Source organism: Chitinophaga sp. CC14 (assembly GCF_048957795.1).
Lineage (GTDB): Bacteria > Bacteroidota > Bacteroidia > Chitinophagales > Chitinophagaceae > Chitinophaga > Chitinophaga ginsengisegetis.
In genome coordinates this window covers 2,592,725-2,650,395 of sequence record NZ_JARBFY010000005.1, presented here as the reverse complement: position 1 = coordinate 2,650,395, position 57,671 = coordinate 2,592,725, and the positions used below count along the sequence as shown (strand labels likewise).

The window sequence follows — 57,671 nt, the reverse complement described above, 5'->3', positions numbered from 1 at the left end:
GAGATGCCTGCACAAAATACCAGTTACGCAGCAAATGCATCACGTTGTGGTACCAGTTGATATGACTTTCGATGATTTCACCGGAACGGGGATCATGTACGTGAGGACCGCTCGCATTGGGCACATCAGAAGGTTTGTATACGATAGCAGAGAATCTGGCGTCTTCAATAGACCAGGTAGAATCTTCCTGGGGAGTAGGCGCCATTTTAGCGATGATAGCGTTTTTGAAGCCCGCCTGTTCGAAGGCCGACTGCCAGTCGTTCACACCCATGATCAGGTATTTACGCCATTTTACCGGCGTTGCAGGGTCAATGTAAAACACGATGGGTTTCACTGGTTCCACCAGTTCACCGCGTTTATATTTCTCCATATCTTCCGGTTTGGGTTCCAGGCGCCAGCGGGTGATCATCTGGAGTCTTTTTACACCTTGCGGATCCGCATCGAAGTCGGTTACGCTGGTAGTGAAGTAACCTACGCGGGGATCAAAGTAGCGTGGCTGCATTGGTACAGCAGGAAGCAATACCATGGAGCTGTTCAGCTCCACGGTAGCATTACCGCCCGGGGAAGGGGGCATACCCGGGCCGGCAGGGCCGCCGGATTTGCTGTATGTTTTTACGGTTTTGATTTCGGTATTCATCGGATAGGATTTTACATCAGAGATGTAAGATTTATCTGGCTGAGCACCACCGATTTTGAGCATGTTTTTAACCTGGCCGTCGAAGAACAGGATATCGTTATCCCCGCTGATGTATTCTGTGAGGTCAATAATGGTACCTTTCCCGTCTTTAGATGCTGCTTTTACATCAAATGCTGCAACGATAGGCTGCAGATTGGAGTTGCTCACAGATGTGAACATAGGTTGGGTAGAATCTTTTGAAACATCGGCATAGGAGATATTTTTCAGGAAGATGCGATTGTTGGGGCCTTTTTCAAAGCGGATCACATTTTCGCCGATGATATCGCCGCTGAAGCCCATCATCATGGCGCGGAGGCCTGCGGCCGATTTGGAGATCCTGTTTACTACCAGTACGTCTCTTCCGAGCAGGGTATCAGGGATTTCGAAAAAGAAGCGGTCATCCAGTTTGTAGATATTGAACAGGCCGGAATCAGCTTTGGCTTTATCGGTAATTACTTCGGCGAAGGGTTTAGGTCCTGGCTTGGGTCCTGGCTTGATCATGGGAGGTTTCCCGGTAGAGTCTTTGGCAGGAGCAGGAGTAGTTGGCGCGGCGTTGCGTTGTTGTTTTTTCCGCTGTGCGCTGGCAGGTTGATAAACGGTAATACCCAGGCAAAGTGCGCCTGCCACGGCTATTATCAGTTTGTGATGAAATGGTTTGGTCATTACGATTTAATAATTGGTTCTTGATTAGTTGTTATGTTTTTTTAAAAACCTTTGCAAGTAAGTATTTTAAGTACTAACTTATCAGGAAAATCCATAAACGCGGTAATGGCTGTAGGAATGGAAAAAAAGAAGCTAAATTGAATGGTAGGCGTTGGAACAATAGTTGCGGTGGCAACTTTTTTTATGTAAGTATTTATTATTATAGCAAATAATAATTTCATATGGCAGGGATAGAGGGGGAAGAGTTGATTGCCGCTGCCGTATTGATTTTCAAGTTATGAAGCGGGGAATATTCGACGTTGTGTTGCTAAATGCTATTAGCGTCGCCTGAAAGTGTTTACTGGCGCGGGAATAAATAAGTTAGCAGAATTGTGAGATTTCTGTTGGAACATTTGAATTTTTTCTTAAATTGTGCGTCCAACTTTGAAAAAAATCAAACTATTTCAAGAATTGGGACAGTAACAATCAGTTGTGAGAACTGCAATATTGGTTTATTCGCTTATGTAAGTGTTTGCTCTAAAAAAATGAGTGGTCTAAAAGCCCTGTGATGGGGCTTTTACGTGTGAAGGTTAATTTTTGTGGGTTTTTTTGGGCTGCACTTGTTTTTTTGGACCAACCGTATAACTTTGCGAATCACTGATTAAAACAGTAAATTGGGTGCTGAGGGGCATTCTAAAGTGAATAGAAACTTCTAACAAACAATAGTTTAATTTTTAACACTAAAATTTCAATCAACATGGCTGAGACTAAAACAACTGTGACTGCAGCTACAGCTAAGGCTTCTTCTCATCAACCTAAAAAGTCATCCAACCTGTTCGCTACGTTGGCTGTGCCTATCTGCTTAGTGATAGGATTCCTGTTTTTCTTTTTTGTATTAGGTAATCCAGCCAACTTTCAGGGTAATAACCCCGATGGACATCCTATAGATTCAGGTATCGGTAAATGGTTTGGTACTGTTTACAAGGGTGGTTATGTAGTACCTGTATTGATTTCAGTATTACTGGTGTGTTTGACTTTCGTAATCGAGCGCTTCCTGTACCTGTCAAAAGCAAAAGGTAAATTCAGCGGTTCTGAGTTGGTACGTAAAGTACAGTATCACCTGGCTAACAAAAATGTAGACGCAGCACTGGCTGAATGTGACAAACAGAAAGGCTCTGTAGGAAACGTACTGAAAGCAGGTCTGAAAAAGTACAAAGAAATGGTTACCAATGCTGATCTGGACACAGAACAGAAGATCCTGACCATCAAGAATGAAATTGAAGAAACTACCGCACTGGAACTGCCAATGATGGAAAAGAACCTGGTGTTCCTGTCTACCATTGCATCAGTAGCAACCCTGTTGGGTCTGTTCGGTACAGTATTGGGTATGATCAAGGCGTTCTCTGCAATGTCTTCTGGGGGTGCTCCGGATTCTGCACAGCTGGCGTTAGGTATCTCTGAGGCGTTGATCAACACCGCACTGGGTATCGGTACATCTGCTATTGCGATCGTAATGTACAACTACTTTACTACCAATATTGATAGCATCACTTACGCTATTGACGAATCTGGCTTTACTTTAACTCAGAGCTTCGCTGCAAACCACAAATAATCTGAGATTATTTTGTGGAATTTGAGCGGTTTTGAATCTATTTAAAGTAAACCATAAAACAGAGTAAAGATGCCTAAAGTTAAAATGCCAAGGAAAAGCACGGCCATTGACATGACAGCAATGTGTGATGTGGCTTTCCTGCTGTTAACTTTCTTTATGCTGGCGACTAAGTTTAAACCGGATGAACCGGTAACAGTAGTTACCCCATCCTCTATTAACACCACCCTTTTACCTGATTCTGATGTGTTGTTATTCACAGTAGATAAGGATGGCAGAGTGTTTTTCAGTATGGATGGTCAGCCCAAAAGAAAGAAGCTGATAGAAGATCTGAACACGCAGTATAAACTGGGCCTGGACGATAAAGAAATTAAAAGCTTTGTAACCGGCGCCAGTGTTGGAGCACCAATTAAAGACCTGAAACAATACCTCTCCCTCTCTGAGGACGAACGTAAAAAATCAGGACTGGACAAAGGAATTCCTACAGATTCTGCTAATAATGAGTTAGGTGCCTGGATCGAATATGGTGTTGCAGCACAAGGCGGAAGCATTGCGAAGCTGAAGTACTGTATCAAAGCAGACAACCAGACTCCTTATCCAAAGATCAAAGAAATCCTGGATACCTTCAAAAAGAAGCATATTCAGAAGCTGAACCTGGTTACAAACCTGGAAGAAGCACCTAAAGGTACTGCTGCCTGGGAAGAGGCAAATGCACCTAAGAAGTAAACGACAGTAATTGCTTCCTGACCTGGAAGACTGTTGATTTAAGAACTAAAAAAAATTGGCTACTATGGCAGAAATGGATACCAGTAGTAGTGGCGGTGGCAAGAAACACGGTGGGACGAAATCCAAGAAACAATCTACCCGTGTAGATATGACACCGATGGTAGACTTAGGTTTTCTCCTGATTACCTTCTTCATGCTTACCACTACCATGTCCAAGCCCAAAACAATGGACTTGATCATGCCAAAGGATACCGAAAATGAAAAGGACCAGAACAAAGTAAAAGAAAGTACGGCCCTGACCATTTTACTCGGAAAAGATAATCGTGTTTACTATTACGAAGGTTTGGCACAAGACCCGAATGCCTCTGCTAATCCTGACTTCTTCAAGGCAACATCTTTTGCCAATACCGGAGGAATCAGAGATGAGATCATCAGAAAGAGGGATGAGGTTGCCAAACTGAGAAATGCAAAAGGTGAACCAGAAGATGTTGTGGTGATTATTAAAGCTGATGATCAGGCTAATTACAAGAATTTCGTAGATATTCTTGATGAAATGGCCATCAACAGGATTCAACGTTATGCAACTGTAGATATCAGTGACCAGGATAAAAAATGGATACAATCTACAGAAGCAGCTAACGGTGTTCAAAGTACTCCCGCAGCTCCGCCGGCTAAATAACTAATTATTTTTTTGCATCCATCATAAAACAACAACAATGGATTCTGCTAAAGTCTTAAAGTCCGATTTTCTTGATATCCTGTTTGACGGCAGGAACAAGGATTATGGGGCGTACGATTTGCGGAGACAGTATAATAAGCGTGTGCGGAATGCCATTTTGGGAACCGCGTCATTGTTTGTAATATTCTTTGCAACGTACATGATATCACAGTGGGTTAAAGCTTCTGAGGGTGAAAACACGAAGAAGCCGGTGATACAGGAAATTAAGATGGAGGATGTGAAGTTACCGGATGATCCGAAAACGCCACCTCCGCCACCTCCACCGCCTGCGCCACCGCCACCGGTAAAACCGTCAGTACAGTTCACTCCTCCTGTAATTAAGAAGGATAATGAAGTACCACCGGATGAGGAACCTCCGAAACATGAGGATATTAAGGATAAAGCCATCAGTACCAAAACTGTGGATGGTGATCCAAACGGAGTTGATCCGGGATTACTGGAAGATAGTAAAGGTACCGGTGTAGTAGGCCCGCCTCCTGCTCCTGCAAAAGAAGAAATCTTCACTTTCGTAGAGCAGCCTCCTACCTTCCCTGGTGGAGAAGAAGCGCTGGCCAAGTACCTGAGCAAAAATATCCGTTACCCACGCGTTGCGCAGGAAAACGGTATCTCCGGTACAGTATTCGTTCAGTTCGTAGTAGATTCTGAAGGAAATATTAAAGATGTAAAAACAGTAGGTGCCGCAAAAGGTGGTGGCCTGGAAGAAGAAGCTGTGCGCGTGGTGAAAACCATGCCTAAGTGGAAAGCTGGTAAGCAAAATGGCCGCCAGGTTTCTGTACAGTTCAACCTCCCTATCCGCTTTACTTTGCAGGAGTAGTACTGTATCAAACATATTTTTCAAAGGTCCCGTTTCAACATCGTTGGAACGGGACCTTTGATTTTCAGGAATTGGTGATAGTCCCGATTGTCCGTAAATTTGTGCCCTTTGGGAATATTCATAAACTAATCACGGTATGCTGGGTAAATTAACAGGATTTGATGATACAATTGTGGCGGTAGCAACAGCACCCGGCCTCGGCGCCATTGCAGTAATACGGCTGAGTGGCCCCGATACCTATGCTATCTGTAATGGACTATTCCCGGCAAAGGATCTCCTGCAGCAAGCCAGTCATACCCTGCATTTTGGCAACATCGTTTCCCATGGTCATATCATCGATGAAGTAGTGGTAAGCCTCTATAAAGGTCCCCGTTCCTATACCGGCGAAGATGTGATCGAGATATCCTGTCATGGTTCTCCCTATATCCAGCAACAAATCATTGATGCCACCATCAAAGCCGGCGCACGCCTGGCCAAGCCAGGTGAATTTACCCAACGCGCCTTCCTGAATGGTAAATTGGATCTTACCCAGGCCGAATCCGTGGCCGACCTGATAGCCAGCAATTCCGCCGCCTCCCATCAAACTGCCATGCAGCAAATGCGTGGTGGCTTCTCTAAAGAATTACATGCCCTGCGCGAGCAATTAATCACCTTTTCCGCCCTGATTGAACTTGAACTGGACTTCAGCCAGGAAGACGTGGAATTCGCCGATCGTACGGGCTTATATACCCTCGTTACCAATGCCACCGGAGTAGTGAAGCACCTCATTGATTCCTTCCGGATGGGAAACGTTATCAAAAACGGTGTGAACACTGCGATAGTAGGTAAACCCAATGCCGGTAAATCTACACTCCTGAATACCCTTCTCAATGAAAACCGCGCTATCGTCAGTGATATTGCCGGCACCACCCGTGACACCATCGAAGAAATACTCAACATCGATGGCATCCTTTTCCGGCTCATAGATACCGCCGGTATCCGCGAAAGCCTGGATACCATCGAAAGTATCGGTGTCCAGAAAACGATGGAGAAAATACGCGAGGCCGGAGTAGTCGTTTACCTGTTTGATGTGAATGAACTCACTGAAACGGATATACGTAATCAGATTAATGCTTTTGAATCACAAAGCGTAAACTATCTCCTGGTAGGAAATAAAACAGATATCACCGGCGAAGCAGCGATCCGCAATAAATTTGCAGGTATACCTGAAATACTTTTTATCTCTGCAAAGAATCATGCACACATCCAGGACCTGAAAGACGCATTGGTACATAAAGTACTGGCCGGTGATGTTAATACAGAAGACACCATCATCACCAACGCCCGCCATCATGCCGCACTGCAGGAAGTGCTGAAATCATTGCAGGATGTAAAACAGGGAATGGATAACGGTTTGCCGGGAGACCTGCTGGCACTGGATATCCGGCTTTGTTTGCATTATTTGGGGGAGATAACAGGGGAGGTGACGAATGAGGACAGGCTGGATTATATTTTTAGTAAGTTTTGTATTGGGAAGTAAGATTGTTTCCTTTAATTAGCTTTTTCTTTCCTTTTATGCTATGGTAGCGAGTTTCAATTGCTGATAGTTATGCTTTCTTTGCCTTTAATTAGCGTTTTCTTGTTGTGATGTTGGTTACTAATAGAAAAGTCCGGGACTTCGTGACATGAATCCGGGGGGAGAATGATACGCAATGATACTCAACGATACGGTATGATACGCAATGATACATTCTGCTCCTTCTTATTAGTAACCAAAAATCGGAATTATCATGAGCAGTAATCTGCGACTGAATAAGATTTGCCAGCATTGCCATCAGGAATTTATCGCTAAAACGGTGCTTACCCGGTAATGTATCGGAAGCACTTTTAATTTCATAGCCATGTAGCGAACCGTTTATTACGGCTACATCTATTCTTGCTTTGGCAACTGGCAGACTAAACTCTTCAACAACTTTGGAGTTAGAATCTTCCAAAAAATGTGATAATTGTATAGTCTTAAGTAGCTTACGGATACAAGGATCTTTATCGGGTGATATTTTTGACTACATTGCCCTAAAAACAGGTTTAATAGAAAAAGGCTCCGAGGCTCATGTGCTTGAAATAATAGCAGGGATATACAACCAAGAAGATGATGAAAATCGATTAATTGAATCTACATTATTTCATGAAACAAATAGCCTGAGACTTTCATTAACCGACGGCAATAGTGCAGATAAGTATCTCAAGAAAAAATTTGAATGGATTATTGGTAATAAAACAGTTGAAGTGGCGAAACGATTAGAACTACGGCCTTTAGATTCTTTTACATTATCTGGTAAAAATAGTAGGACATTCAATATTCTATCTGGATTCGAGATAGATGTCCCACAAATCTTTTTTGCGTTCATGAATAGCCTTTATACTACCGACTATGCACTAATATATGAACCCTTTTTCAGAGATGTACATGACTTGGGCAAAAGACCATCAGATTTTGTGCTAGGGCATTTTGAATGTCAAGAGCTATTAAAATCAGAGGTAGCAAATAATGACAGGTTGATAATTACCGGCAATGTTGATTCAATGCTTCGAATACATGCAATGAATATTCCGGCTATAGCCTGTGTAGACACAGAGTTTATTCTTAGCAATTATTTTTTAAAAAGCGTCATTCCCCAATATTTTAAGGCTGAACTGTATCTTGATCGGCTTGATAGGTACTATTATGTTGATAAAAAACATGCAGAACTTGAGCGTAAATATGGTATAAAGAAAACAGCTGTTTCCATTAAAAGCTGTTACGGAAAGCAGACTTAATTAATCTTCCTATAGACATATCAAATTCGGCGGGTAATTTTTTATCCGCCGAATTATTTAAATATGGGTACGAATTAATCATAATCCCATTTTTATTTCTCCATAAGCCGTGAAATAACAGTCGACATAATATTTTCGGGTCGTTTTGGGGTGAGGAAGTAATTCTTTGAGTTAAGCAATGAAGATGATATTTACTGTTGCATAACGCGATTTTTCGATTTTAATCGCTTTCTGGGATCAATCCATCCAGAAATCCATTTGAAGCCCCAAAAATCATGGTTTACTATAGCGAGAAACAGTATCTTCAAATGATGTACAGGCAATTGGTTGAATTACTTAGTGAAAGTTATTTATTTTTAATATATTGTGAAATACTAATAGTAGTATAATGTTAATACCCAGATTTAAATATGAGCATCGACAACAAAATCTGGTACGAGTTTGTCCATACCAAGATGGGAGACGAATATTTGTCTTTGTATTTGTGTAGACAAAGAGATGTTCGAAAATGGTTTAAAATTGGTACTATCGTATTTTCGGCAGGTGGTGTTTTTGGGTGGGCAATATGGCAGCCTATAGCATGGTTCGCATGTGCTGCAATTGCAGTTGTACAGGTATTCACAAGCGTTGAATCCTTTTTAATCCATACAGAGGATCAACTAGATAGCTTATCAAAGTTGCGATTGCTTTATTATTCGCGGGCTAATAATTTAGAAGAGCTGTGGCATCAATTGGTAAAAGAAGAAGTGACAGAAGACGCTGCTGGTAGGACCTTTTTTGATTTAAGGAGATCTGCCTATGAGATAGAGGAATTAGATAATCAACTTAACATAAAGACTATAAAAAGGCTTAAATTGAAAGCCCAGGCTCGAACTGAAAAGTATATAAAAACATATCATAATATATGAGTGACGAAAAGAAAGTTCCACCCCCTAATCCCAGACCGAATATCCCACCCCCTAGCCCGAATCCTAATCCTGATGGGACAAAAGGTCAGGTACCAAAATATGACAATCCACCACCACCTCCTCCTAGGGAGAAGAGATAAGCGAGAACTAATAAGTTTTTTAATATTAGATATTAGTCGTAAAAGACTGATACATGGGTATAAATACTGAATGTGAAGAATAAAAAAGCTATACTTCAACGCATTGCTTACAGCCGGTTCTTAAAGAACGTGTATAAAAGGGAACTAAGACACCATGCACGAAGGAAGGCACATGAGAGATATTTGATATTAATAAGTAGAATTGAGGGAGCAATATCGTACGAAGAAGTGATTGATAAGTATTTACCTCCTAATATTTCTTACTTATTAAATTGTGAGAAGTCTGATTTTTATTTTAGCGACATTGGCAAGATTGAGGTCAGCGACAATAATGTTTTACCAAAAGTGTTTTCAATAATTGACAATCCTAGCGAAAGTTTTCAATTTATCCGAAGTCTAATATTTTGTTTGCTTTCTCAGAAGTACAAAAATGTAAAAATTGACTACAGCGGCTGCGAACATATTGATCTAGGGACTCAAGTCTTACTTGATGTGATATTGAGGGATATTTTAAACTTTTTTAAGGTTCTTCGTCGATTCAATATGCTGTTCGTTCAGGACTTGCAGGGGGTACATATTCACAATAATAACATCAAAAAAATGTTATTTTCTGTTGGTTCGCCATCAATACATACAAACAAAACAGTCCTGTTTAAAGATATTATTCCATATAAACTGTGTGTTCATAGCAGAGGAAGTAATCCTAATGCAAGTAGAATTATTGAACAGAAGGATGTTGACACGACTACTTTAGTGGACTATGTATTAGATTGCCTCAAGCGATTAAAAAGAAAATTAACACCAGAAAAAATCGATAATTTATGCACGGTTATTGGAGAAATTTTGATTAATGCTGAAGAACACTCAACTACAGGCTATAGATTTTCAATAGGATATTTTCATGAGTTCAACGCTAAAGATAAGCATTTTGGTATTTTTCGATTGGTAATTATGAATTTAGGTAAAACCATATATGAGAAATTTAAAGATCCTGATTGTCCTAATAAGGATATTGTTGATCAAATGACAAAACTATCTGAGACATATACAAAGAAGCGGTTTTTCCAAAGTAAGGAGTTTGAAGAAGAAACTTTGTGGACACTTTACGCTTTGCAAGAAGGGGTTACATCTGTTCCCATAACAGCATATATAAAAAGAGGGAACGGTTCAATTCAATTCATAGAAAATTTTTTCAATATGAAAGGTGTTGACTCTGCTGGTGACCTATCACGAATGAATATACTTTCTGGTAATGCAAGCATTTTTTTTGATGGACAATATCAGATAACAGAAAAGTATATAGCTGGAGAGAAATTTAAATATATGACATTTAACTCTTCTGGAAACATTGAGGATAAACCTGACCAGAAATATGTTAAATTTGCTGAAAATTATTTTCCAGGTACGTTAATTAGTGCTGAAATTTTATTTGATGAAAATGATCTTATAGATGAAACAAAGTAATGAGAATATAATCTATTTAGAGGATCACCGAGTCGCAGGTGCGAAAGTATTTACGGGACGAGATAGAGGTAAGAAAGTTAGAATAGATAGTGAAATCGATGAGGTTGAAAGAAAGTTCTCTACTGTAAAAATTATTATACCCGATAATATATATTCAATAAACCCTTCATTTTTTGAGGAGTTGTTCGTGAATGTTGTATTGAAGCTCGGTAAAGAGAATTTCCTTGAGAAATTCATTTTTGAATCGCTGGGCGACTATAATTATGAAAAGCCGCTTAACGAGGCAATAGATAGAATTCTGCGTAAACGAAATGCATTAGGATAGATAAAAATTACAATTTCAATATTTCATGGAATGTATCCCTTTACTTGATATTTGTTGCAAAATCGCCACTATAGTTATAGCTGCTGTAAACGTAGGTTTTGTTATCTATTTTTTTTATAAAAAGAGCCGAAATGATAATGCAGATAAAGAGAAGGATCGGAAGATAAGCTGGTTAAAAACGTTGATTCTAGATAACAGTTTTAAGTACTTTTATACTTTTTTTGATGAGCTACAAGCTAATCTCGAGCTACTTAAAGCGGAAGGCCTTGATGATGACCAGAAAAAAAATATAGATACGGCTTCTGAAGATTTATTTATCACATTAAGGAGGAGATTTATTGATGGGTTATTAGCAATTGATGATAACCTCTATAGTAGTATATTGAAGAGTTGTGATGAACTCCAAGAACAATTGACAGATGCGATTTTTGACCCTGGTATTAAGCTTTCCCATATCCCGAAGTTCAATGAACAGATTGTTGAAAGATTGACTGTAGCTAAGACTGCAATTATAAAACAGCTATTTAATTATAGAGGATAGAATGACAACCTTGTTTTATTCTGATTAGGTTACGAATTATTCACAATCCTACTTTTATTTCCCCTTAAACCCGCGAAATAACAGGCGACATAATATCCCCGAGCCATTTCTGTATCGGGAAATAAGGGCTTTCTTATAGGGTCAAAAGTGTAAGGCCATACTTCTTTAGGCCCTACATGAAAAATAGCTATATCAACACCTTGAGCATATGCTAATTTTAGTAGTGACTCATCAAATCTAACTTCCTCATCCGGCTAATAGTCTCTACCCGTAGTGCTTCCTGGCCGGTCAATCGATATGCTGCCGCCGGTAAAAAATACTGCCCGGTTTTCAATTTCAATTACCTCATAATCCTGTACCAGCTTAGAATAAAGTAGACTTAATACTTTGTTAATACACCCTCTGTCGTTACCTACATGAACTGTGATTAGTTTTGAAAAATGTAAAAGGGCAGTAACCACATTAGGACTGATGTCATAAAATATTGAACCAAAAAAAATAAAATTTATTTACGCCCAGGCACTGATTCAACGTACTATTTATTAAAACGGAGAAGTTTTTAAAAGAGATCCTTATCTTAAGGTGCATCTGTAATTCGTAAAGTGGCTAATGGGCGACCAATAATCTTATTTGTGAAAGCTGTTGATTATCAAACATATTGCGATAAAGACCTGGTTGGACTCCTGCTGGAAGACGACCATTTGGCGTACCTGGAAATATACAACAGACATGCAAAAGGTTTGTATATAAAAGGGAGTAAGAAATTGGATAATAATGACGAAGCCAAAGATTTATTACAAGATGTGTTTGTTGCATTATGGCAAAATCGTTATTCACTAACAGTAGACACGCCATTAGCGGGATATTTATATGCCACCCTGCGATATATGGTCATAAAGCGTATTGTTCACAAGAAGGTGCAAACTACCTATTTAGATTCGCTCAAATTTTCGACACCTATAAAAAGTAGTTCTGCAGATTATTTAGCCCGCGAAAATGAACTTAAGCGGATAATTGAAAGCGAAATTTCTTCATTACCCGAAAAGATGCAGGAAGTTTTTCGCATGAGCAGGGAGCATCACCTTTCTCACAAGGAGATAGCCATGCAGTTAGGCCTTTCGGAAGCTACGGTTAAGAAGCATGTCAATAACGCTTTAAAGTCGTTGCGTGTTAAATTAGGCCCCTTATTAATACTATCGAGCATTTGCCTGACTGAACATTTTTTTTAATTTTCTTTACGCCCATCGATGTGCTAATTGTACTATACTTATGCAAACAGCAATATTGTGATAAGTATGGAACAAAATAATATGCAGGATCTGTTGAAACGCTATCTGGCAGGAAACTGTACTCCAGAGGAGTGTGCGCAGGTGGAACTATGGTACGAGCTGTTGGAGTCAAAGAAAGCCGCGGTTAATGAGGAGGATTTGGAAGGGGATCTCATAGAAGTCCGAACCCGGTTAGTAAAGTCTCTCAGAAAGGAGAGAAAGCCATTTAGATATCCGGCAGTAGCCGCTGCTGCGGCTGTTTTGATTACTATCTCCATTGGAACTTATTTCTATTTTAATTACAGGCCCTCCGGCAACCCCCCGGAAACAAATAAGCTGCTTTCCAATGCTGCAGATATCGCGCCCGGTAGAAATATAGCCACACTGCAGCTTGGGGACGGGACCGAAATAGCATTGGATGATCAAGCTAATGGAGCTATTGCCAAAGCAGGAAGTAATACCATCTATAAAAATGCGAATGGCCAGTTGACCTATGTGGCTACTGAATCAAAGGGAGAGGAGGAGGAAACCCCGGTGTCCAATAGCTTAAAAACCCCACGCGGTGGACAATTCCAACTTACCTTACCAGACGGATCAAAAGTTTGGTTGAACGCAGCTTCACAGCTTACCTATAAAATTAGCAAAACATCTCACGAACGCTTAGTCGAGTTAAAGGGAGAAGCATATTTTGAAGTAGCCAAAGATGCCAACAGACCATTTAAAGTGCTCTCCAAAGGTCAGGTTGTAGAAGTACTGGGCACACATTTTAATGTTAGCAGTTATGATGATGATCCCAGTGTAAAAACGACTTTGGCAGAAGGAACAGTCAAAATAATTGAGACAGACAGATACCGGAATGTTGTCCTGGAACCAGGGCAGCAGGCCACGCTCGATAGCGGCAGTCGGCTATCTGTGGCTCAGGTAGATGTATCGGATGCTATTGCCTGGAAAAATGGAAAACTCAACTTCAATCAATCTGATATATATGCCGTTGCACGGCAACTTTCCCGCTGGTATAATATAGACGTGGTATTTAAAGGTAAAGCTGCTAACGTACGCTTATCCGGAGAAGTGTATCGTAATACCAATGCTTCCAAAGTTCTTGAGATCTTATCGTTCTATAATCTGAACTGTAGGATTGAGACAGATAACGGTGTTAAACGTATTGTCATTGAATAAAGTAATTGCATCTATCACCTGAAAAATCAATTAGCTTATGGAACGAGAAACTTAAAAACCGCCCTAAGCTCAATGAAAAACGTCTTCTGACTGCAATCAGAAGACGCAAGCGTATGAGCGATCATTCAAAAGATTAGTGTACTAATTAAATATCAACTCAAACAATACAAAGTTAATGAAATTCAGATTTCATACAACCACCGTCTGGTCGGGATGGTTGTTTTTTGGCAAACACCTTCATCGGAAATTTATTATGAGATTTCAGGTAATAGTTGGCCTTACTTTAGTCATGTTGATTCAGGTCAGTGCTAAAAGTCTGGCGCAGAGCGTGTCCATTAAGGTAAGTAACACGCCTTTGGAAAAGGTATTCAAGGTTATTGAGCAGCAAACGGGTTACTTGTTTCTCTACGACGATGTGGAATTAAAGAAACAAAAAGTCAGTTTATCATTTCAGAATGCGCCTATTGAAAAAGTATTGGAAGGTTGTTTAGAAGGCCTCCCGATCACGTATAAAATCGTAGACAAGAACATACTTATTAAAAAGAGGGTTGAACCAGGTTTGCAAAAGGTTACACTGGACCTCAACCAACAGCATTTAATCTCGGGGGTGATTAAAGATAGTACAGGCGGCTATCTTCCAGGTGTACAAATTGTAGTTAAAGGAACCAATCGCGTTGCTGTAAGTGATGCCTCAGGCAGATACCAGATTGATGCCTCTCCCGGAGAAGTTTTGATATTCAATTTATTGGGGTATAAAAGACAAGAGATTGCTGTAACCAATAATGTTCGGGTTGATATTGTACTTAAGGTAATCTTAACGGACCTGGAAGGAGTTGTTGTAGTTGGTTACGGCACTCAGAAAAAAATTAACCTGACAGGTGCTGTATCCCAGATATCCGGTAAAAGACTGGAGAACAGATCTGTACTAACACTCGGTCATGCCTTACAGGGAGCTGTTTCCAATCTTAATATCAGCTCCGCCGGCGGTGGTGCTCCCGGACAGGCTCCGTCATTTAACATACGGGGATATACTGGTTTCTCTTCCAATGGATCTACTTCCTCTCAGGCTCCCTTGTTTGTTGTAGATGGTGTGCCCGGAGTGGATATTAATACGATCAACATGAACGATGTAGAGAGTGTGAGCGTGCTGAAAGATGCTGCCTCTGCTTCCATATACGGTTCCAGTGCCCCCTACGGGGTGGTCATTATTACAACAAAGCAAGGAAAAGCAGAACAAAAACCTACCATCACGTATAACAATAACCTGATGTTAATGGAACCCATCAACCTGCCAAAGTATATGAAGTCAATTGATTTTGCCAATTTATACAATGAAGCAGCGGCCAACGCAGGAGTGACCAAACCATTTAATGATGATGCCCTCAGACGTATCCAGGAATACCTGGATGGTAAAATCACGGATGAAACCATTGCCAATCCGACTCCGGGCACCGATGCCTGGTTCGAGTGGGGTAACGCCAACGCAAATAATGATTGGTTTGATATCCTGTACAAAAAAATACAATTCAGTCAGCAGCATAATCTCGGTGTATCCGGAGGGACAGACAAGACACGCTACTATGTAGGCCTGGGGTATATTCAACAAAATGGGATGTACAACTATGCAACCGACACATATGCCCAGTATAATGTCCGCGCCAACCTCTCTTCTGTTATCACGAGCTGGATGAACTTCAATTTCAGAGGCTCTTTCTCCAGAGGTGCCACGGAAACCCCCACCGCAGAAAGTAACTGGATGCAGACCTTGGCTGCACGCAACTGGCCTACTGAACCGTTATATACTCCTGGCGGCAGTTTTGCTTCTGAAAACCGGATGGAGGGGCTTGTAAATGGCGCCCGTACTAAGTCGAATAATGATAAGGCACTTATTACGGGTGAATTAGTAATAAATCCTCTGCGGGGTTGGAACATTACTGCCAATTACACATTTGATGGCTCGTACTTTGATCTGAGCCGGCATAACAAAACAGTGTATGTGACCCGTCCAAGCGGTTCACAGCAAGCTCTCTACGCTCCCAACAGTTTTGAAAGACAGTATAACAGGAACCACCATTATACGATCAATACATTTACATCTTATGAAAATGAGTGGAGCGGACATGCCGTGAAAGGTTTGATCGGTTTCACACAGGAGCTTTATGATAACCTGTCTATGGGAGGTCGTAATCAGTTTTTATTTTCCAATGATATTCCATCTTTATCCCTCACCTATGGGACAACTCCTTCCTTGACAGATAATGCCTCGCAGCTTGCTATCCGTGGCGGGTTTGGACGCATCAATTACAATTATAAAGAGAAATATCTTGTTGAGTTTAACGGACGATATGATGGTACATCCCGTTTCCTGAAAGACCGGCGTTTTAAATTCTATCCGGGTATATCGGCAGGATGGGTACTATCAAATGAATCGTTCTGGAAACCTTTAGCACGGGTAGCCAATTCGTTCAAATTACGTGCATCATATGGACAGCTGGGCGATCAGAGTTTTGCCAGCAATTATTATCCTTTTTATCCGGCACTCAATAGTGTAGTGCCTACCGGTAGCCAGTATTTATTTTCCGGTGGTAAAGAAGCATTCATCAGTCAGCCTCCATTGATCGATGGATCGCTTACATGGGTAACGGTGAAGACGTTGGATTTTGGAACGGATATCACCGCATTATCCAACCGGTTGACCGCATCTTTCGACTGGTACCAGCGTACGGCAGATGACTTTGTAGGCCCTGCAGATGCCTTGCCTGCGCTGTTGGGTACGGCTGCTCCACAAGTCAATAACGCAGCGATGCAGACCAGGGGTATCGACCTTACCATCGGCTGGAAAGACCGGATTGGAAATGTACAATACGGAGTAGATGTTGTGTTCAGCGATTATCAGAGTAAAGTACTTCGCTATCCTAATCCGGCAGGCCTGAACACTACCTGGTACAAAGGGCGTAAGTTTGGGGATGTTTGGGGATATCAGACGGAAGGATTTTTCCAGTCCCAGGATGAAATAGCCACTGCGCCGAACCAGAACAAGATCTATAGCCGCTGGAGCCCGGGCGACATCCGTTATGCAGACCTTAACGGTGATGGCATCATCAACTGGGGCAACAATACATTGGAAAACCCCGGAGACCGTCGTGTTATAGCCAATACAACACCCCGTTATTCTTTTGGTCTGAATCTGAACGCTCAATACAAATCATTTGATATCACTGTTTTCCTGCAGGGTGTTGGTAAACGGGACGCCATCTTTTCCAATGCCAACGTTTGGGATGGAGCTTATTTCTGGGGTATCACAGGCGATTTATATACGGGAATGCTGACTACCGCACAATACGACCGCTGGACGCCCGAAACACCCAATGGCTACTATCCAAAATTCTACATGGGAGGTGAGATGCAGAAAAATTCGCAGCCACAGACACGATATGTGCAAAGCGCGGCTTATCTAAGGCTCAAAAACCTTCAATTAGGCTACTCCATGCCGCAGCATATACTTCGCGCTATAGACAGCCAGAAAGTGCGCTTTTTCCTGAATATTGAAAACCTGGTCACATTCACAAAGCTGTTGCACACCATGGATCCGGAATTTTCGTCCACAGATGGCCGGGTTTATCCGTTGCAGAGAGTTTGGGCTATGGGACTCAATGTGACATTCTAGTCATTTCTTAATTATCCAACGATATAAGTATGAAACGATTTATATACGCATGGGCAAGCTTAATACTATTATTAGTTGCCTGTAACGACAAGTTTTTAGAACGCTTACCATTGGCCAATATCAGCGACGCAGACTATTGGAAATCCCCCAATGACCTAAAGCTATATGTGAACAATTTTTATAACCAGGATGCACTGTTGCCCTCACGCAGAGCCTGGGGAGCCGGCCCTTATACTATTGATGCCGCCGATGGTAGCGAAACCAATATAGGGATCAATTACAATAGACGCATGAATGGCGAGGCTACTGTTCCTTCTTCCGGTGGCGGCTGGTCTGCGGATGATTGGGCTGTACTGCGTAGTATCAATTACTTTATGGATCATTATAAGAAGGTGAATGCTCCATGGGATAAAGTGAAGGAGTACGTAGGCGAAGCATTATTTTTCCGTGCGCTCTTCTACTTTGACAAGCTGAAGAAATTTGGAGATCTGCCCTGGTCGTCCACTACATTGTCTCCGGCATCAGATCAACTTTATGCGGGGCGACTACCCCGCAACCAGGTGGTGGATTCTATCTTATTAGATCTGGACAATGCCATCAATTATCTTCCTGTCAGAGGAGGTGGTTCCTGGACGGGGCATGTCACCAAAGAAGTGGCATTAGCTTTACAAGCCAGAATCGCACTGTATGAAGGTACCTGGGAAAAATATCATGGTCAGAAAGGAACGCCCTTCAAAGTAGCGGGTTCGAATGGCACCAAATTTATTCAGAAAGCAGCGGCTGCTGCCGGAGAACTGATCCGTATGTCTGAAACCAGTGGCTTCCCGGCACTGGACAATATCGGGGTAGAAGATGGTTATTGGATGTTATTTAACAGGAAAGATTACGCAGCCAGCAAGGAAGTACTCTTGTGGCACAAATATTCGGTAGCTGACCAGGTGACTCACACCTGGACACGTTATTCTGTAAACGGCGCAGGCATGGGGCTTTCTAAAAGCATGGTAGACTCTTACCTTTGCCTGGATGGTCTTCCTATTGGAAGCAGCCCGTTATATGCCGGGGACCGCACTTTAAAAGATGTTGTAACCAATCGTGATCCCCGGTTGAACCAAACGATTTGGGTAGATGATGGTAAACATGTGAAATGGTATGAAACCAAACTCTTTTTTACAACGCCCACCTTCGAGATCAATGGTGCTAATAACACTTCCACCGGCTATCAGGTGTATAAAGGGCATACCGGAGACTATACAGAATTCAATGCCTCTCAAAGTACACAGGGATATATATACATACGCTATGCGGAAATTTTGTTGGCATATGCAGAAGCCCAGGCTGAACTGGGAATCATCTCCCAATCCGACATAGACAAAACGGTTAATGCTTTACGCAAACGGGTAGGTATGTCTAACGGCTTGTTACAATTAGCTAATATTCCATCAGATCCCAACCGGGAGTTTCCTACGCTATCGCCTATCCTGAATGAAATTCGCAGGGAGCGCAAAATTGAACTGGTGGCAGAGTGGTTCAGGATAGATGACATTTTCCGTTGGGCGGCAGCAGATGAGCTGCTTGTTGGCAAGCGCCCTTTGGGAGCATACCGGAAACAATGGGAAAACTATCCCGGTGCCACAGCCGATTTTCTCAGGGCGCTGGCTACTGTCCCCGTTAATGCACAAGGATATATTGACCCTTACAAAACCTATGGGGCCATGGATCAGGGGTATAGATTCAATCTGAAACGGGATTATCTGTTGCCTATCCCGACAAATGAAACCACGTTAAACCCAAAATTGGGTCAAAATCCAGGATGGTAAGTGTCCTGAATGAATGTTGACATCAGGTTAGTGCTTTGATTATAAACATTCCAAGCCCGGATGGCTGGCCGATCGGGGGGCGGCTCCTGAAAGCCGCCCTTCACCTTCAACTGTGCAATAAAGAGTAGTTTGGAATACGACGAATGTTATGGTTACGCTCCACTATTAGGGTTAGGGGGAAAAGAAAAGATAGAAAATATCGAGAAAGTAAAGATTAGCGTACACATTGCTTTAATTGCGCAGCTGGTTTGCAAAATGAAATAAGTACAAAAGGGGCTACTTTGTAAAAAATAGTCCCTTTCTTCCTATCTATCATAAATTTATCCTGTAATTTTATTATCTCGCTTCATAACGGGCACCGGAAGAATCCAGTATATTTATTGCTTAAAATTTCCCCAATAAATATTAATCTATGTTCCGTTGGCTTGCTTTTCTCTTTTGTTGTGTGCCTGTTTGTCTCTTTGCACAATCCAATCTCACAGTAGATGTGGGAGATACTGAAGTAACCTTTCACAGTACGAGCGCATTCGGGCTCCGCGGAAGCCGGAGCCAAACACTAAAGCCTAAAGATATTGCTTCCTTCAGGTACCTGGGCGGGGCTTTTTCAAAAGATAAATTCCAGGTTTATTTTTACAAAAGCATCGTACAGGAAGCCAATCCTGCTTCTTTTTTCTGCCTCGGCAGCCGCGATAGCCTGTATCCCGAATTCAATCTTTTCCCAAAACTAAAATCAGTGATAGGAGCCGATGAAAAGAACATTTACTTTATGCCCGATTTCGGCCCTGTAGGCGACTATGTTGATCATGTAACCGTAATGGACCGGAAGACGTTTGGAATAGTAACCGTATTGGATTCCATGAGCGGAAGCTACCTGGTGAGAGATGGGAAAAATTTATCTGTTGTAATGAGAGATATGTACGACAGAACCAATATCGTTCCTACCGACCTGGAGGAAAAGAATATTACGTTGATCGGTGGAGGATATTTCCTGAACGGCCAGATTCTCTACTATCAGATCTTTCCGATCTATAAAGTAAAGCCCGGGAGTATGAAGGTATACGCAGGCTCAAAGTATATCACCGACGGGAAAAAGGTTTACTACTATCAATACAACCTCGATCCACTGGTGGCAGACCATCCTTCTTTTAAAGTACATCCCGTATATAAAGCATTTGCCAAGGATAAGAAGGATTACTATTTTAAAGGAGAAAAAATATCCTCCTCCTTTTATGCGTTTGAAGTAGCGAAGAAAATATTCAGCACGGCTGATATTGAGCCGGCGGATCACCGGCGTTACCTGGATATGTGTGCAGAAACTAATTAACAGCTTATAACATATTTATGAACAGGATCATCGTAACCATACTGCTAACCTTCCTGGGAGCAACCACTTTTGCCCAGGATAGTACTACTGCTGTACTGCAGAAGTTAACAGACAGTAAGCAATTTGATGCAGTTATCGGGCAGTACGCCCCGGCGCCGGAACGGCTGTCTGCGGCAGCATTGTACTATGTGGGTTATGCGTATTTTATGAAGCAGGAAGATGATAGCTGCCTGAAGTTTATGGATCTTTCTATTGCTAAGGATGCCAATGATCACAGGCCGCATTTTATAAAAGGATCTACGCTGAACTACATGCAGCAGTTTGACCAGGCAATTAAATGCTTTAAGGCTGCTATTGCCCTGAAACCTGATACTGCGGAGTATTACAGCGGCCTGGGTGATGCTTATTATAATCTTCACCTTTATGAATCGGCGCTTGAAAATTATAAAACGGCAAGAGAAAAGAACAGTCCCGGTGAGCGCCCGTTCCTGATGGTTCCCCAGGTATACTTTAGTCTGCGCCAGGAAGCAAAAGCGCTGGAGGCGCTTCATTACAATACAACAAAGCTTCCCCGCGGCAGTGAAGGATATACCAAGTCGTGGTTTAACATCGGCCAGATTGAATCTTTAAGCGGCAACTATGATAAAGCAGAAACAGCTTTTCTCGCGGTGATCCAGTCCGATTCATCAGATTATCACGCCTATGCAAAGCTGATCCAGGTGTATTATCATAATAAAACCTATGAAAAGGCAAAGGTGTACAGGGCCGGTTTATATGATGCGCACAAACAAGGACGGCTAAAAGAAAACATGGAAGATATGTTCTGCTTTGACCAGTTTAAGTGGAAAGACAAATCCATACAGGCTTTTGAACGATATGAAGAAGGCTCCAAAAGGATTTATAACAAACAGATATTTTATGTTCTTGATTCCATAGGAAATGTGGATTTCACTATACAAACGGAATATTCGCCCATTTCCGTGGAAATGGGCGGTCCAAAGTATATTCTTTGTGGGTCGAAGGGTGGAACACATTTTAATTATGGTATCGGGTTTAATGATGACGTAAAGTATGATGATCTGAAAAATACGGTTATTAATATCCTGGAGAAGAGATACAAAACAGCTGCGGAAAGTAAATAGACATTTTTATATCCCGGCCCTGTTTTCTTCTTCATTTTTTGCGCGCTGCTTGCTGCTGTGGGTAGATTTTCCAAAGCTGTAGCTCAGCGTTAAAGCGGCTCTCCGGGCGCCAACCCAGTGTGTGAAAGCATTATCAATAATTTTTTTCTCCCGGAAAATATATCTTACGCGATAGGTATCAAACATATCATAAAAATTGATCCCGGTGTTGAATTTCCCCTTCAACCAGCTTTTCCGGATGCCTGCATCCACGCTGGCTAAAGACCTGGATACATACAACCCCGTACCACTCAGCGAACGGTAGTAATACGAGATATCGACGGTGATCTGCTGGGGCAAAGTAAATACCTGGCTGCCGGTTAGATTGTAGTCGAATATAGGTATCGCATAGGTGACGCCATGATAGGGTGTTTGTTCTTTTTTATACCCGCCCCTGATATTATGACTCATCCGCCACCACTTGTTAACCGTTAGCGGAAAACTTACTTCAATGCCGGCAAAGTCGTTGTAGGGAAGGTTTTTGCCCAGGTATTGCAGCACATTGGTAACACTGTCGTATTCCGGGTAGCGGGCCATCGGGTCCGACTCTCTTCCAACCTGCAGGGATACCTGCAGCGCTTTCCTGGTATAGGCGATGTTTAACATTTGTGTAGTGGAGGGCTGCAGGTACGGGTTGCCTACAAAATAATTAAGCGGACTGTTATAAAACCGGAATGGATTTAACTGTGCAAAGTTAGGTCTTGTCATGCGCCGGCTGTAGGAAATATGAAGCTGCTGCGAAGCCTTCATGGGAATGGTGACGCTCAATCCCGGCAGCCATGTGAGGTAGTCTCTCGTGGTAACTGTATGTTCAGTGATGGCATTGGCGGTGCTGTGCGTATGTTCCGCACGCAGGCTTACCGCATAACTCAACTGACGGTAGGTATTTTCATAGGAGGCATACGCTGCTGAAATATATTCATCGTATTTAAAGTTGTTGGAGCGACTGGCATCTGGTGCAAATATGCCGGAGGTATGGAGCGTATCATAGTATAGGTTGTTTTTTGTAGTGGTAAACGCAAACTTGCTACCGGCGGCCCATTTGCCCTTGCCTGCATTCCCCGAAAGGTCTGCCTGTACCGATCGTATCAGGATGTTGTTATACAGGTTGGTTTTCCAGTAATCGAGCAGATGATCTGTGATCGTGTTTTTGGTTTGAATGTCTTCCTTTTGCTGGTTGCGGATCATAAGGAATGTGCTGAGAACTTCCAGTGTGGTTTTCCTGAACTGGCCGCTGTAGTTCAGGCTGGCGGCATAGTTATCCTGTAGCGGAGTGGAATAGGTAAAAGTATTTGTATGGGAAACCAGGTGTTGCGCTGTGAAGTCGGTGGTGTGAAGGGTATTAAAGGCATCGATTTGCCGGTTTTGCCGGTAAGCTCTTCCCACAATATTTACCTGGTGATCTTTTGAGAGATAATAATCTATGCCCAGTTGATAACTAAGGTTGTTGTTCCGGGTAATTGTTTGGGTATTAGTGGCCATTATATTGGTATTGGCCAGATGCTGCAGTCCTTTATACCGGTAAATTCTTTCACCGGTCACATAACCCAGGCGGGCACTGTATACCAGCTTCCTCGTTTTATAGGTCAGTGAGAAATTATTATCGGCCAGGGTGTAGGCATTTTGTTGCAGTACTATATTGGCATTGCCTTTCCAGCCGAGTGTAAGGTCCTGTTTCAGTTTTATGTCGATAATCCCTTTGTATTCACCATCGTACCGGGACGAGGGATTATTGATCACCTCAATGGATGCAATCATACCGGGTGAAAGACTTTCCAGGTATTGTTGCAGCTCTTCCGGGCTCATCTGGACAGGCTTGCCGTTGATGAATATAACCGGGGTTATCCTGCCGGACATCTGGATAGTGCCATCGCTGTTCACTTCCAGCCCGGGCACTTTTTTCAGGATATCAAAAGTATTGGCGGCGGTATGGAAAAGCGGGTTCCCGGAAACAGACACCGCGAGTTTATCGCCTATACGCTGGAAGGCAGGCTTTTGTCCGGCCACTACTACTTCGCTCAACAACGTGAGATCCCCGGACATGGGGATATTTCCCAGGCTAATAATATCTTCTGCCGGTATCACATCTTTATAAATTTTTTTATAACCGTAAGAAGATAACAGCAGGATATATTTCCCCGTCGGGATATTCTGAAACATAAAGACACCTGCCGAATCGGTGACCTGTCCTTTAACCAGCCCGGAGTCTTTTGCAGATAAAATACTAACGGAAGCGAACCCTATGCCTTGCCCGGTTTTTTCATCTGTTGCCTTTCCGCTGATGATCATCTGGCCGTGAATAGAGGAATACAGGATTAACAGGACGCAGAGTATCCCTGAAAACTTTATCATCAATAATGGTTTTCCGCAAACCTAGAATTCGTTTAGCCAGCAGGAGTTTCATTTGCTGAATTCAGGCGTACGGATTTATAAAACCGTACTGTACGGAATTTTAACTGGTTGGGTATCAGGATTTTGATCAGGAGATATTTTCTTTGTACAGGGCAGGAGTGGTGTCTTTTATTTTCCGGAAAGCGGCATAAAAAGTAGATTTCGAGTTATAGCCAACCTCATATCCGATGGCTTCAAACGTAAGGTGGTCGTTAGTTGTGATCAGCCGGCAGGCTTCATTGATCCGGTATTCATTAATATAAGTAGAAAACCCTTTTCCGAGGTTATCATTCAGTAACTGGGATAACTGGTGTACAGAGATGTTAATAATCTTCGCCAGGTCGTTGAGTTTAAGGTTGGGATCTTTATAAAGTTCTTTTTCGCGGATGGCTGTTTCCAGTTTTTCTATCCACACCTGCGCATCGGGTGCTGCTATTTTTTTCTTTTCAGATTTTACTGGCAGTCCGTTTTCATACCGTGCTCCCTGTAAATTATAAAAAATGCTGAGGTATAGCAGGAACGAAAAGAGTACCGGACCAATAATATATATCCCGCAAATAATATTCGCTAACGACAACAGGTAGGCCAGGAAAACAAGACAGTTGCCGGTGTACAGCAACAGGCGGAATTTTTCTGTACTATTTAACGCAGAACGGTTCACAAGAAAAGTTTTCAACACCGTTTTCAATACAAACCCGGTAGCAATAAGGTAAATCATCCACTCCAGGTAAATGATATAAACGATCACATTATTCCAGATAGCCGGATAAGCGGGATAAGGAAGAAGACTACCTGTTAGTATAATAATCCCCAGCAATATTCCCCATACCCACTTCCAGGAGGCAGGTATCTTAGTGACATTCTCCTGCACCGATCTGAAAAAATAATAGAGGGCCGGGCCTATGAGAAAGCAGGCAGACAAGCCTATCTGCAGGTATATCCTGGGTATGGAAGGATTGAAGTAGAGGAAAACAGATTTGGCCACCCGGATGCTGAGGGCCAGCAGCAGCGTAATCAGGAAGATAGTGGGAACAGATCTTTTCTTCTTCCCTAATAATAAATAAACACTAAGAACAATACCGTTAAACGCACCTAAAGCGCTCACAAAAAATAATATTTGCTGGCCAATATTCATGGATGAAGCAGGATGAGTTTTACTAATGAAATATAGGTGAAATTTTAGTAAAAGTCATCAGTACTATTGGCCGGCATCTATTAACATGCTGCTGCAAAGCGGTAAACTTTGCAACAGCATGCCGATAAAATTATTTATAAAGAATACCGTATTGTTACGCCATAGGTGCGCGGATCACCCAGTACACCGGCATAGTGGCCTGCATTCCCGGCTCCGGGTAACAGTTGTTCAAAATAATCTTTGTCGAGCAGGTTGCGGCCCCAAACAAAGAGCGACAAGCCGTTTGGCGCCCGGAATCCCACCCTGCCATTGAGCAGTACATATGAATCCACTACCAGGTATTTGGAAGGAGTAGGATTAGAAGAGAAGGAAGAACGGTAGTAACTATCCAGCGCCAGGAAGAAGTTGCCATCGTGGCCCAGCAGCTTTCCGGCAGCGGTTACTTCTCCGCCTAAAGATGAGGCCCATTTGGAGATACCAGGTAATTCGCCACCGGAAATATCCTTGAACGTAGGGCCACCGGTTTCTTCAAGTGGCGGTGGTGCGTTTTTGAATGTCACGTATTTACCATCAGTGTAAGCCAACGCTCCATAGAAAGAGAGGAAGTCTTTGATTTTTATATTGGCATCCAGCTCAGCGCCACGTACACGAACTTTTTCTGCATTGGCGAGGTAGCCACGGTTTACAGAAAGGTCTGCTGCCTGTACCTGGGTCTGGTAGTCGGAAATATCGGTATTATAAACCGTGAGGTTTACAGTTGAATTGGGGCTGGGCGAGGTTTTGATACCCACTTCATAATGACGTACTTCTTCCGGTTTGATCACGGCCAGTTCCAGCATTGTTTTGCCGGAAGCAGTGGGCAATCCGCCGAGGTTAAGGCCAATAGGTTTGAAGCCCGTAGAGAAGGTGGCAAAAGTATTGATCCGGCTGTTCACTTTAAATGCCAGTGTTAACTGACCGGATAAGTTGGTATCGTCGATATCTGTTTTAAATGCCTGCGAGGTGTAAACCAGATTTTTAAGCGCAATCAGTTGCGGGTCTTCTGTTTGTAAACCGCCATAGGTATCGCGGCGGAAGTCCACTTTTTTATCATCATAGTTGAAACGCAGACCGGGCAACAGGTTCAGACGATTGGAAATTTTCCAGTCGAGCTGACCAAAGAAAGCGCCGCTAAAAGTTTTAAGCCGGGGATATGATTTGATACCATAGCCGTCAAAAAGTCCAGGAGTTTTCCACAGGTCGCTGGTAGTGCTTTGAGAGAAGCGCCACTGATCGCGGCCGGATTCTTCGGTATGGGCGCCATCCGGATCCAGCTGCTGGCCAAAGGCAAACACGCCAAACACTGCGCTGAGGCGGGGATGCAGCGATCCTGCCCAACGTACTTCCTGCGACCATTGTTTATGTTTCGATGGCGCCTGTGATAGCGCCAAAGCCTGTAGTCCTGTAAAGTCCCGGTCGTTGGAAGGATCCCAGTTCCAGTACCGGTAAGCGGTAGTGGACGTCAGTTTTCCAGGTCCCAGCTGGATATCAACATTGAGCGACACGCCGCCGAAGTCCTGGTAGGATTGCCACGGGGTATCGTGGTCAATTACCCGGTCGAATGGGTTAAGCGTTGGCAGTTTATAATTAAGGTCTGTGATGATGCTGTTGAATTGCCGGTAGCCTGCACGCAGGGTAGGAGCGGTGCCTGCATATACCTGTGCATATCCGTCGGGGCGCTGCCGGGTGGCATCTGCCGCCAGGATGATGTCTACTTTCTCTGAAGGCTTGAATAATATTTGTGCGCGGGCGCCGAGGTTATTAAGGTCGTTCGTTGGTTTGTTTTTGGCAACATTGTAAAGCAATCCGTCGCGTTGCGTACCTGAAAACGACAAGCGTGCGGCTACTTTTTTTCCTAAAGGCCCGGTGAGAGAACTCTTCGCCTGGATGTATCCGTAGTTGCCATAACTTAGCTCAAAGCTGGCGCCCGGCGTGAAGCTCGGTTTACGTGTGGTTACGTTAAATGCGCCGGCGGTGGTATTTTTTCCAAACAGTGTTCCTTGTGGGCCGCGCAATACTTCAATTTGTTCTACATCGAGGAAGTCGATGGTAGTAGCGGCAGTGCGGGCATAATACACGCCATCTACATAAAATCCTACACCCGGATCAATGCCATCGTTGGTAAGACCGAAGGTAGTGCCAAGTCCGCGGATGCTCAGCCCCGTGTTACGCGGGTTAGAGGAATAAAGTTGTACGGAGGGAACCAGTTCTTTTAAGCGGTTTACATTGAATGCGCCGGCATCTTCCGCCAGGGCGCCACTGATCACTGATATGGGGATGGGAACATTTTGCAGTGTTTCCTTCCGTCGTCTGGCTGTGATCACCACTTCCGACAGCAAATCATTTTTCGCAAGCGCTACCTGCAGGGAGCCGGATGGTTGTTTGGGAACATGTAGTTCTTTTGGTTTATGACCAATGAAGCTAACCAATAGGGTGAACGGGGGATCTTTTTGTGTTTCAAGAGAGAAGCGGCCAACAGAATCCGCGAGTGCATGCACGTTGGTGCCTTTTACTAATATGGTGGCTCCCGGTAAAGGTGTGCCCTCTCCGTTTTTTATCATGCCCTGTAGGGTGGTTTGTGCGGCTGCTATGTTAGCTGCTAATAAGATAGGCAGGAATAATGGTAGTAGTTTTATCATTGTGGTTGAATTAATTGTTTTCTAATATGCGCGAGCTTTTGACAGCAGAAGAAATAGGGATGCACTGTTATCAGCTCATAGAAATAGCCCGGTAAAAAGCCTATAGGTCTTATGCCATGTACGTACAGAATGAAATTGGTTGAGGGGCGTTATTCCCGGATTAAAAATACAAAATATAATTACATATCCTATAGAATTAGTAGAGTAATTAATATTTAGTATTTGTATATAGATGATATATAGTTTATTAATAAGATATTTGGCTTAAAATAAATGTTAGCTTGATAAAAAAGATTGATTGGTTGAGAAAATAATGTGCGAGGGGATTTTATTTAGAGGGGGTGTTCAGGGGAGTTTTATTGGGCTATGACACGCACAACATTGCCCTCAAAAAATATAGTGGTATCCGCAAGGTTACAAATTAGAATACGCCGGTAGAAACTGCAGTGTACCTTTTCTTTCGCCAATGTGTATATGTACTGGGTTTAAAAACTAATACACAGCATATGACCAAAGTGAGAACAACTGCGATAACAAGTAATATATTGATCAAACAAGCTGTTGATCTGTTGGAAGCTGCCAGACATCAGGCGGTGAGGAACACCAATAGTCTGATGGTATTCACCTACTTTCATCTAGGTAGGCTGATCGTTGAACATGAACAGGGCGGAAATACTAAAGCAGTATATGGTCAGGAAACAATCAAGCAGCTTAGTAAAGAGCTTTGCAAAAAATTCGGTAATGGCTTCTCTCAAAGGAATCTGGAGCAAATAAGAACTTTCTTCCTGATCTATAGAAACCGGCAAAAGAAGTTACCAATTCCGCAGACACCGTCTGCGAAATCTTCGCTGAAATCAGAAACGGCGTTTCAGGCTTCTTTCGCAGAAGTATTCCCCTTGTCCTGGTCCCATTATGTAGCGCTTTGCAGAATAAAAGATACAGCTGAGCGTTCTTTCTACGAAATCGAAGTCACACAAGGTAACTGGAGTGTCCGCGAGTTGCAACGGCAAATCAATAGCGGGCTTTTTGAACGGCTGACATTGAGCAAAGACAAAAAGAGTGTAAAGGAATTCGCCAGGAAAGGGCAGCTTGTTGAAAAACCTGAGGATGTACTGAAAAATCCTTACATATTGGAATTTTTAGGACTGGAAGAGAAGAACAGTTATACAGAATCGGATCTGGAAAAAGCCATCATAAATAAAATTGAACATTTTTTACTGGAGATGGGAAAAGGTTTTCTTTTCCAGGGGCGGCAGGTTCGGTTTTCATTAGATGGAGAAGATTTTTTTGTAGACCTGGTTTTGTACAATCGCCTGTTACAATGCTTTGTATTAGTAGATCTGAAAATAGGAAAACTAAAACATCAGGATATAGGTCAGATGCAGATGTATGTCAATTACTACGATCGATATATAAGAACTAAATCCGAGAAGGCGACTGTAGGTATCATCATTTGTAAAGACAAGAGTGATGCAGTAATAGAAATCACCTTACCGGAAAACAATAGGACCATTTTTGCCAAAGAATATAAACTATATCTACCCACCAAGGCTGAACTGAAAAGAATTGTCGAATAAAAAACTCTTTCAAACAAAGTCGTAGTAAGTTATACTGGGAGATAACTAATTCGGATACACTATCCGGAAACTGCAGTTTATAAGGTAATTAAAATAACCCGGCCCCGGAAGACCGGGTTATTTTAATTACTTAATCAACCCCGCTGCCACATGCTGAGGATCTGCCAGGTTGTGATTAAACCAATGTGGATATAGCGGCCCCGGAGCCGTGAGGCTGTCCAGCAATTCCACTTCCGCACTGGAAAGCTCAATGGCGGCTGCTTTCAGGTTGTCTTCCAGCTGCGGCACTTTGGATGCGCCAATTATTACGCTGGATACCACTGGTTTGGTCAGCAACCAGGCCAGTGATATTTGTGCCACCGTGGCGTTATGTGCGGCAGCTATTTCTTTCATCCGGTCTACCAGTACAAAGCCCTTTTCTTTGTCGAACGGAATAATATCAAAACCGGAAAGACGGTTCCCTTCTTCTTTCAGATTTTCACGGGTGTATTTGCCGCTCAGGAATCCACCCGCCAATGGACCCCAAACCGTCATACCTATTCCGGCCTGTTGCATAAACGGCACCACATCGTATTCTACGTCACGGCCAACAAGGGTGTAGTTCATCTGGCCATTGCAGAAAGTAGTCCAGCCATTATCGCGCTGCATCTGCCAGGCAAGCGCCGATTTCCATACCGACCAGTTGGAGAAACCGATGTACCGCACTTTACCGCTTTTAACCAGCCCGTCCAGTGTGGCAAGGGTTTCTTCCAGTGGCGTTACCGGGTCTTCCCGGTGAACAATGTACAAATCGATGTAGTCGGTGCCCAGGCGCTTGAGGCTCTGATCGCAGGAATAAAGGATATGCCTGCGGGAAAGCCCCGACTGCGTTATTGGCGCACCATTGCGGAACCCCACCTTCGTGGCAATCACTACTTCATGCCGGCGGTTGGCCAGCAACCGGCCAAGCATTACTTCCGACTGACCGCCGGCATATCCATCGGCGGTATCAAAAAAGTTAATGCCTGCCGCCAGCGAGGTGTCAATCATTTTACGGGCTTCCTCCTCAGATACCTTATATATAGTAGGCATAGATGGATCACTGCCAAAGGTCATGGCGCCAAAGGATAATCTGGAAACAATCAATCCGGTATTTCCCAGGGTGGTGTATTTCATAAGAAACTAAATTGTTGGGTTCAAAATATGGTTAAGCCATCAAAAAGAATCACAAATATCGCCGGAAATTTTATTCTCAGATACTACTATTGTTAATACTTATTTATCAATAGTAGTATTTTTCTGACCCTGTAAACTACCATTTTTTTAAATATTTTTTACGTAAATAATTGATTTAAAGTTTGTTATCGCCGGTTAACATTTGTGTTATAATCGTTATCAAAGCTGATATGGATTCTTATGAAAGAACAATAGCTTCATCATGAATTCCAGACGTTATGATTTGTAAAATTGGCCTATACCACTTTTATGATGCATTGTATGAATGCCATAAAACGAACGATTCCATCTTACGAATTCCACTTTTTATATCAACCAGATACCGTCAGTATGTTTAAAACAAACGTTATGAAACACTTATTACTTCACCTCCAAATCATTCATCAATGAAAAAAACTCTAACAAGGTTAAAACCCGTATGCTGTTTTTTCCTCTGCTATTCATTGTTAATGATCAGCTGCTCCCTGACTGCATACAGTCAATCCCGTGCTGTAAAGGGAGTGATTACAGGTGAATCGCAGCCCTTGCCCGGTGCAACCGTGCTTGTAAAAGGAACCAAAACAATGGCGCTCAGCAATCTTAATGGAGAATTCACCATTACCGCCGCGAAAGGAGATGTGCTGGTCGTTACCTACCTCAGTTATCAAACCCGGGAAGTCCGTGTAGGAGAGGAAGATGTTATCCGCATATCCCTTACTTCTGCTACCAGTAAGCTCGATGAACTGGTGGTAGTGGCCTATGGTAAGGCCAAAAGGGCTAATCTCACCAGCGCGCAAACTACGGTTACCTCCAAAGAAATGGACCGTACCGTGAATACCACGTTGGAACAGGCCATACAAGGACGTTCTGCAGGTGTATATGTTACACAAAATTCCGGCCAGCCCGGCGGTGGCATCTCCGTTAATATCCGTGGCGTGAACTCTATTAATGGTACCAATGAACCGTTGTACGTAATAGATGGTGTGCAGATGCCCGGCGCTGCCATTTCCTTTGGGTCAACCAGTTCGTCCAATCCACTGGCCGGCCTTAACCCTGCAGATATTGAAAATATTGAAGTATTGCAGGGGCCTTCTGCCACCGCGTTGTATGGCTCCAGGGCCACCAATGGGGTGCTGATTGTTACCACCAAAAGAGGTAAAGCCGGCGATACTAAAATGGATTATGCATTCCAATATAATATACAAACGCCGCCACCACATGTAGCCGTAATGGACCTGCGCCAGTATGCACAGATGGTAAATGAATACCACGCACTGGCAGGTGGCAATACCCAGGAAGAGTTTAAAGATCCCTCCCTGCTGGGCAAGGGTACCGACTGGCAAAAGGAACTTTTCAGAAACGCCCCGATGAGCAAGCACCAGCTGAGTTTGAGCGGAGGTACCGAAAAAACAACCTACTACCTTTCCGGCGAATACATGAAACAGGATGGTGTTGCCCTGGGCTCCGGCTTTAACAGGTATGGGTTCCGGTTAAACCTCGACAATAAACCCCGCAACTGGATCGCACTGAACGCTAATCTCAGCTTCAACCAAACAAAGGAAAATCTCACTACCAGCCAGGAGAATATCATTTCCACCGCGTTGATGCTCACACCACAAATCCCGGTGAAAAATATGGATGGTTCCTGGGGCGGCGGCGATGTTACTAATGGCGCCAATATTTACACCCCGGTAAATCCTATTGCCATTGCCAATCTGAATATCAACAGGGCAGTAAGACGGCAGCTGATCGGTGGCATCGGCGCCAGTATAAATCCAATCAAAGATCTCTACATCAGAACTACGTTCAATACCAATTTTGGCTTTGCCAACACGGAAAATTATCTGCCCACCTATTCTATTGGCTGGGCGGTAAACGACCGGGCTAGTCTTACCAACGGAAGCAATGTAAGTACCTACTGGAACTGGAACCAGCTGATTGAATACTCCAAACAATTCGGAAAGCACAATGTCAATCTCATGGTGAGCCACGAGGCACAGGAATCCAACTGGAAAAATTTAACCGGCGGCAGGAAAGGGTTTCTTACCAATGATATCCTGGATCTGAATGCCGGTGATGCAGCTGATGCTACCAACTCCGGTGGTCAGGGCGACTGGGCAATGGAATCTTATCTCGGAAGAATAAATTATAATTACGACGACCGGTATATCCTGTCGGGATCCGTGAGGAGAGATGGTTCAGCAAATTTCGGAGATGAAAATATCTGGGGCACCTTCTCTGCGCTTTCGGCAGCATGGCGTGTTTCCCGGGAACGCTTCTTCCAGGTACCTTTTATCAGCGATCTTAAACTGAGATTTGAAACCGGTATCACCGGTAACTCTGGCTGGAGCGCCGGTATTTATGCGCCTATGCAGGCCGCTGCCACACCAACCGGTACGGGATTTTTAACATCCCGGTATGCTAATCCGGGGTTACAGTGGGAGTCTACCCAAACCAATAATATTGGTATTAACCTGGGCTTCCTGAATAATAAGATCAGCATCGAGGCTGATTACTACATAAAAAATACCGACAACCTCCTGATGGATATTCCATTGCCCTGGTACATGGGTACCAACGGAATTGGTGCTGTGGGAGCACCTACGGTAAACATCGGCTCCCTGGAAAATAAGGGCTGGGCCGTAACTATCAACACTACCAATATCCGCACAAAAGATTTTAAATGGGAATCCAGTCTCAACCTCTCTGGATTCAAAACAAAGATCAAAAAGTTCAATACGGAAGCAGGAGTGCTGAACCGCACTTCGTGGTGGCTGGACAACTGGACCCAGCAATCTGTGGTAGGCCAGGCGCCCTGGCTGTTCCTGGGCTATATCCAGGAAGGTATTTTCCAGTCGGTAGATGAAATCAATAAAAGCGCCGTGCCCGTAGATAACACCGGGCAGCGTCTTCCTACCAATGTGGATAATATTTGGGTGGGAGATGTAAAGTTCAAAGACGTGAGCGGTCCGCAGGGAAAGCCCGACGGTATTATTGATGTAAATGATCAAACTTATATAGGTAATCCTTATCCGAAAGTATTCGGTGGTTTTACCAATACGTTCTCTTACAAAGGATTTGACCTGAGCATTTTAATTACCGGTACCTACGGCAATGATGTATATAATTACCTGGCGCGGGTGAACTCCAATCCCAACCAGGTCAATCTTAGCCGCAACATGATGGTGGAGGCGATGGACTACGCCAAACCGGTAACGGATAAAGACGGCAATGTTACCTTATCCAATCCGGGAACAAATATCCCAAGGATATCCAATGGCCCAAATGGTAACTACGGCCGGATCACCGACCGGTACGTGGAAGATGGTTCTTTCCTGCGGCTGAAAAATGTTTCCCTCTCTTATAGTTTGCCTGCTTCCCTGCTGGCAAAACAAAAAATAGTCAGGGGTGCCAGGTTTACTTTTGGTGCGCAAAACCTGGCCACACTCACGGGCTACACCGGATACGATCCTGAAGTAGGTGGTTATGTAGGAAGGGATGCCAGCTCCGGAAATCAGGCTATAGGACTTGATTTCGGACGATACCCGCTCACCCGCATCTACACTTTTGCCCTAAGCGTTAATTTCTAAAATTGCTGGTTATGAAAAAAAGTACACTCAATATATATCACGGAGCGCTGCTGTTATCTGTTTTTTTACTGGCAGCCTGCTCAAAAGAATTTTTAAGACGCCCTCCCAAAGATGCCATTGTGGATGCGGGATTTTATAAAACGGACGATCAGCTGATGGCAGCAACTGCTTTGCTATACAGTAAAGTATGGTCTGATTACAACGGCCGTTCCGCTATCAGCATTGGTGATTTCAGGGCGGGTACTGCTTATTCGGGATGGAATGATAAAGAGAATGTGGAATTTAATACCACTGCCAATACTACGGCCAATGGTGCATCCTGGCGATCTTTCTTTATTGTGATCGGCCAGTCCAATCTCACTATTTCCAATATCAATAAATATGCAGGTCCGGAAGTTTCTGCTGCTGCAAAAAGAATGGCTATTGCAGAAGCGCGGTTTATGAGGGCGCTGGCTTACCGTTACCTGGTAATGAACTGGGGAGAAGTGCCTGTTATAGAAGATAACCTGAAGTTGATCTCTGATACTTCTCTCCGGAAAAACACGGTAGAAAGTGTGTGGAAATTTGTGATCAGCGAAATGCGCGCCCTCTCGGAAGATCTGCCGGAAGTGCCTGCCCGCGAAGGCCGCATCACCAAATGGACGGCGGAAGGCATGCTTGCACGGTTTTATCTCACCCGCGCAGGATTGGGTGCAAACGGCTCCGGCGCCCGCAACCAATCGGACCTGGACAGCGCCAAATACTTCTCCCAACGGGTAATCACCAAAAGCAAATATTCATTACTCAGAAGTTATTACGATCTCTTCCTCTTTCCTTATGATAACAATGCAGAGTCGATGTTCTCACTGCAATGGGTATACGCACCGGGCGACTGGGGCGCCTCTAATGCTGCGCCGTCTGACCTGAACTACGACAGCAAAATGTGTAACGGCGATGGCTGGGGAGGCGATAAAAGCGCCACCTGGTGGATGATCAGCAAGTACGAAGGGTTCGTGAATTCCGGTGATACCCTGATCAGCGGCAGAACACTGGACCAGCGACTGAAAGCCACCTTTTTTATGCCAGGCGCCTACTACCCGGAAATTACCCAGAAGCTGGCAGATGGTACCACTCCTAAATTAATTTACCCTTATAATACCGGCGATAATAATTTCCTCTGCATCAAGAAATATGTAACCGGCAGGGCCGCGGATGTTGGCGGACAGTCGGCGCAACAAAATTATGGCAACGATACTTACATGATGCGCCTGTCTGAAATGTACCTGATCTACGCAGAAGCCGTGCTGGGCAACAGTGCCAGCACTACAGACGCCACTGCCCTGGAATATTTTAATGCCGTGCATACCCGCGCCGGTTTACCCCGTTTTGAAGATCCGCTCACCGCTGATGTGATCTTTAATGAGCGCATCGTGGAATTTGCGATGGAAGGAATGGCATGGTACGACCTCGTGTCTCTTCACTATTACAATAAAGCAAAAGCATACGCCATCTTAAACTCGCAGGACAGGGGCCTGTTTGCCACGGCACCTGATAAAATGCCAGATCCTACATCGTGGAAATGTGTGAAAACATCATGGGCCTCTTTCCGGAAAATTATCGCCAACGATGGCAACTTCCTGATTCCAATACCTGCAGCAGAATTAAGCCAGGCGCCGAATCTGAAGAAGCCGGCGGTAGATTATTATAACAAGTAGGCCTATACGTTTTTTACAAAAAATAATATACTCATGCAAAAGATATATAGCTCCATCGTATTTCTTATTATGTGTATAGGAATCTTTTCCTGTACCAAAGATAACCTTCCCAACAACGGCGAACCGCGTATCAGTTATGTGCGGCTAACAGATCCCGCTACCGCCGATTCCCTGCTGGTAGAAGCCGGGCAGGGCGTGCTCATTGCCATTGTGGGTGAGAACCTGGGAGATGCCAGGGAAATCTGGTTCAATGATCAGAAAGCAAGTCTTACACAACCCTACATTACTGCCACTGTTATACTCGTAAGTATACCTTCCCAGATCCCGGTAGAAGTAGATAATAAACTAAAGATCATCTTCGCCAGCGGAAAAAAACTCGAGTATAATTTCCCGGTAAAGATCAGCAAACCACTGGTTACCCGGATGGATTGTGAATATGTGGCCGCCGGAGATGTAGCAGTGATCACCGGTGATTTTTTCTATCCACCTGTAACGGTAGCATTCACTGGTGGCGCTACCGGCGAAATAGTAGAAACAACAGACAAGCAACTGAGAGTAAGAGTACCGGCCGGCGCACAACCGGGGCAAATCACCATTAAAACCAATTTCGGCGAAGCTATTTCCGATTTCTGGTTCCGCGACAACAGGAACATATTTATCAGCAGCGACCCTTTCACCGGTTGGTGGAATTACTCCTTTGTAGTTACCAATCCGGGCGCAGATGATCCAGCCGCTATCAATGGCAACTACATCCGCGTAAAACAACCCATCAGCAACTGGGGATGGGTGGAACTGGCCGGCGGACCGGCAGATGCAATGGGGCCCATCAGTAAAAATATCCCGGATGAAGCCATCCTGAAACCGGAGAATTATAACCTGAAGTTTGAACTGAACACGAAGAAACCCTACAACAATAACGGGCTTAAATTCTGTATAGGCGTGAAGAATGATGGCCAGGGCGATTTCTCCTGGAAGCCCCCCTACGACACGAAAGGCGTTTGGCAAACGGTGATTATCCCCTACGAAGAAGTGACGGCCGCCTACGCCAAACAAACGGTACAACCCAATGGATACTATACCAGGATTGTATTCAATGGTGCGGGTGAACTCGACTGCGATATGTCGTTCGACAATTTCCGCGTAGTGCCAAAAGTGATTAAGAAATAAGTGTTTACAAGTATTCAACTCATTACAATGAAAACTATTTTGCATACACCACTGCTTTGGCTGCTCCTGCTCACCGTGGGTTTGATGTCTTGCAGTAAAGACGACGATGACGCCGTTAAAACGGATAAGGTAACTTTGCTGAGCTTTGGCCCTTCGGGGTCAAAGCCCGGCGACAAGATCAGCTTTATCGGCACTAATCTTAATAAAGTAACCGCCATCGCGCTGAAAGGCGCTACCGTAGAAGCCGCGGCCTTCTCAGAACAAACAAGCGATCATATCGTGATCACGGTTCCGCAGGAAACGGAGAAAGGAGTGGTTACCCTGAAAGCACCCGAAGGCGATGTAGTATCCAAAACGGTATTAAACCTCAACGTGGCGGTAACCATTACCACCGTTCCGGCTACTGCCGCCAAAGGCGCAACCATCACCATCAAAGGCAATTTTGTAAACTGGGTAACCCGGGTCACCTTTGGTAACGACGATGCTGCCGTAACGGAATTTGTCAGTAAGTCGCTGACAGACCTGGTGCTGAAAGTACCGGCCACGGCCACTACCGGCACCCTGGTGTTCAGCACCGATGGTACTGCGCCAACGGATATTGAGTCGGAAAATCCGCTGGTAATTGAATAACCCGAAAATAGCATACATTTTAAACAGAGGAATCGTATTTTCATATCGCCCGCTGTCGCTACCGGCAGCGGGGATATACCATCATTTTTTCAATTACGTCCGCGTTATAAGATGAAACTTGCCAATATAAAATACCTGCTGTTGTTATGGATGTACTGCACATCTGTTGCTGCGCAGGATATGCCGTATGCTTTCTCTCACCTGGATGTAAATAACGGGCTGTCGCATAATGGAGTTACCAGTATCTTAAAAGATGCAAAAGGATTCCTGTGGATGGGTACCCTGAATGGGCTCAACCGGTTTGATGGTTCTAAATTTAAAGTATATAAACACCGGCTGAATGATGCCACTTCTCTCAGCGATAATTTTATCACCCATATTTATGATGCCCCCGGAAACCGCCTCTGGATTACAACTCAGCTGGGCTTTTCTATCTATGATCCGGAAACAGACAGCTTCAATGATGATGTAGCCAAATTGCTGCACCCGCTGCAGGTGTATGGCTACCAGGTAGAAAAAGTACTGAAAGGCGCCAACGGCGAATTTTATTTTTTACATGCAGATCATGGCATTATCATTCTTAATGAACACACCAAACAAATAAAAGCTTATGGCGTTGTGGCCAACGACAGCACCACGCTTCATTCCACCGCTGTATGCGATATGGCACTGGATGAACGTGGCGATTTGTGGATTGCTTACCTCGATGGATGGGTGGAACAATTTGATACCCGCACCCGTAAAGTAGTGTACAGGGCCACGCCTTTGTATACAACCCTGGCTAAAAAGAAAGCCACCAGGTACCGGCTGTACGTTGACCGCCAGCAGGATATCTGGGTTTTTACCGGCAGCAGCGACGGACTTTACTATTACAGTCCCGCCGGCAACCTGCTGAAACACTTTTATAAAGATGCGCCGGAAAACAGGATCAGTGCAAATGTAGTAACTGCGGTGATGCAGGATAAACAAGGCAAAGTATGGATTGCCACCGATCCCGGCGGCATCAACCTGCTCGATAAATCCGGGTTTCATATGCAGAACCTGGTGATGGACGAACGTAATCAGAACAGTCTTTCCCAAAATAGTCTTACCACGTTGTACAGCGATGCAGCCGGTATGATCTGGGCGGGGACTTATAAAAAAGGCGTTAATTATTACTATCCGGATCTCTTCAAATTCCCCTTGTACAGCCATAATCCACTGAAACCGGAAGGACTCAACTACAGCGATATAAACGAATTCGCGGAAGATGCAAAAGGCAACCTGTGGCTGGCCAGTAACGGCGGCGGCCTTACCTATTTTAACCGGCAAACCGGCACTTATAAGGCGTATGTAAACGATAGATTCAACCCGCAAAGCATAAGCACCAACGTGCTGGTAAGTCTTTGTGTCGATCACAAACAGCATTTATGGATTGGAACCTACCTCGGTGGATTGGACTATTTCGACGGAAAAACGTTTACCCATTATCGTCATGATGAACAGGACCCCAATAGTTTGTCTAATAACAGTATCTATGAAATTATGGAAGACAGCGAACACCGTATCTGGGTGGGAACCCTGTCTGGTGGCTTGGATATTTTTGATCCGGGAACAAAAACATTTAAGCATTTAAGAAGGGAAGATTCCGTCAGCATCCGTTCAAACTACGTTTTCACCCTGCTGGAAGACCGGCGCAAAAATATCTGGATCGGCACATCGAACGGTATCGATGTGTTGGAGAAAAAGACCGGCAAGTTTGTGCATTATCAGCATGAAAATAATAATCCCAACAGCCTGGCGAATGATAATATCCTTTCAATGATTGAAGACAGCAGGGGATATATCTGTATTGGTACACGTGAAGGGCTGAATATTTTTAATCCCGATACCAAACGTTTTTTACAGTTCCGGGAAGAAGATGGATTGCCCGACAATAACATTCTTGGTATCCGGGAAGATAAAAATCATCACCTCTGGCTCAGTACGGCCAATGGCCTTTCCAATGCGGTAGTGTCAGTGAAGAATGATGTGTACAAGCTGAACTTTATTAATTATGATGTAAAAGACGGCTTACAGGGAAAGCAGTTTAATGAAGATGCTTCCCTGGTAACTGCCAGGGGAGAAATGGTGTTCGGTGGAGGCAGCGGCTTTAATCTTTTCGATCCGGCAAGTATCAAGATCAACAACATCTTACCGGAACTGGTATTTACAGATTTCCAGTTATTTAATCATACTGTGAAAGCCGGTGAAAAAATAAACGGCAGAGTGATTCTTCCTGCTTCTATTACTATCACCAAAGATATTGTACTGAATTATAATCAGAATTTTTTTTCGATAGAATTTGCCGCGCTGGATTACCTGAATCCGGATAAGGTAAAGTACCAGTACAGGATGGAGGGCCTCGATGAAAACTGGGTGGCCTCTGATAACAAGATCCGCAAAGCCACTTACACCAATGTGGATCCGGGCAACTATGTGTTTAAAGTGAGAACATCCATGGCACATGATACCTGGAATGAAAAGGTGCTGTCAATAAACATCCGTATTCTTCCGCCGTTCTGGAAAACACAGGTTGCCTACATCTCCTATGTGTTGCTGGCTTTAGCGCTTTTATTTTACCTGAGATACCGGGGCATCAAAAAAATACGGACACAGTTTTTACAGGAGCAGGAAAAACAGGAAGCACAACGGAGCCGCGAGCAGGAGCGGGAAGAAGCCCGGCGGCTGCATGAGCTGGACCGGCTGAAGATTAAATTCCTGACCAATGTAAGTCATGAGTTCAGAACACCGTTGTCGCTGATCATCGCGCCGCTCGATAAAATGCTGAAAGACCCGCAGCTGGCGGAACAGAACGCACAGGTAAACATGATCAAACGTAATGTAAGACGTTTGCTGAACCTGGTAAATCAACTGCTGGATTTCAGGAAGATGGAAGTGTATGAGCTGAAACTGGATGCCAGGCCGGGCGACATCATTCGTTTTATTAAAGAAGTATCCTTTTCTTTCATGGATATTGCAGAGCAGAAGAATATTAAGTTTGCGTTTGATACCGATATTTCTTCCCTCGAAACCAGTTTTGATTTTGATAAGATAGAAAGAATTTTATTCAACCTGCTTTCCAACGCTTTTAAATTTACACCGGCAGGCGGCCATGTGGGCGTGTTCCTGAATTGTCTTCCGGGTGATGACAGCAATAATACCGTAACCCTTCGTATCAATGTAATGGATTCCGGCATTGGTATTCCCCCGGAAAAAGTAGATAGGATCTTTGACCGTTTTTATCAGCATGACATTCCTGCTTCTCTCATCAACCAGGGCAGCGGTATTGGGTTATCTATTACGCGGGAGTTTGTGAAATTGCATCAGGGCAGCATCCGCGTGGAATCTATTACCAATGGCGGCAGTTGCTTTATAGTAGAGTTGCCACTAAAAACCGAACTGGCGGAACAAGAACCGGTGATCACGGAACATCAGCCATCTGCTGTTACGCAACGGGAAAAGAATAAGAAGCCCACCGTTTTGCTGGTAGAAGATAACGATGATTTCAGATTTTACCTGAAAGATAATCTGCAGGAGCATTTCTGTTTGCTGGAAGCCGCCAATGGCAAGGAAGGATGGCAGAAGGCACTGGCGCTGCATCCCGACCTGATTGTGAGCGATGTGAGTATGCCTGAAATGAACGGGCTGGAGTTGTGCACAAAAATCAAACAGGATAAAAGAACCTCGCATATCCCGATTATCCTGCTCACCGCATTGGTAGGGGAAGAGTACCAGATGAAAGGACTGGAAACAGGCGCCAACGATTATCTTTGTAAGCCATTCAATTTTGAAATGCTGGTATCAAAGATCCGGAATCTCCTCACTTTACAAACCACCATCAAAAAGGTTTATACCAAACAGGTAGACGTGCAGGTGGCAGATATTTCCATCCAATCCGTAGATGAAAAATTTATTGCCGCTGCGCTGGCCTATGTGGAAGAAAACCTGCAGAATGCTAATTTGAGTGTAGCTGAATTAAGCAAGCATCTTTGTATCAGCAGGGTATCCCTTTATAAAAAGATGTTGTTGCTCACCGGTAAAACACCGGTTGATTTTATACGGTCTATCCGCCTCAGGAAAGCCGCACAGATGCTGGAGAAAAGCCAGCTTAGTATTGCGGAAATATCGTACGAGGTGGGATTCAACACCCCGCATTATTTCACTAAATCTTTCAAAGCAGAATTTGGCGTATTACCCTCTGCGTATATCAAGCAGTCGGGCAAGGACTCACCGAAGAAAGCAGTATAAATTTATCCGGAGCATGAAAAAGTATTCATTATATCTCCACTTTTTTACATTTTTTTTGTGCGCTTTTGCCTGCGCAAAGCCCGTCCGTTCTGATGCTGCGGATACACTCCATCTTCCGGCGGAGTCACCGGTACAGCGATATGGCGCGTTGCATGTATCCGGCCGCTACCTGAAGGATCAGCATAACAATACCATATCCCTGCGGGGGCAGAGCCTCGGTTGGAGCACCTGGTGGCCGCAGTACTGGAACGCAGGCGTGGTGAACTGGCTGACGGATGATTTTAAAACAGATATTGTCCGCGCGGCAATGGGTATTGATGCAACGCCTGCTTACCTGAATGATCGTGCCCGTCAGCTTGCGTTGCTGAAAAAAGTAATTGATGCTGCACTGGCAAAAGGCAGTTATGTAATTATTGATTGGCATTGTGAAGCATTTCACCAGGAAGAAGCAGTAGCCTTCTTTAAATCAATGGCGCAAACTTATGGTCATCATCCACACATACTGTATGAAATCATCAACGAACCCAATAAAACGCAAACATGGGAACAGGTGAAAGCCTATGCCACTGCGGTGATTGCTGGTATCCGTGCATATGACCCGGATAATATTATTATTGTTGGTTGCCCGTACTGGGACCAGAAGATCCGCGAAGTAGCAGATGCGCCTTTAACCGGTTACAGTAATATCATGTATACAGTACATTTTTACGCAGCGTCGCATGGCCAGTGGCTGAGAGATGATTGCGCTTATGCCCTCAGCAAAAATATCCCGGTGTTTGTAACAGAGTGTAATGGCTCGGAAGCTTCTGGCAGCGGGCATATCGACTACCCGCAATGGGAGGCCTGGTTTACTTTCCTGGAAAGCAACCAGGTGAGCTGGATTAACTGGTCGGTATCTGACAAGCGAAATGAACTATGTTCTATCCTGTTGCCGGGGGCGCCTGCAAACGGAAGTTGGACCGCCGCTCAACTGACGGAATCAGGTAAATATATCCGTGCAAAATTAAGAGGGTATAGCACCCGTCCCTGACAACAACTACTTACGGCGCGACCACAATTTACCGATGCCGATAAAAGCCAGCGACATCACCATAAATAAAATGGCGATGCCTCCCGCATTTATCAATGTTTGCTGCATGCCTATTTCACCTGCATGAATAAACGGATACGGATAAAATCCGGAGAAAGCCCCACGGATCAGGATAAACACGAGATAAATAAAAGGATACCATAGCCACGGCAGGGAGTTGTTCCATTGCAGCGTATGTTTCTTAACAAATACGCACCAGTATAAAATGAAAAGTACAGGTATAATGGTATGTAGCAATTGATCCAGCACTTTCTGTAAACCCTGGGGCTGCCAGAGGGAGCGAAGCACAATATTATAGATCAACGCTACAATAGTAATGTAAACGGTAATGGCCGTGGCTGTTTGTGTCCGGGAAAAGAACGCGCCTATACGACTGCCGGGCGCCAGCCACAAAACAGTGCAGTAAGCAGCTACCATTAAATTAGTGAGCAGTGTAAAATAACTAAAGTACCGGGTAATACTTTCGGGAACAGATACCTGGTGACTGCTGACATTAAGGTACAATTGTGTAATCAGGGCAAACCAGCCAAGACAGGACAAGATGGCAAGAAGAATTTTTTTGGGAATGGATTTTTGCATACTCATCTTCCATTAGTATTTATACGAATGTAATAATATAATCCCCACTTCATGCATACATCGCGTGGATCACCTTTTTTTAGCTAAATTTATCAGCAGAAAAGAAGGAAATGGAAGTATTCGGTACCCACAGTCATACAATAATACATGGAGATGCGTTGCAGGCGCTGCAAACGCTGGTGCCGGATCATTCAGTGGATCTCATCTTTGCTGATCCTCCCTATAATATCGGCAAGAACTTTAATGGGCATATAGAGAAATGGGATACGGAAGAAGAATACCTTAACTGGTGTTACCAATGGCTGGATCTTTGTATCCGGAAACTCAAGCCTGCCGGTAGTTTCTATGTAATGACCGCCACCCAGTTCATGCCTTATTTTGATATTTATCTGCGTCAGAAAATAAATATCCTTTCCCGCATTGTATGGAACTACGACAGCTCCGGGGTGCAGGCCAGGAAATATTTTGGGTCTATGTATGAGCCCATCCTGTTTTGCGTAAATGACAAAAATAACTACACCTTCAATGCTGCCGACATCCTCATTGAAGCCAAAACCGGCGCAAAAAGAAAACTGATCGACTACCGGAAAAGCACGCCAGCTGCCTATAATACACAAAAAGTTCCGGGCAATGTATGGGACTTCGCACGGGTGCGCTACCGCATGGATGAATATGAAAATCATCCCACCCAGAAACCCATCGCCCTGCTGGAACGTATCATTAAAGCCAGTTCCAACCCGGGAGACATAATCCTGGACCCCTTCTCCGGTACCTTTACTACCTGTGCGGTGGCTAAAGAACTGGGCAGGAATTGCATCGGTATAGAAATGCAGGAAGAGTATGTGAAGATCGGGCTGCGAAGATTGCAGCTCGCGAAAGAGTATAAAGGAGAAAAATTACAACGTGAAATCCGCTCCTTTGAAAGCGGTATCATCTGAACGAACATATATGGAATTACACGATCAAAAAATTGTGGCAGCTATTGAAGCCATCTGGGAGGAAGCAGAGGTGTTGTTTGAAAACAATGATCCGGCCCGGTACGCATTGAAGCTGGAAGAAGCATGGGACCTGTTGCCTGCGCCCAAAGAAGTGTATGATGAGAGCTATCATATAGCCCTTGCCATTGCAGAAACCTATCTCATATTAAAAGATTACCCGGCGCTGCTTCGCTGGGCAAATATCTTACAACAATGTGATACAGAGCGTGCAGATGATGGCGAACGTGAATTTGTACTGGGTAAAGCCTTTTTTGAAAATGGGAATATGAAAGAGGCTGAAACATATTTTACTACGGCCATGCATAAGTCCGCCGGACGTGTGTTTGAAGGCGTGGATGAAAAATACCTGCACGTGTTTCCCGGCCTGGCTTCTGTAGTGGAAGAGGAGCTGCCGCCACATATCTACGAACAGGTGGAGGCTTTATCTGAAGCGGGTAACGAACTGGCGGATGCGGACGATTTTGATGGCGCCATTGCCCGGTTTACCGAAGCATTGCAACTCCTGCCGGAACCGGCGCGGAACTGGGAGGCCAGTACCTGGTTGTATGCCAGCATCGGTGATATGTATTACTTTAAGAGCGACTACCAGGCCGCCGCCAATAATTTTTTTGATGCATTAAATGGCCCGGATGCACAGGCCAACGGCTTCGTTAATTTACGTTTGGGAGAAAGTTTGTATGAACTGAACCAGCATGATCAGGCGCTGGAGTACCTGTTAAGGGCTTATATGCTGGAAGGGACGGAGATTTTTGCAGAAGAAGATCCACGCTATTTTGTTTTCCTGAAAACACGGGTGAAATTATAGATCCGCTCTTTCTGCAAATTCATTGATGAGTCGTGCATGATCTCCTAAAGAATAAACCGCATCAATCAATGGCGCATATTTCAGGGTGTGGTTCCTGATCGTCAGCCGGGCAGCTTCCTCTCTTTCTGTAGGATTAAACACGCTGCCTGCTTCGTCAAACAGGAACCAGTCGCCCTGGATGCTGTCGCAGGATTCGCAGTGGTTCGACCAGTAATAGTTCCCCAGCGTATTAGACCACGCCCGTTTATAACGTGGATAGTAATCATTCAGGAAAGTTTGCAGGTTATCTGAAATGGCAGATACCTGCTGGAATACAGTAAAGAAATCCTGCGCCAGCCATACCGACTCGTCCCGCTCATTCATATCTTTCTCATAAAAATAATTACCTGCAAGCGCTATCACACGGTTGTTGTGCTGGCATTTCCAGCACGGCCTGCCGGCCTGTACAACACTTATTTCGGTAGGCAGAATGATAGCAGGGTGCTTTTCCGGGATCCACCGGGCCACCTCTATCAGCCGGTCGTACTGGTCTTCCGGTAAATACCAGGTGCGCGACACCTGGTCCCATTGGGCGCCCATAGATGCAGCATGCTCTTTTTCCGCGTTGGGAACATTCAGTAGTAATGACATAAAAGCAGGGTATGACTAAAGACTCTCTTCAATGAATTTAAGGAAAAAAAGGCGAATTCGGTGGCGTGTTCATGATTCCTTAACGAATCCACTTGCGTATCAGCAGAAAGGCGGGTATTGCCAGCAGTAAAAGCAGCCAATACCAGGAGAAACGGGAGGAAGACAGGATCACGGCCCCGGTATTTCCCTGGAAGCTCAATGCAGCCCAGTAGTAGGGGAGTTTATGCATCTCCGTTACCTCCGGATCTTTGAGCCAGTTGAGTTTGGCCTGTTGCAATGCGGTGGCGGTATTGTGTTGTATGGTAAGCTGTTGATAGAATTGTTGCATCAGCAGGGGAGCGGTAGCATCGTTTACATTCCAGGAAGCAGCTACCACTGCAGGGGTGCCGCCGGCCATAAAAGCATGCGCCATACTCTGGATGCCTTCCCCGGTTACGGGGCGGCCGTCGCCGGTTTTACAGGCACTCAGCACTACCAGGGCCGGGTGGCGGATAACACCGTTCAACTCAAATAAATAAAACGGCGCATCATACAGCATGATATGCGGTGCGGCGGTACTGTCTTTTTGGGTGAATCCATGTGTGCTGATATGTACAATGCCGGATTGCTCCAATGCGTCCCTGAATTGTTTGCTGTTTGCCTGTTCATTCACAAACCACTGACCGTTATTGATCACCGGCGTCAGCAACTCTTTTTCTTTCATAACTCCCTGCAGCTCCGGTAATCCTGCCCGTTGCCGCGAAATAAAAAAGCCGCTGAATCCTTCCTGGTTGCTGTGCGCCTGCATCTGCAGGCTCCAGGTACGCAATGAATAGGCGTAAGATACCGTTGCCTGTTTCAACACGAAGGGCCACTGCCCGATAGTTGGTTTATACACGCTGTCGGTTATCAGCGCCTCCACCGGGAGGGTGTTGAGCGGTCCGTCGGGCATCAGCAGGTAGGTGTATCCGGGCTGCAACGGATGCCCGGCAAATATTTGCGTATACAGGCGATGCGCTGCCTGGTAATAAGCTTTTGGATGGTTTACCATAGCCGCCGGTCCTTCTTCAAAAAAATGCTGCTTAAAATAGCGGATAGCATCCGGGTCCAGCGGGGTGCTATCCGCATATCGTATGCCCTTGTGGTCCGATTCTATGGTGTATAAGGTACGCTCCCCGGCAAAGTAAGTGCGGATCCGCTGGCGGGGTGCTAAACGGCGCAACAGGCTGTCCGGCGAAAATATTTCGTTACCGGTATGTTCTGTTTGCCGTACTTTTTTTCTCAAAGTAGCCAGGTCCCAGGCCAGCCGTTGCTCGCGGAGCTGTAATAGGCTGTCGCTTTTGCCGCCCTGCAACGCTTCCTTGCGGTAGTAGAGCTGTGCCTGCTCCAGCAGCCGGATCCGCTTATGGATAGTATCGTTGCCGGCGTGAATGGACTGCTGCTGCATTTCTTCCCATAATAACTGCGACTTACTGTCTTCCATAAATTGCAGGATAGCCAGCTGGTATGCTGCCTGGTGCGTGGTTTGCCAGCACTGCCAGGCTAGTGCAATGGCCGCTTCATAACGGTAACGGCTATCCGATATAGCCGCTTCTTTGGCAGAAGGGGATATATACTGATGACGCAGCTCTCTTTCCGCGGCAAAGCTCAACCGGTATAATGCCAGCGCTGTAGCGGGTTGCCCGATCGACTGGTATACCGATGCCGCCGTGAAAAGAAGATCCAGCAGCGTGTATTCTCCATAAATATCACTTGGTGTAATTTTACGTATATCCTTTCCCGGTAGTAATATCTTTGCGCAGCTATCCAGCCAGGGACGCGCTTTTTCCGGCTGTTTTGCGGCTACCTGCAATTTCCCGATGCGCAGGAACAGGCGGGCCTGCTCCCTCTTTCGCAGGGTACGCTGGCTTTCCGGCATGGCCAGCGCCTGGAAGTAATACTGTGCTGCGGTTTTGGGATCAGTAAGATAAATATCCCCTGCCTGCTGATAAGCCATAAACAGCCAGTGCGCCGCCTCCGGGTTGCCGGCAGGTTGCTGTTGCAGGATCCGGATACTTTGCGCAATACTTTGCCGTGCAGCGGAAAATTGGTGTAGTTGCTGGCAGGCATCCGCCTGCTCAGATAAGAGCAAGCCGTAGGTAGCACTGTGTTTATCCGCCAGCAGCAAGCCTTCCCGGCAGTAACGAAGGGATTGTTCCAGCTGCCCCATATTAGCGGCTGTGTTAGCGAGATTGCTGTAAGTAGCTGCAGTAGCCTGACGGTCGTTTAACTCACGCGCAAATTCCAACGCTATCCGGTGAATAAACAACGCCTGCTCATAGTCGCCAAGCCGGGTGTAATTGTTGCCCAGCGGCTTCAGGATATATTCCAGTACCAGCCCCGGATCAGTAACAGCAGTGTGTTGCCGGCCCCATTCAAAGGCTTGCTGGTAGGCATCTGTTGATGAAATAATATCCCCGCTTTGCAACAGGGAATATCCCTGGTTGATGAGCAGGTCCATCCAGGCCTGTATTTCATCAGTAGTGCGGGGCGCCCGCCAGGCATTGACGACAGCCCTTTTCAGCTGTGCGGCCTTTTCCGCAGGCGTAGCGGCGGGGCATTGAATATAGGTGTAGATCCACTCATCCAGCCGGTTGGCTGCCTGGTGTTTTTTCAATACAGCCGGCTCAGGGTCCTGCCAGGAAATCAACAAACCGGATACCGCCAGTAACAGCAGTACTTTTTTCAGGTAGGTGATATATGATCGGGCTCCAGCCATTGTATAATGACTGAAGTTATGATTTATTACAGTTTGTAGATAGCGTATACAAAGAAACGGTCGGGCGTATTACCGGTAACCTGCCGCAGGTAGCGCAATCCAATAGCTGGTCCGCTTTTTATTTTTCCTATCTGTATATCGGCAAAGGGCGCGGCGTTGATGCTGGCAAGCCATTGTGAATCATCTTTGAGCGTTTTACTGAGGGTGTTGGTTACCACGTTCGGTTGCTGTATGTCGGTCAGGTACACTTTTGATTCAGTAGTAGTTTTGGAGGCAATGTTTATCTGGGCCATCGCGCCAATGCCCACACCGATCCAGTTGTTGAGGTTGTACCGGAAATGCAGTGGTACCAGTTGCAGCGATTGCCGGGTGGTAGTGGTCACCTCATTCCTGCCCCGGATCAGGTACACCTGGCCGTTTACAGAGGTGTCCCTTTTTTCGCGTATGATGGCTGTTGCCGAAGATTCCTTTTCCAGTAAACCGGCAAAGGCTTCCACCTGGAAGTAGGGCCGGTCAGGCGCAAAGGGCGCCAATACTGCGCCCAGCTGCAACGGGCCTTTCAGCGTATTGTCGCCGCTGTTAGGAGAAAACGTATAGCCGGCAATGATACCGGGTGAAAATCCTTTGATGAACCTGGCGGTGGCGCGATTGGTATAAATAGGTTCGTTTTTATCGAAGATGATCGCTGCACTGCTGCTGAAAGGAATCTTTTTGGGTTTCTTTTTAAAGAGGATGGAATACCGCACAAACCCTTTTGTGGAGTCGGGATCGGTAACACCTTCCTGCTGGAGACCGGGCAGGTAAATATTTCTGAAAACAAAATAGATGCTGTCTTTCGTACGCACGGTGTCTATACAGCTTTGCGTCTGGTACGCGGAGTCGCAGGCGATGCAGGCCGGGCTTACTTCTTTCAGTTGTATGGTTTCGGTGTTCAGCTGCCGTGGCACGGCGATACCGATGGCTACTCTTTTTGCAGGGCCTTTACCGGTATTCTGGAATTGAATTTTATAGGTCAGTTCTTTTTTCTTTCCCATAAAACGATAGTTGATCCGGTGTTTCCGCAGCTGCAGCCGGTTGGGGTCGTGAGAGTTTACCACGGCCATTTCCAGTTCATATACTTCCGGTTGCATCAACGCATTGTCGGGTACCAGCATGGCGGTCATGGTAACGGTGGCGTTGGTGTCCTGTACCATTTCCGGCAGTGTATGCATATTGAGGAAAAGGAATTGTTCTGATGTTTTGCCGGCATTGCTGAAGTGCAATACGGTATGACTATTATACGCACCCTGCATGGCCTGCAGCATGGCTTTGGCGGCAGCATTATTTACAGCGGGTAGGTTAGCGTGAGGGCCACGGGCCAGCGCTACGTCAGGTTCAATATTGGGTGTTTCCAGTTTAACGAGTAAGGATTGAAGGGAGCTGCTGTCTTCCCCGTGATAGCTTCTTTTTTCTGTAAGATCAAATGCTGCATGACCAAATTGCTTCTCGTTATAAAACAGCAGGATAGTGCCGCTGCCTGCATCGCCGGCCATATTCCGGTAGCCGATGAGTGCCATGAAGTCTTCACCTGGTTTGGGATTACGGTTGATCTTCATTTCTATATTCCCATTTCCATGAAAGAAACGGGAAGCCCAGGTGCTGTTTTTTATTGGCTTCTTTACTTTAATGGGCCTGGGTTTGGTAGGCGGCGCCTTGCCATCGTCGTAGTTATTGGTAGCGTACAGGCGTACCTGGTAGGTGCCGGTATCTTTGTAGTGCAGTTCCGGCGTTGGACTAAAGCTAAAGGTGCCATCTCCGAGTTCCCAGAAATAGGTGTAGAAAGAAGCGGGGGCGCCGGCTATCTGGCGCAATGGACGCAGCTTTGCAACGAGGTGCATACTATCGTCAGTACCCTGCACTTCAATTTCCGGCGGAAGGGTATCCTGCAGAAATGATGGAGGTACAGGAGATTGCGCCATCACAACGCTTTGAAAGAAAAGGAATAGTGCTACTAGGGAAGCTGTAGGTTGCATATAACATAAATATAAATAAATATTATATAGAAAGCAGCAATAAGCCAACCGGGGGATTGACTTATTGCCTTCAACTTTGGAGTACTTGTAAACGGATAACAGGCCGGTTATTTGGAATTCATACTGTTTATGAGTGACAACAAAGTGGCCGCATCCACAGCCTGCAGATCAAAGCTCACAGTGGAGTAGTTATCGCTGCCTGCCGGTGTGCTGATGGTAACCGTTTTCTGTTCTGCATAGAACTGGCCATTTACAGCGCTGATAGCGAGGAAGGTGCCTTCCAGTCCTACCGGGATGGAAGTCTGATAACTATGAAAGCCTTCTTTACCAGCGGGAGGCGTCATAATAACGTTATAGAATTTTACGAGTGTATTGTAGTTTTTGGGTTTGAAGAACAGCATGCTGGGTTGTTCGCCGCCATAGCTGCTGGCTGTTTCGTTATTAAAGTGATTGGTAAAATAAGCCATCACTGTGGTTTTGGGATTGGGCATGGCTGCCAGGCCATCACAATTCACCCACCGGATAAGGCTGTCCAAACGAAAGTTCATGGTACCGCTGGACGTATTGAACAGCGCATAACTGCTCTGGATCTGGTTCCACAACACGCCCCTGGTAATGGTTTGCTGGGTGGTAATGGTTACTGGCTGGTTAATGTAGTTAAAACCATGCTGGGTAACAGACACGGTAGTGTCGCCGGTCCACATGGGCACTTCTTTTACGCCATTCATCACGTTATCTGCCGGCCTTGCGGGTACCTGTACCATGATGCCTTTGCCGGTGTCATTCTTCGGTCGCAGGCCAAGGTCCTGATTGTTCTGAACCGCTCTCACAAAAAACTCTCCGAATGATACCAGCATCTTCCCATCGGCAGTAACAGTTGCTTTGTCCGACAGGATCATACTGCTCACATCCCTGATCTCTTTGATACTGATATCCACTGCGCCCGTAACAGGTGCCCCGCCGGCAGTAATAAAAACATTGGGAGGAATATTGAATTTTGTTCCCTGGCTGGTGGTGATAACGCCACCTGCCGCTGCATTTATACTAAAGTGTTCAAATGGTTTGGCATGACTGTCGAGGAATTCCGCCAGCATTTTAGCGTCCTGTCCTTTTTCCGGACCGGGTACTTCCTGGCTGTTATTTTTTTTACACGAAGAAATAGCTAATGCGGCAGCTACCAGGCAGGTGATCGATGTTAAGGTAATCGCTTTCATAAAAGATATTTTTGTTTAGAAATGTTTTTGCTTGTTTGATAGTAGATCAACAGCCCTTTTATTTTGTTACCCCCTTTTCGGAATATTTTTTTAGAAAGATGTACTTTTAGTCACAGCATGTTCCTATCAACCCATGCGAAGCACTTCCAGATGAGTATTCACCCCGACCAGCGATACCTTGAGGGCCTGTTACAGAACGATACGTTGCTGGTGCAGGAGATCTATCAGCGTTTTGCGGGAAAGATCAAACACCATATCCTGCAACACCAGGGTACGGAAGATGATGCCGCCGATATTTTCCAGGAGTCTATTATAGATGTATATCACCAGGCAAAGCATAAACAGCTACAGCTTACCTGCCCTTTTGAACCGTTCTTTTTATTGATCTGTAAAAGGAAATGGCTGAATGAATTAAAAAAAAGAGGCCGCCAGCCGGTAACAAAAAGGCTGGATGATTTATATGATGTGGGAGAAGATGTATTTGCCGCGGCCGAACAGGTGGTAAAAGAGGAAGCCCAGGCTGGTATGTACCTGGCGCAGTTTGAGCGGTTGGGAGAAAAGTGCCGGGAAATTCTCCGGTTATCACTGACCGGGGAAGCCCTGGAAAAAATTGCGGCGGCGATGGGTGTTACCTATGGCTATCTGCGGAAGAAAAAATCGGAATGCATGGCTACATTGTTATCCTATATTCAGGCTCAGAAAATTTAGTGTATGGCTGCTTATAACCAGGAAGATATTATCCGTTACGTGGAAGGCGACATGCAGCCGGAAGAACTGCTGCAATTTGAAGCGGCCCTCCGGGAAGATGCCGCTTTGTCTGCATCGGTACAGCAATACCGGGAGGTAGCTGCTACCTTATCGGAGCGCTTAAAGCCCGATCCGGGCCTTCACCAGCTGAAGGCCACCCTGCAGGAGCAGCGCGCTGAACATTTTCAACGCACAGGAAAAGTGGTGGGCTTTAAAAAGTACCTGGTCACAATCGGTATGGCTGCAGCGGTGCTGGGAGGAATTTTCCTGTTCCGCTTTTATTCCCGCGATACCAGCTATATGGACACCTATGGCAATATTGAAATGCAGGTAGCCGCCGAGCGCGGAAATAGTGAGGATACGTTGTTACAGTCTGCCGCATTATATTTTAACGAGAAGGCCTACACGAAGGTCATTCCTTTGCTCAACACTTATCTCAAAACAGACAGTAGCAGTCAAACTGCCCTTTATTACCGGGGCATTGCCTTTACCCAAACGGGCGCCGTGCAGGCAGGTATGAAAGACCTGGTGAAAGTATACGAAGGTGAATCTGTATTTAAATACGATGCCGCGTTTTATATTGCCCTGTATTATGCACAGGCACAGCATAAAAAAGAGGCATTGACCTGGTTAAAGAAAATCCCTGCCGATGCGGCTGCTGCAGCGAAAGCCGCCGCACTGGAAAAAGAATTGAAATAAGTGGGTATGATCAGTATTTATCGTCATTGATCTCCAGCCAGTAACCATCCGGGTCACGGAGGTAGATCTGCTGCACGCCGTCTACTCTTTTATTAATAGCGCCGGCTTTGCCTGGCCAGTCTTCAAAGGCAATCTGGTGCTTTTTCAATACTTCCACGAAAGCCTGCATATCAGGCACGCTGAAGCAAAGGTGCGTGTTTTTGTCGTGCGTGGTGGCTTTGGCTGCACCGGAAATTACGTGTACATGGCTGTTCTGCCCTACTCTGAACCAACTGTGTCTCCCATCTTTAAAGGGTTCTTCCATTGGTTCCAGTCCAATAATATCCCGGTAAAAATCCGTGCTTGTTTTCAGATCAACTACATACAACGCCATATGGTTCAGCGATGGATACTTCTTTGCTTGTCCGCTCATGTGAATAGAAATACCGGTAAGTGCCAAAAAGAGGAGGCCGCCGGATAATAGAAATTGTTTCATACAAACAAGATAATCAGCACAAATGAAAAGTGCAAGTGCGGATGTTGTCTTTCTCCCTCTGATCCCTGGAAAGACAACACCCGCGGCGGTTTTTAATTCGCTGCTTTAAACGCCACTGATTCGATGATTACATCCAGCTTTTTCAGTGCCGGCATATCGGAGCGGAGAATTTTGTCGCCGGTGGCCTGGTCATATTGTTTAGGATCGCCGGTGTTATTGGCTTTCAGCACAATGATCACGCCTTTGCCTTCCAGGGCGCCGCCGTTCCAGCTGGATACCATTCCGCCGTTGGTCCACTCAAAGGCGTTCAGTTTAAAGGGGCGGCCATTTACCTTGATGAGTTTATCCAGCGGGTCGCCGGCTTTGATGCCATAGGGCGATTTCCATTTGGAAGGGTAGTGGGAGAAGGTGAGGATATTCCCGTTTTCGCCGTCAAACTGTACTTCCAGTTCATTGTCGGTATCGGGATAGATCAGGTAAGCCTCGCCTTCTTTTTCGCCGGAGAGGTTTACGGCATCGTGCTGGGTAACGTTATTGGCGCCGTACATTTCCACCAGTTGTTCCGGGGTGCGTACCTGGAACAGGGGGCGCACTTCCCAGTTGCGTGTATCCGCTGCCGGGGCAGTGGAGGTGGTCGCGTCGGTGTTGCCTGTTTCTGTAGCAGTGGCGGTTTCATTTCCGGTGGAGGTACTGGCTGGTGCGTTGGCTGCTGCCTGGTTGGCGGCGGCAACTTCTGCAATGGTAGCAGGTGGTTTTTTACCGGTTACCGGTCCTGTATAGGTAGCCAGGAAATCCGTTTTATCTTCCAGGAGGGCTTTCACATCGCCCTTGTACTTATTGGCTGTGTAGGTGGCAATGGGGAATACGCTGTTGGTTTGAAGTCCCATGCTGCGCAGGTTGGCAATAAACCGTTGCCGGTTACAATCACTGTACTGGTAAAGGTATTTCAGCGCGGCGTCGAAAGCTACCGGATCTTTTTTCAGATCAAAAACAGTAGAGTCGATATCCAGGCCGGCGTTACCGCTGCGGGTGAGCTGTTCGGCAATGTACCCGGTGATGGAGTCATGCGGCAGCTGGTAGTGAGCGGCTACCCGGGCGGAGAAATCGTCTACGATATTTTGACTGAGTTTCGTTTGCGCGGTGAGTACCACCGGAACGAGAAGGGCAACCAATATGAAAAACCTTTTCATGTGAGCTGTATTGAGAATCTTTAAAACTAACAACGTTAACTGGTTTGAGATCACTAATTTATGTAATCTTTGCCACAGCAGTTACCATTACCGCAATAATAGCGGGAATTAGTAAAACGTATGGATACTGAAATATAGTATTTTTAGGGGCAGGGTACGCCAAAGAAATGCAGGGGTGCCATGTTTTATGGTTGAGATGGCACACTGTCGCGGGTTTTAATAAACGTTCCGTAGTACTTTTTTATTTCCGCATAGATGTCGTAGTCGGAGGCATTTTTAATAAATGAATATTCCGGCCGGTAGTACTGCATAAAAAGCCGGAGGCTGTCGCCATCAAGCCGGGTCACTTTATTCACCAGCGAGGGGGTATATACACTGTTTACATACATCTCCTGTTCTTTATCCAGCAGCATATGTTTGAAGGCGATCTTCTTTTTATTCTTCTTAAACTGCGTAACCCGGTATAGTTTGTTGATATCCACGGCAGTGATCTTGTAAACTTCAAACCATTTCGGACGGCGGAAGGTCATCTCTTTACTATATTCCTCCCGGAAGGCAGCAGAATCTTTAAAAAAATTATACCGGACAATATTCACTGTTTTCAGTTGTACCGGAGGTTTTACGGTGGTGTCGGCAGTTTTGGCCTGTGCAAAACTGCGGGTCGCTGCAAAGCATAATATGATTATCAAGGTCGGTACAACGGGCTTCATCGGCGGTTAAAATACTTTCTTCTGTTGAAAGAAAAAATTAAATAAACATATCTTCGGCACAGAAAATATTCTGATGAAGTATCAACCGTTTTTATTGAGATGCTTGTTGCTGGCATTGCTGATTGGTTTCCTGGCGTCGTGTAATCAAAGCAAAAAACACAAATTCAGTGTGGAAGATGTACCGGATCCGAAAAAATCCGGCGGTGGCTATGTGAGTAATCCCGACCACCTGATTTCCGACGCAACGGTAACGGAACTGAATGAAAAGTTATCTACCCTGGATAATGCCGGCAAGGCGCAGGTAGCGGTAGTAATACTACGCAGCATCGGCGATAATGAAACGCGCGATTTCGCCCATAAGCTGTTTAACTACTGGAAGATAGGAGATAAGGAGAAGAATAACGGGTTGCTGATCCTGATGGTGGAAGATGCCCGCAAACTGGAATTTGAAACGGGATATGGCCTCGAGGCAGACATGCCGGACATTATCTGTTTCCGTATCCAGCAGGAATACATGATCCCGCGCATCAAAGAGCACAACTACGATGCAGCGTTTACAGACGGCGTTAAGTCTGTCGCCTCCCTGTTCGACAACGGCAACTATGCGTATGATATGCTGCCGGATCTGCCAGGGGCGGATGCTTCCCTGATGGCTACCGATAGCGAAACTGTTGCAACAGATGAAATCCCGCCACCGGTGACCGCTGGAGACGCTATAGACGTAGCTCCCCAGTCATTTGCCAGTACAGAGGAAGCCACCAGTTCCGCTTCCAATGATTATACCGGCGATTTTTCCTTTATGGCCATTATTTTCTGGTTATTCATATCGGCGGCAATGATGCATGTTTTCTTCGGGAAAAAAGCAAAGCGGCGGAAAGAGAATGCTGATGAAGAACCATTGGCCGTAACGGCTGTTCCGAACGAATTCCTGCGTCCCCGCTGGATTGGACTGATCATTATCCACGCCATCGCTTTTTATACCATTTTTTATCTCATTACAAAACGGCACATGGATGTGGGATTCCTTAAAGTATGCCTGATCTATTACCTGGTGTGGCTGGTGTTTATGCACGTGGCCGTGCTGCTGATCATGCTCCGTACTGCGGTGATGCTGAAAAACGACGACCGCCACCTGAAATGGCTGCGGCTGGAGGTGTTGAGGAGGGATCTGCGGATTGCAGGATACATATTCCCGTTGCCGTATTTATGGCTATATATCATGTGGCTGAAGAACAGGCTCAATCATCTGCGCAACGACGTATATGACTGCCCGCAGTGCGCCCAGGCCATGCACAAACTGGACGAAGCAGAAGATGATACTTACCTGGAAAAAGGCCAGGTAGTGGAAGAAAAGCTCGATTCGGTGGATTACGACGTATGGCGCTGCGATACCTGTAATACGCAAACGGTATTGAATTATACCAATATGCGGTCAGCGCTGGCAGACTGTCCTTCGTGCAAACATAAAACCTATAAGTGCAAGAAAACGGTGACTAAAAAGAGCGCTACTACATCATCTGAAGGATGGGGCATAAAAGAATATGTTTGCGCCTTCTGTGCCTATGCGCATGATTACCAGTTTGTAATTCCGAAGATATCTGAATCATCATCTTCTTCCTCTTCCGGAAGCTCTTCGTCGTCGTC

42 protein-coding genes (2 of these 42 running past the window's edge) are annotated in these 57,671 nt (G+C 45.1%); 29 read left to right on the top strand and 13 right to left on the bottom strand.

Annotation, left to right across the window (positions count from 1 at the left end):
• Positions 1 to 1,339: the 5' portion of a zinc-dependent metalloprotease gene (locus PV783_RS30305; protein ID WP_420990652.1), read on the bottom strand. 1,223 nt of this gene lie to the left of the window's left edge; the window shows 1,339 of its 2,562 coding nt (coding positions 1-1,339); it begins with the start codon at positions 1,337 to 1,339; the stop codon falls past the left edge of the window.
• A 736-nt stretch (positions 1,340 to 2,075) separates the two neighbouring features.
• On the opposite strand from PV783_RS30305, the gene PV783_RS30300 reads away from it, so the two are divergent.
• The 17 genes from PV783_RS30300 (at position 2,076) to PV783_RS30220 (ending at position 21,777) form a co-directional block, all read left to right on the top strand.
• A complete protein-coding gene (locus PV783_RS30300; protein WP_079470957.1) occupies positions 2,076 to 2,930 on the top strand; it encodes a MotA/TolQ/ExbB proton channel family protein in 855 nt (284 codons plus the stop codon).
• A 69-nt stretch (positions 2,931 to 2,999) separates the two neighbouring features.
• The gene (locus tag PV783_RS30295) at positions 3,000 to 3,653 is read left to right on the top strand and encodes an ExbD/TolR family protein (protein ID WP_079470956.1); all 654 of its coding nucleotides are present in this window, start codon (positions 3,000 to 3,002) and stop codon (positions 3,651 to 3,653) included.
• 64 nt (positions 3,654 to 3,717) lie between these two features.
• Positions 3,718 to 4,332: an ExbD/TolR family protein gene (locus PV783_RS30290; protein WP_079470955.1), complete on the top strand. Its 615-nt coding sequence runs from the start codon at positions 3,718 to 3,720 to the stop codon at positions 4,330 to 4,332.
• Between the two features lie 37 nt (positions 4,333 to 4,369).
• Complete coding sequence (locus PV783_RS30285) at positions 4,370 to 5,206, top strand: energy transducer TonB (RefSeq protein ID WP_079470954.1); 837 nt, start codon at positions 4,370 to 4,372, stop codon at positions 5,204 to 5,206.
• Between the two features lie 136 nt (positions 5,207 to 5,342).
• Complete coding sequence (mnmE, locus tag PV783_RS30280) at positions 5,343 to 6,725, top strand: tRNA uridine-5-carboxymethylaminomethyl(34) synthesis GTPase MnmE (RefSeq protein WP_420990651.1); 1,383 nt, start codon at positions 5,343 to 5,345, stop codon at positions 6,723 to 6,725.
• 434 nt (positions 6,726 to 7,159) lie between these two features.
• Positions 7,160 to 8,002 carry a hypothetical protein gene (locus PV783_RS30275; protein ID WP_420990650.1) on the top strand — a complete coding sequence of 281 codons (843 nt, stop codon included), beginning with the start codon at positions 7,160 to 7,162 and terminating at the stop codon, positions 8,000 to 8,002.
• A 410-nt stretch (positions 8,003 to 8,412) separates the two neighbouring features.
• A complete protein-coding gene (locus PV783_RS30270) occupies positions 8,413 to 8,910 on the top strand; it encodes a hypothetical protein (RefSeq protein WP_420990649.1) in 498 nt (165 codons plus the stop codon).
• A 212-nt stretch (positions 8,911 to 9,122) separates the two neighbouring features.
• Positions 9,123 to 10,514 carry a hypothetical protein gene (locus PV783_RS30265; protein ID WP_420990648.1) on the top strand — a complete coding sequence of 464 codons (1,392 nt, stop codon included), beginning with the start codon at positions 9,123 to 9,125 and terminating at the stop codon, positions 10,512 to 10,514.
• Positions 10,501 to 10,839, top strand: a complete 339-nt coding sequence (locus PV783_RS30260; RefSeq protein ID WP_420990647.1) for an STAS-like domain-containing protein — start codon at positions 10,501 to 10,503, stop codon at positions 10,837 to 10,839. Before PV783_RS30265 ends, PV783_RS30260 begins: the two co-directional genes overlap by 14 nt.
• Positions 10,840 to 10,864: 25 nt before the next feature.
• Entirely contained in the window at positions 10,865 to 11,380 is a 516-nt protein-coding gene (locus PV783_RS30255) for a hypothetical protein (protein WP_420990646.1), read from the top strand.
• Positions 11,381 to 12,012: 632 nt separating this feature from the next.
• On the top strand, positions 12,013 to 12,609 hold the full coding sequence (locus tag PV783_RS30250; protein WP_420990645.1) for an RNA polymerase sigma factor: 597 nt from the start codon (positions 12,013 to 12,015) through the stop codon (positions 12,607 to 12,609).
• A gap of 66 nt (positions 12,610 to 12,675) precedes the next feature.
• Positions 12,676 to 13,827 carry a FecR family protein gene (locus PV783_RS30245; protein WP_420990644.1) on the top strand — a complete coding sequence of 384 codons (1,152 nt, stop codon included), beginning with the start codon at positions 12,676 to 12,678 and terminating at the stop codon, positions 13,825 to 13,827.
• A gap of 289 nt (positions 13,828 to 14,116) precedes the next feature.
• On the top strand, positions 14,117 to 17,494 hold the full coding sequence (locus PV783_RS30240) for a TonB-dependent receptor (RefSeq protein WP_420990643.1): 3,378 nt from the start codon (positions 14,117 to 14,119) through the stop codon (positions 17,492 to 17,494).
• 29 nt (positions 17,495 to 17,523) lie between these two features.
• Complete coding sequence (locus PV783_RS30235; RefSeq protein WP_420990642.1) at positions 17,524 to 19,311, top strand: RagB/SusD family nutrient uptake outer membrane protein; 1,788 nt, start codon at positions 17,524 to 17,526, stop codon at positions 19,309 to 19,311.
• Positions 19,312 to 19,440: 129 nt separating this feature from the next.
• Positions 19,441 to 19,575: a T6SS immunity protein Tdi1 domain-containing protein gene (locus PV783_RS30230; RefSeq protein ID WP_420990641.1), complete on the top strand. Its 135-nt coding sequence runs from the start codon at positions 19,441 to 19,443 to the stop codon at positions 19,573 to 19,575.
• A 148-nt stretch (positions 19,576 to 19,723) separates the two neighbouring features.
• Complete coding sequence (locus PV783_RS30225; RefSeq protein WP_420990640.1) at positions 19,724 to 20,635, top strand: DKNYY domain-containing protein; 912 nt, start codon at positions 19,724 to 19,726, stop codon at positions 20,633 to 20,635.
• Positions 20,636 to 20,652: 17 nt separating this feature from the next.
• The gene (locus PV783_RS30220; protein ID WP_420990639.1) at positions 20,653 to 21,777 is read left to right on the top strand and encodes a tetratricopeptide repeat protein; all 1,125 of its coding nucleotides are present in this window, start codon (positions 20,653 to 20,655) and stop codon (positions 21,775 to 21,777) included.
• Positions 21,778 to 21,783: 6 nt separating this feature from the next.
• Here the strand turns inward: PV783_RS30220 and PV783_RS30215 are convergent, their stop codons facing one another.
• The 3 genes from PV783_RS30215 to PV783_RS30205 all read right to left on the bottom strand — a co-directional run bounded on the left by PV783_RS30215 (position 21,784) and on the right by PV783_RS30205 (position 28,020).
• Entirely contained in the window at positions 21,784 to 24,168 is a 2,385-nt protein-coding gene (locus PV783_RS30215; RefSeq protein WP_420990638.1) for an outer membrane beta-barrel protein, read from the bottom strand.
• 127 nt (positions 24,169 to 24,295) lie between these two features.
• A complete protein-coding gene (locus PV783_RS30210; RefSeq protein ID WP_420990637.1) occupies positions 24,296 to 25,312 on the bottom strand; it encodes a helix-turn-helix domain-containing protein in 1,017 nt (338 codons plus the stop codon).
• Positions 25,313 to 25,476: 164 nt separating this feature from the next.
• Complete coding sequence (locus PV783_RS30205) at positions 25,477 to 28,020, bottom strand: TonB-dependent receptor (protein ID WP_420990636.1); 2,544 nt, start codon at positions 28,018 to 28,020, stop codon at positions 25,477 to 25,479.
• 506 nt (positions 28,021 to 28,526) lie between these two features.
• On the opposite strand from PV783_RS30205, the gene PV783_RS30200 reads away from it, so the two are divergent.
• Positions 28,527 to 29,597, top strand: coding sequence for a PDDEXK nuclease domain-containing protein (locus PV783_RS30200; RefSeq protein WP_420990635.1), 1,071 nt, complete (start codon positions 28,527 to 28,529; stop codon positions 29,595 to 29,597).
• A 126-nt stretch (positions 29,598 to 29,723) separates the two neighbouring features.
• Here the strand turns inward: PV783_RS30200 and PV783_RS30195 are convergent, their stop codons facing one another.
• Entirely contained in the window at positions 29,724 to 30,752 is a 1,029-nt protein-coding gene (locus PV783_RS30195; protein ID WP_420990634.1) for an aldo/keto reductase, read from the bottom strand.
• Between the two features lie 446 nt (positions 30,753 to 31,198).
• Here PV783_RS30195 and PV783_RS30190 point away from each other — a divergent pair, with 446 nt between their 5' ends.
• From PV783_RS30190 to PV783_RS30165, 6 genes are all read left to right on the top strand, one after another.
• Positions 31,199 to 34,381 (top strand): SusC/RagA family TonB-linked outer membrane protein, encoded by a 3,183-nt coding sequence (locus PV783_RS30190; RefSeq protein WP_420990633.1) that lies wholly within the window; start codon positions 31,199 to 31,201, stop codon positions 34,379 to 34,381.
• Between the two features lie 11 nt (positions 34,382 to 34,392).
• A complete protein-coding gene (locus tag PV783_RS30185; protein WP_079470934.1) occupies positions 34,393 to 36,075 on the top strand; it encodes a RagB/SusD family nutrient uptake outer membrane protein in 1,683 nt (560 codons plus the stop codon).
• A gap of 33 nt (positions 36,076 to 36,108) precedes the next feature.
• A complete protein-coding gene (locus tag PV783_RS30180; RefSeq protein ID WP_363440610.1) occupies positions 36,109 to 37,242 on the top strand; it encodes a glycan-binding surface protein in 1,134 nt (377 codons plus the stop codon).
• Positions 37,243 to 37,269: 27 nt separating this feature from the next.
• On the top strand, positions 37,270 to 37,872 hold the full coding sequence (locus PV783_RS30175; protein WP_420990632.1) for a hypothetical protein: 603 nt from the start codon (positions 37,270 to 37,272) through the stop codon (positions 37,870 to 37,872).
• 111 nt (positions 37,873 to 37,983) lie between these two features.
• Complete coding sequence (locus PV783_RS30170) at positions 37,984 to 42,141, top strand: two-component regulator propeller domain-containing protein (RefSeq protein WP_420990631.1); 4,158 nt, start codon at positions 37,984 to 37,986, stop codon at positions 42,139 to 42,141.
• 13 nt (positions 42,142 to 42,154) lie between these two features.
• Positions 42,155 to 43,171 carry a glycoside hydrolase family 5 protein gene (locus tag PV783_RS30165; RefSeq protein ID WP_420990630.1) on the top strand — a complete coding sequence of 339 codons (1,017 nt, stop codon included), beginning with the start codon at positions 42,155 to 42,157 and terminating at the stop codon, positions 43,169 to 43,171.
• 6 nt (positions 43,172 to 43,177) lie between these two features.
• Here PV783_RS30165 and PV783_RS30160 read toward each other — a convergent pair whose 3' ends face one another.
• The gene (locus PV783_RS30160; protein WP_420990629.1) at positions 43,178 to 43,816 is read right to left on the bottom strand and encodes a Pr6Pr family membrane protein; all 639 of its coding nucleotides are present in this window, start codon (positions 43,814 to 43,816) and stop codon (positions 43,178 to 43,180) included.
• Between the two features lie 104 nt (positions 43,817 to 43,920).
• Between PV783_RS30160 and yhdJ the strand changes: the two genes are divergently transcribed.
• Together yhdJ and PV783_RS30150 are read left to right on the top strand one after the other, a co-directional pair.
• The gene (yhdJ, locus tag PV783_RS30155) at positions 43,921 to 44,748 is read left to right on the top strand and encodes an adenine-specific DNA-methyltransferase (RefSeq protein ID WP_420990628.1); all 828 of its coding nucleotides are present in this window, start codon (positions 43,921 to 43,923) and stop codon (positions 44,746 to 44,748) included.
• A 10-nt stretch (positions 44,749 to 44,758) separates the two neighbouring features.
• Positions 44,759 to 45,613: a hypothetical protein gene (locus PV783_RS30150; RefSeq protein ID WP_420990627.1), complete on the top strand. Its 855-nt coding sequence runs from the start codon at positions 44,759 to 44,761 to the stop codon at positions 45,611 to 45,613.
• Here PV783_RS30150 and PV783_RS30145 read toward each other — a convergent pair.
• The 4 genes from PV783_RS30145 to PV783_RS30130 form a co-directional block, all read right to left on the bottom strand.
• On the bottom strand, positions 45,608 to 46,243 hold the full coding sequence (locus tag PV783_RS30145) for a DUF5710 domain-containing protein (protein ID WP_336389187.1): 636 nt from the start codon (positions 46,241 to 46,243) through the stop codon (positions 45,608 to 45,610). The genes PV783_RS30150 and PV783_RS30145 overlap by 6 nt on opposite strands.
• A 79-nt stretch (positions 46,244 to 46,322) precedes the next feature.
• Entirely contained in the window at positions 46,323 to 48,980 is a 2,658-nt protein-coding gene (locus PV783_RS30140; RefSeq protein WP_420990626.1) for a CHAT domain-containing protein, read from the bottom strand.
• 26 nt (positions 48,981 to 49,006) lie between these two features.
• A complete protein-coding gene (locus PV783_RS30135) occupies positions 49,007 to 50,992 on the bottom strand; it encodes a DUF7619 domain-containing protein (RefSeq protein ID WP_420990625.1) in 1,986 nt (661 codons plus the stop codon).
• A 107-nt stretch (positions 50,993 to 51,099) separates the two neighbouring features.
• Positions 51,100 to 52,206, bottom strand: a complete 1,107-nt coding sequence (locus PV783_RS30130; protein WP_079470924.1) for a hypothetical protein — start codon at positions 52,204 to 52,206, stop codon at positions 51,100 to 51,102.
• A gap of 117 nt (positions 52,207 to 52,323) precedes the next feature.
• Here PV783_RS30130 and PV783_RS30125 point away from each other — a divergent pair, with 117 nt between their 5' ends.
• Together PV783_RS30125 and PV783_RS30120 are read left to right on the top strand one after the other, a co-directional pair.
• A complete protein-coding gene (locus tag PV783_RS30125) occupies positions 52,324 to 52,914 on the top strand; it encodes an RNA polymerase sigma factor (protein WP_420990624.1) in 591 nt (196 codons plus the stop codon).
• 3 nt (positions 52,915 to 52,917) lie between these two features.
• Positions 52,918 to 53,652: a hypothetical protein gene (locus PV783_RS30120; protein WP_420990623.1), complete on the top strand. Its 735-nt coding sequence runs from the start codon at positions 52,918 to 52,920 to the stop codon at positions 53,650 to 53,652.
• Positions 53,653 to 53,662: 10 nt separating this feature from the next.
• Here the strand turns inward: PV783_RS30120 and PV783_RS30115 are convergent, their stop codons facing one another.
• From PV783_RS30115 to PV783_RS30105, 3 genes are all read right to left on the bottom strand, one after another.
• Positions 53,663 to 54,127, bottom strand: a complete 465-nt coding sequence (locus PV783_RS30115; RefSeq protein ID WP_079470921.1) for a VOC family protein — start codon at positions 54,125 to 54,127, stop codon at positions 53,663 to 53,665.
• A 92-nt stretch (positions 54,128 to 54,219) separates the two neighbouring features.
• Positions 54,220 to 55,317, bottom strand: a complete 1,098-nt coding sequence (locus PV783_RS30110) for a hypothetical protein (protein ID WP_420990622.1) — start codon at positions 55,315 to 55,317, stop codon at positions 54,220 to 54,222.
• A gap of 185 nt (positions 55,318 to 55,502) precedes the next feature.
• On the bottom strand, positions 55,503 to 56,006 hold the full coding sequence (locus tag PV783_RS30105; RefSeq protein ID WP_420990621.1) for a hypothetical protein: 504 nt from the start codon (positions 56,004 to 56,006) through the stop codon (positions 55,503 to 55,505).
• A 94-nt stretch (positions 56,007 to 56,100) separates the two neighbouring features.
• Here PV783_RS30105 and PV783_RS30100 point away from each other — a divergent pair, with 94 nt between their 5' ends.
• Positions 56,101 to 57,671, top strand: partial view of a TPM domain-containing protein gene (locus PV783_RS30100; RefSeq protein WP_420990620.1) — the 5' portion only. The gene runs 61 nt beyond the window's last position; the window shows 1,571 of its 1,632 coding nt (coding positions 1-1,571); its start codon is at positions 56,101 to 56,103; the stop codon falls past the right edge of the window.

What these genes read in the sequence shown, in the direction of transcription:
- PV783_RS30220 (WP_420990639.1), top strand. Translation starts at nt 20,653, where the DNA reads ATGAACAGGATCATCGTAACCATACTGCTAACCTTCCTGGGAGCAACC.
- PV783_RS30225 (WP_420990640.1), top strand. Translation starts at nt 19,724, where the DNA reads ATGTTCCGTTGGCTTGCTTTTCTCTTTTGTTGTGTGCCTGTTTGTCTC.
- PV783_RS30255 (WP_420990646.1), top strand. Translation starts at nt 10,865, where the DNA reads ATGGAATGTATCCCTTTACTTGATATTTGTTGCAAAATCGCCACTATA.
- PV783_RS30175 (WP_420990632.1), top strand. Translation starts at nt 37,270, where the DNA reads ATGAAAACTATTTTGCATACACCACTGCTTTGGCTGCTCCTGCTCACC.
- PV783_RS30110 (WP_420990622.1), bottom strand. Translation starts at nt 55,317, where the DNA reads ATGAAAAGGTTTTTCATATTGGTTGCCCTTCTCGTTCCGGTGGTACTC.
- PV783_RS30185 (WP_079470934.1), top strand. Translation starts at nt 34,393, where the DNA reads ATGAAAAAAAGTACACTCAATATATATCACGGAGCGCTGCTGTTATCT.
- PV783_RS30150 (WP_420990627.1), top strand. Translation starts at nt 44,759, where the DNA reads ATGGAATTACACGATCAAAAAATTGTGGCAGCTATTGAAGCCATCTGG.
- PV783_RS30160 (WP_420990629.1), bottom strand. Translation starts at nt 43,816, where the DNA reads ATGAGTATGCAAAAATCCATTCCCAAAAAAATTCTTCTTGCCATCTTG.
- PV783_RS30240 (WP_420990643.1), top strand. Translation starts at nt 14,117, where the DNA reads ATGTTGATTCAGGTCAGTGCTAAAAGTCTGGCGCAGAGCGTGTCCATT.
- PV783_RS30235 (WP_420990642.1), top strand. Translation starts at nt 17,524, where the DNA reads ATGAAACGATTTATATACGCATGGGCAAGCTTAATACTATTATTAGTT.
- yhdJ (WP_420990628.1), top strand. Translation starts at nt 43,921, where the DNA reads ATGGAAGTATTCGGTACCCACAGTCATACAATAATACATGGAGATGCG.
- PV783_RS30195 (WP_420990634.1), bottom strand. Translation starts at nt 30,752, where the DNA reads ATGAAATACACCACCCTGGGAAATACCGGATTGATTGTTTCCAGATTA.
- PV783_RS30215 (WP_420990638.1), bottom strand. Translation starts at nt 24,168, where the DNA reads ATGATAAAGTTTTCAGGGATACTCTGCGTCCTGTTAATCCTGTATTCC.
- PV783_RS30295 (WP_079470956.1), top strand. Translation starts at nt 3,000, where the DNA reads ATGCCTAAAGTTAAAATGCCAAGGAAAAGCACGGCCATTGACATGACA.
- PV783_RS30260 (WP_420990647.1), top strand. Translation starts at nt 10,501, where the DNA reads ATGAAACAAAGTAATGAGAATATAATCTATTTAGAGGATCACCGAGTC.
- PV783_RS30285 (WP_079470954.1), top strand. Translation starts at nt 4,370, where the DNA reads ATGGATTCTGCTAAAGTCTTAAAGTCCGATTTTCTTGATATCCTGTTT.
- PV783_RS30190 (WP_420990633.1), top strand. Translation starts at nt 31,199, where the DNA reads ATGAAAAAAACTCTAACAAGGTTAAAACCCGTATGCTGTTTTTTCCTC.
- PV783_RS30135 (WP_420990625.1), bottom strand. Translation starts at nt 50,992, where the DNA reads ATGCAACCTACAGCTTCCCTAGTAGCACTATTCCTTTTCTTTCAAAGC.
- PV783_RS30270 (WP_420990649.1), top strand. Translation starts at nt 8,413, where the DNA reads ATGAGCATCGACAACAAAATCTGGTACGAGTTTGTCCATACCAAGATG.
- PV783_RS30205 (WP_420990636.1), bottom strand. Translation starts at nt 28,020, where the DNA reads ATGATAAAACTACTACCATTATTCCTGCCTATCTTATTAGCAGCTAAC.
- PV783_RS30170 (WP_420990631.1), top strand. Translation starts at nt 37,984, where the DNA reads ATGAAACTTGCCAATATAAAATACCTGCTGTTGTTATGGATGTACTGC.
- PV783_RS30245 (WP_420990644.1), top strand. Translation starts at nt 12,676, where the DNA reads ATGGAACAAAATAATATGCAGGATCTGTTGAAACGCTATCTGGCAGGA.
- PV783_RS30165 (WP_420990630.1), top strand. Translation starts at nt 42,155, where the DNA reads ATGAAAAAGTATTCATTATATCTCCACTTTTTTACATTTTTTTTGTGC.
- PV783_RS30300 (WP_079470957.1), top strand. Translation starts at nt 2,076, where the DNA reads ATGGCTGAGACTAAAACAACTGTGACTGCAGCTACAGCTAAGGCTTCT.
- PV783_RS30180 (WP_363440610.1), top strand. Translation starts at nt 36,109, where the DNA reads ATGCAAAAGATATATAGCTCCATCGTATTTCTTATTATGTGTATAGGA.
- PV783_RS30115 (WP_079470921.1), bottom strand. Translation starts at nt 54,127, where the DNA reads ATGAAACAATTTCTATTATCCGGCGGCCTCCTCTTTTTGGCACTTACC.
- PV783_RS30120 (WP_420990623.1), top strand. Translation starts at nt 52,918, where the DNA reads ATGGCTGCTTATAACCAGGAAGATATTATCCGTTACGTGGAAGGCGAC.
- PV783_RS30200 (WP_420990635.1), top strand. Translation starts at nt 28,527, where the DNA reads ATGACCAAAGTGAGAACAACTGCGATAACAAGTAATATATTGATCAAA.
- PV783_RS30130 (WP_079470924.1), bottom strand. Translation starts at nt 52,206, where the DNA reads ATGAAAGCGATTACCTTAACATCGATCACCTGCCTGGTAGCTGCCGCA.
- PV783_RS30140 (WP_420990626.1), bottom strand. Translation starts at nt 48,980, where the DNA reads ATGGCTGGAGCCCGATCATATATCACCTACCTGAAAAAAGTACTGCTG.
- PV783_RS30145 (WP_336389187.1), bottom strand. Translation starts at nt 46,243, where the DNA reads ATGTCATTACTACTGAATGTTCCCAACGCGGAAAAAGAGCATGCTGCA.
- PV783_RS30290 (WP_079470955.1), top strand. Translation starts at nt 3,718, where the DNA reads ATGGCAGAAATGGATACCAGTAGTAGTGGCGGTGGCAAGAAACACGGT.
- mnmE (WP_420990651.1), top strand. Translation starts at nt 5,343, where the DNA reads ATGCTGGGTAAATTAACAGGATTTGATGATACAATTGTGGCGGTAGCA.
- PV783_RS30125 (WP_420990624.1), top strand. Translation starts at nt 52,324, where the DNA reads ATGTTCCTATCAACCCATGCGAAGCACTTCCAGATGAGTATTCACCCC.